Raw genomic sequence first — 57,671 nt, 5'->3', positions numbered from 1 at the left:
TAAATGTCTGGTAGACCTCCTCCCCAACTTCATAACACTTTTGACAAATTGATGGACCTATCCACGCGAATACATCAGATGTTGGGCTCATCATTTTATCAAATGTATTTTCAATAATACCCTGCGCCAGTCCTTTCCAGCCCGCATGAATTGCTGCAATCTCAGTGCCTTGCACATTGCAAAGCATGATAGGTAGGCAATCGGCAGTGAGAATCACTAAAGGGTGTTTCGCGCAGCGAGTTATGGAGGCATCTGCGTTTCTGTTTGAGTCTTCTTCTACAATAACACAATGAGTACTATGAGTTTGAGATAACCATTGAGGCTCGCCGGGCAGATGCAACATCTCCACAAGTTGTTGTCTGTTTTTCAGCACATGTTGCTCATTATCTCCCACCCCCAAGCCCATATTATTGCTGTCATAAGGAGCTTGGCTATATCCTGATAAACGTGTTGTACTCAGAGCCGTGACATTTTTTGGCGCCGGCCAATTAGCTAAGTTATTCTTCATAATGCGCGTCCAATGTGTTAAGAAGAAGGGTAAAATCATCAGGCATAGGAGCCTTAAACGTCAACTCATTTTCTGTTTTTGGATGAGAAAATGAGAGCGTCGTAGCATGCAGTGCTTGTCTTTTAAAATTTTGGAGTAAGGATCGTAACTCTTCAGTCGCATGAGCGGGGAATCGCATACGTCCACCATACAATGGATCACCGACTACTGGATGATGGATGTAGGCTAGATGAACTCTTATCTGATGGGTTCGACCAGTCATTAAGTTGATATCTAACAAAGTAAAATCCTGATATTGTTTCTTCACTGAATAGTGAGTGATTGCTTGTCGACCTTGCTCCTGAACGGTCATTTTCAATCGATTTCTTGGATGTCGTCCAAAACCAGTATCAATGGTCCCGCCAGAAATAAGATGACCTTGAACTAAGGTAACATAATGACGTTGAATTTCGCGAGCCTGCATTTGTCGGATTAAAGAAGTATGAGCGGTTAAGGTTTTTGCAACCACCAATAAACCCGTTGTATCTTTATCTAATCGATGAATAATGCCTGCTCTAGGTAAATGGTGTAAGGAGGGGGCATGATGCAGCAATGCATTTACTAAGGTATGTTCTCTATTTCCTGCCCCAGGATGAACTACCATATTTTCAGGTTTATTGAGTACTAAAATTTCATCGTCCTCATAAACAATGTTTAAAGGAATTTCTTCAGGGGCGCAATGATTAAAATCCTGCTCCGTTAAAGTAAAATCAACATTAATATCAATCAAATCTCCATCTAAAACCTTGTCTTTGGGTTTGCATGGTTTTTGATTGAGTATTATTGTGCCGCTTTTGATCCAATTACTAATTTGCGAACGAGAATAGTCAGGAAGTAAATGCGCGAGCACACTGTCAATTCGTTGATTGTGATACTCGCGTGGAACAGTTAATTGTTTTTGAATATGTTCTATCATCAAATCGTTTCAGTCTCAGCTGCGATGAGACGACCTCGTAATGAATTAGGCAATGCATCTCCGATTTGAACATCAACAAATTGCCCTATTAAATGAGCTGGCCCATCAAAATTCACTACTCGATTGCATTCGGTGCGACCAGAAAGCTGTTGAGCGTCTTTTTTAGAGTGGCCAGTAACTAATATTTTCTGGATACTTCCAGTCATCGACTGACTGTAACGAGAAGCTTGTAATAACAGCCTGTTTTGTAATATCTGCAATCGTTGCTTTTTCACATCAATCGGGGTGTCATCGGGTAAATTTGCAGCCGGTGTCCCTGGTCTTGGGCTGTAAATAAAACTAAATGAGGTATCGAAACCTATTTCATGAACCAAATCCATCGTGTCCTGAAAATCTTTATCTGTTTCTCCTGGAAAACCAACAATAATGTCCGTAGATAAACGAATATCTGGGCGTACTTTACGCAATTTTCTGATTTTTGATTTGAATTCTAAAGCAGTATAACCTCGTTTCATTAGGCCTAAAATGCGGTCAGAACCACTTTGTACCGGGAGATGTAGATGATTTGCTAATTCAGGTACTTCTGCATAGGCATTAATTAAATTATCGGAGAATGCCAAAGGATGTGATGTTGTAAAACGAATTCTACCTATTCCTTCTATAGCAGCAAGATAATGAATTAAAAGGGCCAAGTCAGCGATATCACCATTTTCCATCACACCACGATAATCGTTAACGTTTTGTCCTAATAAATTGATTTCTCTAACGCCTTGGGCTGCTAATTGATAACACTCAGCAAGTACATCATCAAATGGACGGCTAATCTCTGTACCACGAGTATAGGGTACAACACAGAAACTACAGTATTTGCTACAGCCTTCCATTATTGAAACAAATGCAGTTGGCCCCTCAGCTCTGGGGGCCGGTAAATGATCAAACTTTTCAATTTCTGGAAAACTGATATCAACAACGGGTTTTTTCTTTTCCATGCGCTGATTCAGCAAGGCAGGAAGTCGGTGTAATGTTTGTGGACCAAACACGATGTCAACAAAAGGTGCGCGCTTAATAATATCTTCACCTTCTTGGCTAGCAACACAACCACCTACACCAATAACCACATGGGGGTTTTTCGCTTTATATTCTCGCCATTGACCTAATTGAGAAAAAACCTTCTCTTGTGCTTTTTCACGAATAGAACACGTGTTGAGCAATATCACATCGGCTTCTTCAACACGTTCCGTTTTGACTAAGCCATGTGATTGCAACAAAACTTCTGCCATTTTAGTTGAGTCGTACTCATTCATCTGGCAGCCGTTGGTTTTGATGTATAATTTTTTAGCCATATCAAATCTACTTTAAAAACGTGTAGCCTGAGTGAAGGGCGCAATCCGTGACAGGGGAACGCGGGCTCCCCTTTGCTGCACCCAGGCTACTATATCCAAGGAAGTCCCGTATTATTTCATTAATGTACACTTTGGCAATAAGTTTCTTTAATTTTCGGTAAAATAATTAAGGCAATAAGCATTCCCAACGGGAGAATTGCAAGTCCTGTATGGTAAGCCTCTAATGGATAAACCCTGACATTCCCATTCATTTCACCTTGCCACATCTTGTCAAGAATATAGCCAATAAGAGGTTGTGCTATTGCAATACCTATCATGTTCATCATGTTCATAAAGCTTAAACCAGAAGCAACATACTTTTTATTGCATAATTCTTTGGCTACAGTAAAAGCAGGTAAAAAACCTGCTGAAAAAATACCAAATGCAAACAATAAAAGCTCCATATAGATCGCAGTACTAATTGGAACAAAAATAAAAAGTACAGAGCATATAAGTGCGCCAATGCATCCTATGTACATGGGGGGTTTGCGCAAACCAATACGGTTCGAAAATATTCCCCATAAGGGGCTGGCAATTGCCCAACCAATGAACACTAAAGAAATATAATTCGCTGCGGTTGTCTTAGTGATCATCATTTTATTCATCAGAAAGGGGACGCCCCAGAGACCACAAAAAACTGGAGTTGCCATGTACATTAGACCGCCATAGCTTGCGACTAACCAAAGTTGCTTGTTCTTTACCAATGCTAATAGACTTGGTATTAGATGTTCTTCTTCAATAGGATGATGTGTATGCACTATTTCGTGATTTTCAGGAGTATCTTTAGCAATAACAACAAGTAAGACGGCAAGAACCAGTCCTATAGTACCCATGATGAGCATACTGTGCCGCCAACCAAAACTCTCAATCAATAAGGCCAGAGGCGCTTCACCTCCAATAGCTCCGAGCATTCCTAATGTGACCATGAGGCCAGTAAGCAAGGCAAAACGTTGAGCGGGAAACCAATTCGCTGCAAGTTTCATAGTACCTACGGCAGCAAATGCAGAGCCGAAACCTATCATCAAACGAGCGACACAGGCCATAAAAAAGTTATCTGTCATACCGAATGCAATAGTACTTACCGCACAAACAACAGTCGCCAGAGTAAGCAATCGATGTGGCCCAAAATAGTCCATTAATACCCCGCCAGGTAATTGCATGGCTGCATAAGAGTAGAAGTAGACGCCGGATAAAATACCTAATGTTTGGCTAGTAACTGAGAAATCTCTCATTAATTCGTTACTCATAACGCTGGGTGAAACTTGTAAAAGACATTCGTAAAAATAAAATAAGCAACCTAAGCCCCATACCATCCAAGGCATTATTGATTGTATCCCAAAATTTTCTACTGATTCGGACCGTGTATTGTAGTGTGCCATTCTTTTATCATTCTCCAGATTCATCTATACGAAGTTGACTTGATATAGTCTTGGGATCAGTAGATTCAGCATCATTCTGATCTGCCATCCTGGCCTGCTTCAATTAATTCTCGTATGTGTAGTCCTTATTACAACGGGAACTTTTTATTAGACTAATAACACGCCAAACGTCACCTTATCAACAAGTGAAGTATGTGTGTATTTTGAATAAAAACTGGAAAATACTTCGTAGATCAGATTGTTAAATCTCACTTCGCGTGTAAGGCAGTTTTTTAAATCAAAAGTCAACCGGCAACGTTATCACAGAAATATGCAAATTACACCATGTAAAATATTAACAGTTTGTACAGTATTTGTCTATTGTTCGTTTGCGTAATCAGCTGGATCAACGACTACACGAGTTCCTTTCATGCCATCACCTGGAAGGTCAACAAACTCTTCATTAAGCCAACGCGCGTCCTCAATAAACATTCTGACACAACCGTGACTTGCTTTGTATCCGGGGACTTCATAACTCCCATGGAGTGCATACCCTCTGAAAAAATGCATGCAATAGGGCATTAGGGCTCCGCCATCATTCCCATCAGCTCTTCTAGGAAATACCGTGGAGACGCAATCTATGTCTTGTTTGCGAATAATACGAAAAGAACCTGTAGGGGTGCTACATCCCCCTATAACTCCGGTGCACTTTCCTATACCTGATGAAATAGGACCCCACCAAAGTAGCTCGCCATCTTGATCATATGCAGCCCATGCTAATTTTTTCTGACTTACATAAATTGTTTTTTCTCCTTCGGAGTCAATATATCTTGGGAAGGGAGAAACATCGTAGATAGTTAATCGATCGATATTTTTGGGTACAGCAATAGTCATCCCTGGCCGTAATGAGACGTTCATACGATTAATTCGTCGTACCATGTCTCGTTCTTCGGCATTAGGAAATAACTTTTCCCAGCTTTCACTATTTTTAACTTTCATACAAAAATAATCGGGAGAATTACATAAAGTTTCACCGTATCGCGTATAGGCGAAAGTAAGTTGACTCATTGTCCATAAACAAATAGAGACTGTCATTGATATCATAATTTTCATAAATGATCTCAATTGGGACTATTGTATTCACTATAGCGGCACTTTAAAAAATAACTTTAAGATTATATGAGTTACTGACAGTTATAGATAAATAAGCCTTTTTTTTCAAGTATTTATAATTCCATATATGTAACCCATAAAGATGGTATCCCTGGGTTACTTATTATGGATGTAATAAGATATAAAAACATAAAATCAGTAGGAAGTTCACGCATTAGATTCTGGATGGTCAGGAGAAACTTTTTGCCAGGCTTCGTGAACATGTCCTAGCAATGTATTGGACTGTGCTAATAGTTCCTTGTCATTATTAAGATTGGCCTTTAACAGCAAATATTCAATATGCATGTAGATTTGAAGTAAGTTCTCTGCAATTTCTCCGCCGTGTTCATGATTTAAACTGGTTTTTAAACCTTCAATAATACTTAAGGCTTTACTGATATGTTCTCCCTTTTGTTGAATTTCACTACGATCAATATTACCTTGAGCAGTCGCAATATGTGTACGCGCTCCTTGTAATAATAAATTAATTAATTCATGAGGGGAGGCTGCATCAATACGAGTTTGTAATTCAATAGTTTTATATTGATTTATAACTTGTTGATTAGAATTTTTCATCAATATTACTCCAATTATTTGGTTTTGAATTTAGGTAGATTCGACAAAATTTGGGTCAGTGTATTGCTGGTGTTTTGCATCTGTGAGATTAAGAGATCTACCGCATTCCATTGTTGATAATATCTTTTTTCAAGAGTGATGCTGCGATCATTGATGCGTTCTTGCATTTCGTCTAATTGTTTTGCTTGTGTATTTAAACGATCTATTCGTTCTGAAATCTCACCATCGTCATCTACCAAGGACTCTAAATACCCATCAATCAATGAGGCTAATCCATCACTGACAATAATTTGTCCTCTATTCCCTACGAGTCCAGAAAGTACGTCGACCGATAAGGTATTGAAGTCTTCAGTGCCATTTAGAGTAATTCCATCTGTTGAAGTGGCTAAAATGCCTCCTATACTGCCAGCCATACTAACGCCAGGAGTATATTCGTTTAAAATAACATCATATGCTCCTGCAGCAACTTTGGTATCAACTGAATTAATTTTAATATTTGGATCAGTGGCGGTTATTTTTTTTGCAAATAAATTGCTAATATCTTGATAATTATTATTAATCGCCTCATCCAATGTTTTGGAATTAGTTTCTAATAAACCATGTTTGTCAATGGTGATTCCCAAGTCTGCAAGACTTTTAATAGAGCCAACTGTAGTTAATGGGGTACTGGCTAAGTTATATAAATTTGTTTTTAAATCCCTTAACTTATCATCGCCTTGTAGAATACCTCTTTTTCTGGTTTCCATATCGAAACCGGTTAAGGTAGTGATGAAATTAATAAAATCATTATATTTTTGGACGAAGTCATTAATTAAACCTTTGAGATGTTCGACATCTTTTTTTACCGTTAAGGTAATTGTCTTTGCGGGATCGGCCTGTTGTAGGTCAAGCGTGATGCCAGTAATCGCGTTTTTAAATTGATTATTACTTTCACTAAGAAGTAAGCCGTTAATTTGTACTTGGCTGTTTTGAGCGGCCATAGTTTGGCTTAATGAGGTATTGCTGGTTGTAGGATCATAATTCAAAGCAGTTAAACTACCTGTAATTTGCATTGCATATTTTTCACCAGTTTGAGATGAGGTGAGTGTCAATCTTGAACCAACTCCATCTTGTACAATCGATGCTGTAACTCCAGCATTTGCAGTATTAATCGCATCACAAACTGCAGTAAGGCTGTCATTTCCTGAATTGATGTTAATTGTTACTGGGGACACGTCAGTATTTAGTGTAAACGTTGAATTATTATTGCTGTATGTACCAAAATTTATCGTGATGCTCCCACTACCCATCGAAGAACTGTTATTGGTGAAGTAGCCACTTACAAGACTTTGTGACTGGGCCAATTGGTTGACTTTGATTTGATATAAACCTTCAATTGCTTGTCCTGTAAGAGAGGCAGAAACATATCCAGTTTCGCTAAGTAAGCAATTCATTTTATTAAATTCGCTAGCGTGCGATAGGGTATCAAGTGTTGTTTGAAAGCTGGCCATGGCACTTTTTAGCTGCCCAAAAGCAGACAATTCGGTTGTAACAGAATTAAGTTTTTTGTCATGTCGCAACTGTAGAGGCATGAGATCGGCTTTCACCATGCTTTCGACCATTGCTTTAATATCCAAACCTGACCCAATGCCTGGAGTTGATAGGCCCATAATATTCCCTTATCTGTTTTCGTAATTTCAATGGAAATTACGTTTTATCCATAAATTGCATTAAACATGTTTGTCTATAGAACCACTTATTATCCCATCAAGCAAGTTTAGTAAATGCAAATACTCGTCGGAGGGTATTTTGCGAATTACTTTGTCTGAGATTTTATCGGTGACTATAGTTTGCAATAGCCCTGTGGCGTGATCTATGGCCTGTTTTGAATCTGTATCCAAGTTTAGATCTGATGTAGCGCATTTAGTCACAGGCTTAATGTTTTTATCTTTTAGTTTGACTGAATCTGTCTGTAGCAATTTATTATTTGCTGGAGGTATCGATTCCATAGTCATTTTCTAACTCCTTTCCCTTGATTAGAACGCTTAATCATTGGGATATAAATAAGCCGAAAAGCGGCAAGCGCCGCATTTCGGTTTTTACCGTTACATCTTTAACTATCCTAACAAGGAAAGAACAGATTGTGGCATAGCATTTGCTTGCGCCAGCATGGCTGTTCCTGCTTGTTGCAGGATTTGGTTCTTAGTTAAAGATGCCATTTCTGCTGCATAATCAGTATCTTGAATACGGCTGCGTGCGGCAGACATGTTATCAGATACGTTTTGCAGGTTAGCAACCGTAGCATCAAGTCGGTTTTGCAATGCACCTAATGCAGCTCGGTTATTGGTAACGCTATCTAAAGCAGAACTAATTCTCAGTATAGCTTGTTCTGCACCAGATTGAGTTGTAATGTCAATGCTATTAACCCCATTGGTATCCAGACTGATTGTGCTTGATAAACCAACATCAGCCACAGTACCACCCAATGTAATAGTTTGAGCAGCACTCATAGTGAGGTTTCCACGTAAGGTAGCAGCAAATGAACCCGCTGCAACTGTGAGTCCGTCAGTACCTGCAGTAAATCCAGTACCACTTTCAGTTACTGCAATATTTCGTCCATCAGCGGCAGTTAAAGTCATGCTACCACCATTTAGGGAAGCTACAACTCCAGTTTGACTGCTTACTGAGTTGATTGAATCCATAAGGTTGGTATTGGTCATTGCAGTGGCTACGTCTTGGTTGGTAAATATGTCAACACCATTAATGTTCAGGTTATAAGTATCCCCTGCAGTTCCACCTATAGCTCCAACAGTTGCACTACCACTAGTGGATGCAGTTACAGTTAAACCAGGAACACCAGCTGCATTAATCGCTGCTGCTTTGGCATATGCAGAGGAGCTGTCTTGACCGCTTGCTGTACCCACATAGTTTGCAGAAGAGCTAATGCTGATTGCTGAGTTAGTACCCAGAGCCACAGTAATGTCAGTAGCTGCGTTGGCAGTTACTGTACTTCCTTGCTCATAAGCAATACTACCTATTGTTGAAGATCCTATGCTATTGATTGAAAACGAAAGAGTTTCACCAGCATTTGAACCAATTTGAAGCGAAGCATTGGTATAAGAACCATTCAAAATGCTTTGACCATTAAATTGAGTACTTAAAGCAATATGGTCCATTTCACTTAGAAGATTATTTACTTCATTTTGTAATGATTGACGGTTTGCTTGGCTGTAAGTTCCGTTTGCAGATTGAAGTGCCAACTCTCTCATACGTTGTAAAAGGTTCGTTGATTCTTGCATTGCACCTTCAGCAACCTGTGCCAGTGAAATACCGTCATTCGCATTTTTTACAGCTTGGTCCATACCACGAATTTGTGATGTCATATTCGTAGCAATTGCTAGCCCTGCAGCATCATCTTTAGCACTATTAATTTTTAGACCAGATGATAATCTTTGGATCGCAGTCGCCATAGCGTTACTTGATTTCGACAAGTTACGTTGGGCAACTAGCGACGGTACGTTGGTATTAATAATTTGAGCCATATTATAGTCTCCTCAGACCTAAATCCCTGGTTTGGGACATTTGAAAATTGGCAAATTCCTTTTTAATGGCGAATTTACCGTACGCACAAAAGTTATCGGACGCACTGCGAAAAACTTTAGGTTTATGACTATTTTTTTTCAAAAAAAGAGGAAATTTATGTATTAAAATGAAAGTGTTGTATTTTTTGTACAGTTTGATTTTGTTGCTGATAATCCTGATTTTCAATTCTTATTTTCTCAAAATAGAAATGCATAACCTAGTCTACAGAGACTATATAAGTTTCATTTTTGCGAGAAAAATCCCTATCCCTCTTAATGTGCATTTCAGAATATTTTTTTCCGTGTATAATATTATGATTTATAATCTTAGGTTCCAATTATGAGTTGGTTTAAAAAACTATTGCCTTCACGAGTTAGTACAGACTCCTCCCAAAAAAAAGGAGTTCCTGAAGGTTTATGGCTGAAGTGTTTAGGCTGTAGTGAAGTTCTTTATAGTACAGAATTAGAAAGAAATTTAATGGTTTGTCCCTCCTGTAACTTTCATCACAGGATATCAGCACGTGTTCGAATTAAACAATTTCTTGATGAGGGTGGCCAGGAAGAAATTGCTGCATCGCTTGAGCCCCAAGATCGATTAAAGTTCAGAGATTCAAAAAAATATAAAGATAGAATTGCACAAGCTCAAAAAGCAACTGGCGAGAAAGAGGCTTTAATCATTGTGAAAGGGACACTATTACAGCAACCTGTAGTTGTTGGCTCCTTTGAGTTCAATTTTATGGGCGGTTCCATGGGGGCTACGGTTGGAGAGAAGTTCGTTCGTGCAATTGAAGTGGCTACAAAAGAACAAAGACCTTATATTTGTTTTACTGCCAGTGGCGGTGCACGTATGCAAGAAGGACTTTTTTCCTTAATGCAAATGGCTAAAACTTCTGCGGCTCTTGCCAAATTTGCCGAAATGGGCTTGCCTTTTATTGTAGTTCTGACTGATCCAACCATGGGTGGGGTTTCTGCCAGTTTTGCAAGTCTTGGGGATGTAATTATTGCTGAACCTAATGCGTTAATTGGTTTTGCAGGTCCAAGAGTTATTGAGCAAACTGTAAGACAAACCTTACCCGAAGGATTTCAACGCAGTGAGTTCTTGTTAGAACATGGACATATTGACATGATCCTGGAACGAAAAGATATTCGTCCAGTTGTTGCTGAATTGATAGCTAAACTAACCCGCAAAAGTGCAGGGGATTTAGCTGCCAAAGCAGTATCGTATTAAACCACTTGCGAAACGTGCGGTAGAGAGAGGTGTGTGAGTAACCCAACGCACAGAATCGAAGCGCGCACGAGCATATGAGGATTTGAGTACCGATGGAGCATCCATCTACTGTAGCGTTGCCAAAGAGGTCTATTGATGAGTGGCTCCACGATTTAGAAACTAGAACTACTCATGAAATACAACTTGGTTTAACCCGTATTATGGAAGTGGCAAAAAAATTATCTCTGCAACTTCCTGGTTGCCCCGTTATTACTGTGGGGGGGACTAACGGAAAAGGCTCAACAGTAACTGCTCTTGAAACAATTTATCATGTTGCCGGTTATAAAGTAGGTGCTTATACCTCACCACATCTTATTCAATTTAACGAACGTATCCGTGTCAACTTAACTCCTATCTCAGATAAAGATTTGTGTGAGGCTTTTAATATTATCGAAGTGGCTCGAGGAGAAACTGTATTAACTTATTTTGAAATGACTACCTTGGCAGCATTGTGGTATTTCAAAAAAATGAAGCTGGATGTCATTATTCTTGAAGTGGGGTTAGGTGGTCGTTTAGATGCTACGAACATTGTTGATGCAGCGCTATCCATCATTACTACAATAGATTTCGACCATCAGGATTATCTGGGTAATACCCTGGAGGAAATAGGCAATGAGAAGGCGGGTATCCTTCGTCCAGGTAAACCCTTCATTTATGCCGACGCGCATCCGCCTAGATCAGTCACCGATATAGCAAAACAACTGGGTGTTCCTGCTTACTTTTGGGGACAAGAGTTTTTTATTCAAGAGCAAAATTCTACATGGAATCTCCATTACAACAAACCTACGCTTTCTTCAGTTTTTGGATTACCAAAACCATTAATTCAGCTAAAATCGGCTGCTGCAGCGATTACAGCCTGTCTTTTATTGGCACATGATTTACCTGTGATGCATAACCATTTTCAAATTGCCATGCAACGTGTTTTTATTCCTGGTCGATTGCAAGTTCATGAAGATACCGTGAGCACTTTATTTGATGTTTCTCATAATCCTCAATCGGCAAGATTGCTCGCAAATACGTTGCGAATGATGAACAAAACAAAAGTCCATGCTGTATTCTCAGCATTGAAAGATAAAGATATTTTAGGTCTTATTATGCCATTAAAGGATTGTATTGATCATTGGTATCCGGCACAATTGCAGAACAAACGCGCGGCTAGTGAGGATTTATTGCTCACTTTTTTTAAGAATGCAGAAATTCCTGTAGAAATTTGTTATAATAGCCCGCTTGTAGCTTTTGAAGCTGCGTTGAAACAAGCTAAACCTGGTGACTTAATTGTTGTTTATGGGTCTTTTTTTACTGTGAGTCATGTAATGGCTAATAGGAGATTCAATGAAATTAGTAATTGATGAAAAGCTAAAACATCGTTTGGTTGGTGTGGCTGTTGTTTTATCATTAGGAGCAATTTTTCTGCCCGCAATGATGAAAAAATCAAGTCAGCGCCTTGAAAATAATTTTAGTGTAAATGTACAGTTACCTCCTAAACCTACTAGCCCTAATGTAGTGATGACTGACGAAAAGGAAATGTTTGAAACGATTAAAGTGGCTAAGGTTGAAATTCCTCCTGCTGCAGCACATAAAGGGTCTGATCTGGGTAAAGAAGACTTCATTCAATCCATTCAAGGAGCAGATGATGCGGCTGTTTCTGTTGCTAAAGCAGAGTCTGTACCCAATGTCGATACTGTAGCGAAGCCAATTGAGCTCGCTTTAAGTAATGCTGCAAAAAATGTTGTTAAAAAACAAATAAATGTAGCAACTCAAGCTAAACCAGTTAAACCGATTGCAAAAGTAAATGTCGCACCAATTAAAAAGCCAGTGGTAGCTAAAGTAAATAACAGAAGTGCTTCGACTAAACGGAGTATTTATGCTGTTCAATTGGCTTCATTTTCACAATTAGCCAATGCTCAAGCCTTGGTTAATAAATTACGTGCTAAGGGTTATAAGGCAAACTACATCAAAACTGCTGGAAGACAGGGGCCTGTTTATAAAGTCTATGCCGGACACTCACCTGTTAGAAATGATGTAATGAAATTAAAAGTTCAACTAGCAAGTGCCATGCAGTTGAATGGTTTCATAGTCAATACCGGAGTTAGCTAATGATGCAATTTCAATGGGTTGATTTAATTTTAATAATAGTTATTGGTTTATCCACTATTACTGGTTTATTAAGAGGATTCATTAAAGAATTTATTGCTTTAGGAATATGGATATTAGCGGTTTGGGCCGGCTACAACTATTCAGGTAGCCTCAATCCTTATTTGCAATCCTATATACAAGATCAATCAGTTCGTTCAATAATTGGATTCATTGTTGTTGTTCTTGGAGTTTTAATTACAGGTGGTATCGCTAATGCAATACTTGGTCTGTTCTTGAGAGGCAGCGGTTTAGGGGCTATGGACAAAGTTTTAGGCGGTGGTTTTGGCTTTGCCCGTGGAGTCTTTATTCTTTCACTTATTTTTGCAGTGCTCAGTATGACTTCTATGCCTTATCAGCAATATGTCCAAAGTTCTAGAGTCTATAATCAACTTTTACCAGTAATAAGTTGGGTTTCTGGATATTTACCTGGGCTTATTAATAAAGCAAAACAAACCGTATCAATCAATGAGTCTTTTAATCTTATCGATATAATTCCTGAGACTTAATATATTCATATATTCTATAAGGGAGCTTGTCTTGAACATCTGCTCCCTTTTTTATTGCTTCACGAAGCGCGGTAGAAGAAATTTCATAATGTCCCGCGTCAAATAGAAATACGTTCCCAGCTTGAGCATTCAGAACTTGATCCTTGCTTGTTCTTTGATATTTTTTCAAAAATCTTTGCATGATTTCAGGGAGGGCTTTATCCGCAAACTCTATTCTATTGATGACCAACAAATTTGCCAGAGTAATGATTTTCTCCCATTGATACCAATGAGGCAATGAAAGAAAGGCATCGTACCCGATAATCAATGTGATGGATGCATTAGGATATTCCAATCTGAAACTATGTAGGGTTTCAACCATATAGGACGGGGTATCACGTTCTATCTCTCGTAAATCAAGTTTAAAGTCGGGTATTTCTTGTATAGCAAGTTTTATCATCTCTATTCGTTGCGCTTTATTAGCTAGAGAGGGCGGTTTTATAGTGGGTACTTTACAAGGAAGAAAAATATAGGAATCAAATTTAAAATAGCTTTGTATGGATATGCTGGCCTGCAAGTGCCCATTATGAATGGGATCAAATGTACCGCCAAAAATAGCTATGCTATGCATGCGTCACCTATTAGTTTACCCAAACAAAGTGAAAGAGTAGCGTTTTCTAGAGAATTCCATATCTGTGTATATTGGTTGCTCGACTTAATTCGTTCATCGATTGAATAGCAGTATCTATGAAGCTGTTGCAACATGGGCTTATTGAGTCGATTACAGCAAGCCTTATAAAGATTAATGCGTTGAGGCCAAATTTTTAATTGGCTGCAAGCACTTTGAATATCAATTTTTTGTTCTATTAAATAAGATAGCTGCATGATCAATCGTATTTCTTGACTCAGTAACCATAAGACTAAAGTTGCTTCCGTCTTATTATTGGCGGCATGCCGTAAAATCTGAATTGCTTTATCACCTTGACCAAGCAAGCATGCATCGACTAATTCGAAAAGATCGTGCTCACATTGATCGGATAAATGTTCTAGTACGTGTTGTGTCTCAATTTTGCTATTCGGAATACTTGATAAGGCTATTTTTTCAATGACTTGGGAACAAGCTAACATATTTCCCTGGGTATATTGTTGAATTAGATCGGGAACCTGGGGATCATAACTCATGGCGTTCTTTTTTAACTGCATCGCTATCCAACTTTTTATTGCGTCTGAATTAAGTGGATAAGCAAGGACAAGCACGACATGTTCATGAGAAGATAACCATTGCAGCTGTTTTGCGGGTACATTCGGTGCTCTAATAACAATAAAGCAACGTGAATTAATCGAGTTGAGGTATTCAGTTAAAATTTTCTTTCCAGTAGCATCTACTGATTTCTTATCATAAAAAATATTTAAGAACACAGTATCCGAAAATAAAGAGTAACTATTAGCCTCTTCTTTGACGTCATTCCATTCTTCCGCGGACTGAATGGATATAATTTTTTCATCAAAATGATACTTTGTTTTAAGAGCGGATTTTATGGTGGCTAAAGACTCTTCCAATAAGTAATTATCTTGCCCGATAATCATATAGAGCGGTGCTATTTTTTTTTGTACTTGCTGAGCAAGCATTTGTGGTTTGATTTGCATGATAACTTTAGCTTGAGTTATGTATGTGTGGTTTTTTTTCTTTACTCAAGCTACTCCTTTTCTTAGCTAAGTGGGGGATTTTGAACATGGCTAAGTCGATAAATTATTTGGGTTACTGCATCTTGCTTCATTTCTCCAACGATAATACTTTCTTCATCCTTAGAGCCTAAAATTCTATCGTTATTTAATGTAAGTTCTCTAGAAACACTTATTTTTCCTGGAACCTCTACAATTTGACCTGAGCGAGCTTTCAATACAAATATCACCGTTAAAGTGAGCGTATATTGTCTGGGATTTGTACTTGCACCAACACTGATAATTTGTTGATGTAAGTTGACTTCGTCAATTATAAGCCAATACTTAGCTTGAGAGGGCTCCGGATTGACATCAATTTTGGAACTCTCAAGTCGAGATTGTAATATCGAAACAAACTGTTTGTCATCATTTTCAGAAATAATGGCCACATTACTAAGCCATCTCGGTACATTACTCATGCCCCGCAGATGGAAACCACAAGCTGATAGTAATAATAACAGCAGCAAAGGCAGCATATATCGTAACGTTGCAAATTGATGTTGTGATTGTCCCACTGATTGTCCATGTAACTGACGCGGGACATTAGACATCTCAGAGCAATTTGATTTCATTAGCCAACAACCAAATTAATTAATTGTCGGTGTGCCACAACGATGGCTTTTTTAACTGTTTTATCAGCCAGAAAATCTTTTGCATGTTCTTTGGCTGTAGCAATTAATGTCTCTTCTGCTGCATCTACACTGGCGGTAAATTGCGCTCGGAGCTTTCCATTAACCTGAACGACGTAATCCACCTCATCGGTTTTTAGGGCACCTTTATCTACTCTGGGCCAATTGGCATCAATAATTGCTTTTTCAAACCCTAATTGTTGCCATATATGATGTGTAATGTGAGGGGTGATAGGAGCCAATAATCGCAACAGTATACTCATACTGGAATGGATAAAAAACTTATCTTCTTCTGTTTCTATGGAGTAACTGGATAGTTCATTAAATAGCTTCATACAGCCTGAAACGACGGTATTAAATTGATTGCGATCATAATCATGAGTTGCTTGTGCGAGAATTTGATGCACAACATGACGTGATTTCTTTAAACGGCTTTCAGCTTGTTGCCAGTTAACATGTCCATTGCCACTTAGAATGATATCATTGACCTCAATAAACATATTTTGATGTTGATGGGCAAAAGTCCAAATTCGTTTTAGAAAGCGATGTGCACCTTCTACAGCGGCATCTGACCATTCCAGTGATTGCTCTGGAGGTGCGGCAAACATAACAAACAAACGTGCTGTATCAGCCCCGTAGGTATCAATCAGATGGTTAGGATCAACGACATTACCCACAGATTTAGACATTTTATGTCCATCTTTTAAAACCATGCCTTGAGTTAATAGGGCTTTAAATGGTTCGTCCGAATTGACTAAACCCTCATCTCGCATTAATTTGTGGAAAAAGCGAGCATAAAGTAAATGCATCACTGCATGCTCAATACCACCAACATATTGATCTACGGGAGTCCAATATTTTGCTCGATCATCAAGCATGGCATTTTCCTGGCCTTTACATGCAAAACGAGCATAATACCAAGAAGATTCAACAAAGGTATCAAAAGTATCTGTTTCACGAGAAGCATCTTGACCACATTTAGGGCAACTTACATTCACAAATTCTGGACATTGCGCAAGAGGTGAGCCTGTGCCAGTAAATGTTACATTTTCCGGTAGGACTACGGGAAGATCTTCATCTGGAACTGGAACAGTACCGCACTGTTCACATAAAATCATGGGAATAGGGGTACCCCAATATCTTTGTCTTGATACACCCCAATCACGTAATCTATAGTTGATTGTTGCCTTTCCTGTATCATTTTCCTCAAGGAACGCAGTGATGGTCTCTACTGCCTGAGAGGAGCTTAATTCATCAAATTGACCTGAATGAATCAATGTACCTTCACCAGTGTAGGCAGATTGGCTCAGATCATGTTTTGTTCCGTTGTTAGGCTTTATGACTTCTTTTATTGGTAATTGATATTTTTGTGCAAACTCCCAATCTCTTTGATCATGTGCTGGAACAGACATTACCGCGCCGGATCCATATTGCATCAGTACAAAATTAGCTACCCATATTGGTAGTTCTTCACCCGTTATAGGATGGATTGCGGTCATTCCTGTGGCTACACCTCGTTTTTCCATAGTAGCAAGTTCTGCTTCAGCCATTTTAGTGCCTTGGCAGCTGTCGATGAATTCTTTGACTTCCTTACGAGTACTTGCTGCTTCTTTAGCGATAGGGTGATCTGTGGCCACTGCAAGATATGTAGCACCCATTAAAGTATCAGGACGAGTAGTATAGATTTTTAGGCGCTTAGGATAATTATTGACGTTAAAATAGATTTCAGTACCGGTGGAGCGACCTATCCAATTACGCTGCATTTGTTTTACTTGTGCAGGCCATTCATCCAATGTATCGAGTGAGCTGAGGAGTTCATCAGCATAAGCTGTAATTTTGATAAACCATTGAGAGATTTCTTTGCGTTCGACAAGTGCACCAGAACGCCAACCGCGTCCATCAATAACTTGTTCGTTTGCTAAAACTGTTTGGTCTACTGGATCCCAATTTACAACGGCATTCTTCTTATAAACCAGGCCTTTTTCAAATAGTCGAATAAAAAACCATTGTTCCCAACGATAATACTCAGGTGCGCAAGTACAAATTTCGCGTCGCCAGTCATAGGCATTACCAAGACGTAAAAACTGCTTTTTCATGGACTCTATATTTTTTCTTGTCCATTCAGCAGGGGGGATCCCATTTTTGATGGCTGCATTTTCAGCAGGTAAACCAAATGCATCCCATCCTATAGGTTGCAGTACATTTTTACCCAAAGCACGCTGATACCGAGCAATAACATCACCAATAGTGTAGTTACGAACATGTCCCATGTGCAATGTTCCACTCGGGTAAGGGAACATGGATAAACAATAAAATTTCTCTCTGTTTAAATCTTCTGAAACATTAAATGATTGTTTTTTATGCCAATACTGTTGAGCTTGGTCCTCAACTTCTTGTGGTATATAGGTATTATCCATAGTCCGATTTTTTAAGTGACTCTAAATCGCTAAGGATAACTCCTCTTGTGTCTGCCAGCAATAGATTATTGTTGGAATAAGCGACGAAGTTGAATAAATAGTATAAAAATAAGGAAAATTGAACAAAAAATTAAAGCTGGATACTCATGCCAAATAATCCAGGGAGTAAAACCTTCAGCTGGGAATATATTACTTTGCAAGATGCCCGAGCTAAATGGAGGGAGACTTTCTACTATATCGCCATTTGAATCAATTACGGACGATAAACCATCATTATTGACGACTACTTGATATCGACCGGTTAGTAAAGAAAGCATTTGAGCCATTTGCAATTGTTGATAACTAGCTAATGAGTGTCCAAACCATCCATTATCGCTAATTGAAACGATCCATTGGGCTTTAGGCATTTGTTCTCGTAAAATATGGGGATAGGCAATCTCATAACAAATAAGACTTGCTATTGGATGATTTTCAATGCGAATTAGAGATTGCTTTCTTCTTCCTGGTAATAAATTGGGCTCGGGTAAATTCAGCCAATGATTAATTGCAACAAGCGGTTTAGGAATGTACTCTCCGAACGGAACGAGCTGGCGTTTCAGTTTTTTTCCTTTAGCTTGTCCAAGGGTAATTATTGAATTGTAATAATTCGTTTCGCTATCATTTGTCGGTTGTAAAATGCCTACCATAAGTGCGCTGTTCGCTTTCAGCGCTTTGTTATTTAGCTTTTGTAAATATTTATCTAAATAACTTGCCGGAAGTGGTATGGCTGATTCTGGTAAAATAATTAATTGCTTTCCTAAGAGCTTATTAATTGCATTCTCATAATACTTTAATAAATTCCAAAATAAGGCTTCATCCCATTTATCACGCATAGATAAATTGGCCTGTACAGCACCGATACTAACAGGCTGTTGTTTGACATGTGACCATGAAATATTTTTGCATAGCATTGGACTGATAATAATTAATACAATTACGATAAGGTAGTGATAGCGTTTTTGAGAATCCTGGGAAACAGCTAAAGTGAGTAGAGCAGAAATAAAGATGCATACTAAACTTAGCCCATATATGCCTAAAACAGGTGCAATGTATTTAATCGGGGTATCGATGAGGATGGTACCTATTAATAACCAGGGGAATCCAGTAAATAAATTGGAACGGCAGTATTCACTCAAACACCATAAGACACAGAATAGAGTTAAGGATAGTAATTTTTGATTTTTTAGTTCAAGCGATTTATAAAAATAAGCAACAAGGGCAGGGAAGAGCGAAAGATAGGCAATGAAAATTAAAGTAACTAATCCTGCGAAAAAATAGTTGAGCTGACCATAGTCATGAATACTGACTATGACCCAAGAAACTCCGAAACCGAAATAGCCTATTCCATAAAAGAAACCGAGATAAAAACCATGTTTGAAGGAGCAATTTTGCAGGCTCGAATAAAGAAAAGCCAAACTTAATAACGTTAATCCTGGGATATGAAAAGGAGCAAAACCAAAGGGCGCAAGCAGGCCTGCTATAAATACAAAGAAATATTTAACATAGCCAAGACGAATTGAAGAATTTAAAGGAATTGAATTGGCTAAAGCGGTTTGCTTCATGGCTGTTAAAAAATTGTAAAATGATAAGATAATTGACTCCTCTATTCAGGTCAAGAATTAGTGAAATATTTTATAATTTTACAATGTCCAGAATTTACGTCACCCTGGCTACAAAAATCGGAGGCTACGTCAATCCCGAAGGTAGGATATCCCTTCGTCGTAAACTCCTCAGGACGACAGGGACATCAATGTACCTACAATTTACTTTATTATTTTTTCAGAACATAAGTTCCAGGTGCATCACAAATCGGTCTTAAATTCTTTTCAGGGTTACCTAGAGTAGGTGGTTTCTTTTTAGCACCGGAATAATCAGTAAGCCATTTTTCCCAGGAGGGCCACCAAGAATCTGTAAAATGAGGGGCTCTTTCTAACCAAACTTCCGGTGCTAAATGTTTATCATCTAATTTATGAGTGAGCATTTGATAACTGCGTCCCAAGCTTCCTGGCTCGTTAACAATCCCTGTGTTATGTCCTGCATTAGTCAATACAAAGGTAATATCACTATCAGTAAAGTAATGAATTTTATAAACGGATTTCCAAGGGGCCACATGATCTTTTATAGTACTTACTGAAAAAATTGGTAATGTGATATCGGCAAGATTAATACTCTCATCCAGAATTTTAAAACGTCCTTCTACTAAGTCATTGTTTAAAAACAATTTGCGCAAATATTCACTATGCATTTTATATGGCATTCTAGTAGTATCGTAATTCCATGCCATTAAGTCATTTATATTCTGTCGTTTACCTAATAAATAGTCATAAACTACCCGAGACCAAATAAGATCTATAGACCGTAACATGCTAAACGCTCCAGACATCTGTGAACCCTCTAAATAGCCTTTCTCCCACATAATATCTTCAATATAAGTGAGTTGGTTTTCGTCAATAAATAACTGGAGTTCGCCTGCATCCTGAAAATCGGTTTGTGCTGCAAATAAGCTCATTGTTTTTAAACGGTTATCATTATTTGCTGCCATCTTTGCGGCAACCATAGTTAATAAAGTTCCCCCAATACAATAACCAACTGCATGAATTTTTTCTTTAGGAATAATTTGATTGATGGTATCTAATGCATCCATCACTCCGCGTATTGCATAATCAGAAAAATCTAAGTCTCTATCCTCAGAGGTTGGATTACTCCAGGAAATCATAAATACAGTATGTCCTTTATCTACTAAAAATTTCACCATGGAGTTATTAGGTGAAAGATCAAGAATGTAATACTTCATAATCCAAGCTGGAATGATTAAGATCGGTTCAGGATGTACTGTTGATGTTGTTGGTTCATATTGGATCAGTTCTATTAAACGATTCCTATAAATAACTTTCCCTGGTGTTACTGCTACATTTGTTCCTACCTTATATTGTTCGCTCCCTGCTGGCGGTTTATTATTCAGATACCGGGTGATGTCATCAATAAAATTACTCCATCCTTTGATAAAATTCATGCCCCCTTCGTTAATTGTGGCAGCAATCACTTCAGGATTCATTCCCGGTACATTCGACGGAGCAAAAATGTCCAAAATTTGACGTGTTACAAAATTAACAATGTTCTCATGGTGTTTGGAAACTCCACGAAGATGAGTTGTTGCATTATCCCACCATTCTTCAGTTAATAAGAATGATTGAGTGTATACATTGAAGGGAAATTGAGACCATGATTCATTTTGGAAGCGATGATCGGTTTGGCGGATTTCGACACAAGGTTCACATTTATCTTGGTTTTGTTGTTGAATGTATAATAACAAATGTCCCAATTTTTTGAGTGCCTTTTTGTTTAAATCAGCACGTTGCGCGGGTGAAAAAAGCAAATAAATCAACCAGTCACCAAAAGACATCATCAGTGTTCCTGGTGATAACCAATTACACAATTGACTGATGGTAGCGTGGAATAATTTATCGAAACTTATTCCTTCATAATCGTTTTTATCTGATTCAGTCAATAAGGAGTTTCTAGACTTTTCGGTTGATTTTGGATGCTTCCTTTTTGATTTGTTCATACCAATTCCCTTTGCGAATTCAAGATTTTTTTTAATATAGTCCTTTTCAAACATTATGCATCAAAAAATAGAATAACTCGATTCTTAAAAATTGTTATTATGTATGCACATAGTTCAGAGAATACTATTCAATTCCCAAGATTTTGTGTAGGATGATCGCGTTTTATAATGGAGAGGGATTAAATGTATAATGTAATGATTACTGGTGCAGGGAAAATTGGTAGCTTAATCGCTTGTTTATTATCAGAGAGCGGTTCGTACCAGGTCCATTTGGTTGATATTGATTTTAATGGATCCGATGTAAAAAGGCTGTTGGAAGCAGTACCGAAAATTAAAACAGTAGCCTTAGATGTTCAAGATCAACAGTCCACTCAAGCTTATATGGAAAAAAACGGTATCGTGGCTGTTATTTCAAGTCTTCCATATTTTTTAAATACTTTTGTTGCGGAAGCTGCAAAAGCTGCCAAAGCGCATTATTTTGATCTTACGGAAGATACGGCAGTGACTGAAGCAGTAAAAGCGATAGCGCTTGACGCAGAAACTGCATTTGTTCCTCAATGCGGATTGGCTCCCGGGTTTATCAGCATCGCCGCAAATAGTCTCATGCATGAGTTTGAAGAGTGTCATCATGTGAAATTGCGTGTAGGGGCTCTTCCTCAAAATGCAAACAATGCACTTCAATATTCATTAACCTGGTCCACTGATGGAGTCATCAATGAATATGGCAATCCATGTTATGCAATTAAATATGGAAAAGCGGTAACCTTGGCACCTTTAGAAGGATTAGAAACCATTCAAATCGATGGGTGCGAGTATGAAGCGTTTAATACCTCTGGTGGATTAGGTAGCTTGGCAGAGATGCACGCTGGTAAAGTACAAACCATGAATTATAAAACAATGCGTTATCCTGGACATTGCTCAAAGATGCGTTTATTGATGAATGATTTGCGATTAAACCAAGATAGACCTACGCTAAAACGCATTTTGGAAAATGCAATTCCTAAAACGTATCAAGATCTAGTCATTGTTTATGTTTCTGTTGAAGGAATGAAACAAGGTGAACTGACAGAAAAAAATTATGTGAAGAAAATTTATCCTGAACAAATCTGTGGCTTGGAGTGGTCAGCAATTCAAATAAGTACTGCCTCTGGTGTTTGTTCAGTAGTTGATTTAGTGCTCGGACAAGAAAATGAATATAAGGGTTTAGTCTTACAAGAAAAATTCCATTTGTCTGCGGTGCTGGAAAATCGTTTTGGTCGCTATTACGCATAACCAAAAATATTTTGGTTATTGTTCCCGGGTTGTTTATTGTACCCGGGTTACTATGGAGATAATTAATGGATATATTAAAACGCTTGAAAATTCATGCCGTTAATCCAGGGGCCTTTAGTGGTCAAGGTTGGCAAAGTGGAATTCATGAACATAAGTTAATCTCTTATAATCCAGCCAATAGTGAAAAGCTTGCAGAAATAGCAACCTGCACTATGAGTGATTATGAAGAGATAATGACTCGTGCTCAATATGCTGCTCATGAATGGAGGAAAGTTCCTGCTCCTAAAAGAGGGGAGATCATCAGGCAGATTGGTCAGGCATTACGTGAGCATAAAGATGCATTAGGTAGTTTAGTTTCCTTAGAAATGGGTAAATCCAAACAAGAAGGGGACGGCGAAGTTCAGGAAATGATTGATATAGCTGATTTCGCAGTAGGACAATCACGGATGCTGTACGGTAATTCCATGCATTCAGAGCGTCCACAACATAGAATGTATGAACAGTGGCACCCATACGGTATTGTTGGCGTTATTTCAGCGTTTAACTTTCCTGTTGCAGTTTGGTCATGGAATGCTTTTCTGGCAGCCATATGTGGGAATGTGACATTGTGGAAGCCATCTGCAAAGACTCCTTTATGTGCTGTAGCTGTTCAGAACATTTGCAATGATGTATTAAGGGCTAATGGTTGTCCGGAAATATTCAGTTTAGTTATTCCAGAGAGTCACGATGTGGTTGAAGAAATGGTGAATGATAAACGAATACCACTTATTTCATTTACTGGTTCAACAGCAGTGGGTAAAGAGGTCGCTGCTAAAGTTGCAGCTCGATTGGGTAAGACTATTCTAGAATTGGGTGGTAATAACGCTATTATTCTCGATGAGTCAGCTGATCTTCATTTAGCAATTCCAGCTATTGTTTTTGGTGCGGTAGGTACTGCGGGTCAACGATGTACTTCTACGAGACGTTTATTTGTCCATCATTCTAAGTATGATTATGTTGTTGAGCGTTTACGTTTTGCCTACGAGCAAATAACAATTGGTGATCCTTTAGATAAGAAAAACTTAATGGGGCCCCTGATTGATAAACAAGCTGTTGATCAATTTAATGGTGCAATAGCTCGTATTAAAGAGGCAGGTGGTCGGATTATCTTTGGTGGTGAGCCAGTACATGGATCAGGCTTCTTTGTGGAACCTACGTTAGTATGTGATGTAAAAAATCATTGGGAGATTGTTCAAGAGGAAACATTTGCGCCGATTTTATACGTTATGTCTTTCCAGACAATTGATGAAGCGATTGCTTTACAAAATCATGTACCTCAAGGATTGTCTTCTGCCATGTTTACCCAAAATTTAAAAAATGCAGAACACTTTTTAAGTGCCTGGGGAAGTGATTGCGGCATAGCTAATATTAATATCGGTACTTCAGGTGCTGAAATTGGCGGGGCATTTGGTGGAGAAAAAGAAACAGGTGGCGGGCGTGAGTCTGGTTCTGACTCTTGGAAAGCGTATATGCGTCGGCAAACAAATACAATAAATTGGGGAAATGAATTACCGTTAGCTCAAGGTATTCGATTTGATTTGTCTTGATTTAAGTAGCAACTGTAGCCTGGGTGAAGCGAAGCATAACCCAGGTAATTATCATGTTCCATGAACCCGGGTTATGCTTCGCTTCACCCAGGCTACTTTAACGAGGAAAAAAGAATGCAGGGATCTTTTTTTATAAAAAAAGTCGCAGTTCTGGGAGCTGGTGTTATGGGTGCACAAATTGCAGCGCACTGTGTTAATGCTGGTATAGAAACATTACTCTATGATTTGGCATCTAAAGAAGGAAATGCGAATGCATTGATTGATAAGGCAATCGCTAATTTAGGAAAACTAAAACCTGCTCCACTTGCTACAACCCAAACCGCGACATTGTTGCAATCCCGAAATTATGAACAACATCTTGCTGATTTGTCCTCTTGCGATTTAGTTATTGAAGCAATTGCTGAACGCTTGGACTGGAAAGAAGATTTATACAAACGTATTTCCCCTTTTTTAACAGAACATTCCATTTTAGTAAGTAATACCTCCGGTTTGAGTATTAATGCTTTATGTTCAGTTTTACCTGAAGCACATAGAAAGAATTTTTGCGGTGTCCATTTTTTTAATCCTCCGCGTTACATGCATCTTGCTGAACTTATTCCTGCTAAAACGACTAATAAAGAATTAGTGGATAATCTGGAAACTTGGCTAACTCGTTATTTAGGTAAAGGAGTTGTACGCGCCAAAGACACACCTAATTTTATTGGAAATCGCATTGGTGTATTTTCTCTCTTAACAACATTGCACCATGCTTTTGCCATGGATATGGGATTGGATGAAGTTGATGCATTAACAGGCCCTTTGTTAGGGAGACCAAAATCTGCCACGTTCCGCACCATGGACGTTGTTGGTCTAGACACCATGCAACATGTAATCCATACCATGCAACAACAGTTACAAGATGATCCATGGCATCACAGTTTTAAATTACCTGAGTGGCTCATTAATCTAATTAAAGATGGGCATTTGGGACAAAAAACAGGTCAAGGTATTTATAGAAAAAATGGCAAGATTATTGAAGTATATGATGTTAAATCAGCACAATATCGTCCAGCGCAACCGGCCGTAAGTGATGAGTTAAAAGTGATTATGGGTAATCCCGATCCTGCTGTGCGGATGCAAAGTCTAATGACTTCTAATAACAAGCAAGCACAGTTCTTAGCCGCCTGTTTCAGGGATTTATTTCACTACTGCGCATATCATCTCGAGGAAATTGCAGATAATGTCAGAGACGTTGATTTGGCAATTCGCTGGGGCTTTGGTTGGATACAAGGGCCATTTGAAACCTGGCAGCTAGCTGATTTGACGACAATGGCTCAGTACATTAACCAAGCAATAAAGGAAAAATCAACACTTAGTACGGCTCAACTGCCCGGATGGCTTTTTGAAATCAAGGCCTTCTATACTGAAAAGGGCGCTTATTCTCCTCAGATGAATGAGTACCAACCTCGAAGTCAATTGCCAGTTTATAAACGTCAATTCTTCACTGACCGAGTCCTTAAGGAATCAGTGCATCCCACACCTGTGATTTATGAAAATGAGGGTGTTCGTTTATGGCATCTACAAGATGATGTAGCGGTAGTGAATTTCAAAAGCAAAGCAAATACAGTGGGTCAAACAGTTCTCGATGGATTGGAAGCTGCTGTTGAAATTGCAGAGAAACAATGTCGAGGCTTAATTATTTATCAACAAGACGCCACTAATTTTTGTTCTGGAGCTGATTTGCGCGGTGTCCTTAATTTAATTAAGGAAAATAAAATGCAGGCTTTGGACTCTATGATCGCACAATTCCAACGTGTCGCTTTACGTTTGAAATACAGTTCTATTCCTACAGTTGCAGCAGTACGAGGCCGTGCTCTTGGCGGTGGTTGTGAGTTAATGATGCATTGTGATGCCGTGGCTGCTGCTTTTGAAGCCTACCCAGGTCTAGTTGAATTTGGTGTTGGGGTGATACCTGCGGGAGGTGGATGTAAAGAAATGGCAATGCGGGCGGCTCATCTTGCTCCTAAAGGGGATTTAATGACAGTAATTCAGAATTACTATCAACAAATTGCTACAGCGCAAGTTGCAGGTTCAGCGGCTGATGCAATGCAAATGGGGTATTTGCGAAGTACAGACAGTTATGTCATGAATGCTAATGAAGTACTCTATGTAGCATTGGCTAAGGTTAATTTCATGCACGCAGAAAACTACAAACCTCCTTTAAAGAAACAGTTTCAAGTTGCCGGTATTGAGGGTAAGGCACGTTTGCAAGCAGGTTTAGTAAATTGGTTAGAAGGTGGATTTATTTCTCAGCATGATTATTTCATTGCTACGGAGTTAGCAACCGTGCTTTGTGGGGGCAACCTAAATCAAAATACATTTGTTGACGAGAATTGGATGCTTAAGTTAGAGCGTGAAGCCTTTATAACTCTTGCTGCAACCCCATTAACCCAGGCACGGATTAGTCATTTACTAGAGACTGGCAAGCCGTTACGTAACTAAGGGAGATTTGAAATGACTAATGTATATATAGTTGACGCATTACGTACTCCAGTAGGTAAGGCACCACGCGGTGTATTTAAAAATACATTACCAGATGATTTGTTGGCTCATGTGATCACAAATTTAATGAAACGCAATCCGTCAGTGGATCATCAAAAAATAGGGGATGTAGTCATAGGATGTGCTATGCCTGAGGCTGAGCAAGGCATGAATGTGGCTCGAATCGCATCATTACTGGCTGATCTACCTCAATCTGTCCCTGCAATGACAATCAATCGCTTTTGTTCTTCTGGTGTACAAAGCATTGCTACAGTTGCAGAGTCTATACGCAGTGGAGATATGCATTTGGCTCTTGGTGGAGGCGTTGAAAGCATGTCTATGGTGCCTTTGGGCGGCAATAAATACACAGCAAATCCTGTTATCTTCAATAATGAAGATGTTGCAATCGCATATGGGATGGGCATTACAGCTGAAAATGTTGCAAAGCGTTGGCAAATTACTCGAGAGCAGCAAGATGAATTTGCTGCTGAAAGTCATAAAAAAGCCGTTGCAGCACAGCAACGTGGTGACTTTAAAGCTGAAATCAGTCCTGTAGAAATTACCATAAGACAGGCTGATTTAGAAAATGATACCGCAATAATAAAAAAGAAATGGATAAATGATGATGAAGGACCAAGAGCTGATACTTCTTATGATGTCATTTCTAAATTAAAACCTGTCTTTGCTGCAAGAGGAACTGTTACAGCAGGAAACAGTTCACAGACTAGTGATGGTGCTGGTATTGCACTTTTAGCCAGTGAACAGGCTTTGCATCAATATGATTTAAAACCCATTGGGCGCTTACTGAGTTATGCTGTAGCTGGTGTTCCTCCTGAGATTATGGGAATTGGTCCTATTGAGGCAATTCCTATTGCTTTAAAACGAGCAGGTATTACTTTAGATCAACTGGATTGGATAGAGCTTAATGAGGCATTTGCCGCTCAAGCTTTAGCAGTGATTAAAGAACTTGATCTTCCTAGAACTAAGGTGAATCCTTTAGGAGGAGCTATTGCTTTAGGACATCCTTTAGGTGCCACAGGTGCAATAAGAACAGCTACGTTATTGCATGGACTAAGAAGAACTAAAGGACGATATGGTATGGTAACCATGTGCATTGGAACAGGCATGGGGGCTGCGGCAATATTTGAAGCGTTATAATCTTTGAGTCTTTAGCCTGGGTGAAGGCGCAAGCTGTAACCCAGGTTTCTAGAATTTTTTTCCAGGTTTACCCCTTGCGCCTTCACCCAGGCAATATTCTGATATCATGTTGTAGATTGTCAAAAAAGGGAAACCCGAGTTACGCTTTACCGCGACACGGGCCACTTTGAAAGAATAAGATTTTAAATAAGATGCTATTTTAGTTTTTATCGCGGAATATAATGCGACCTTTAGTTAGGTCATAGGGAGTTAATTCGACCTTAACTTTATCGCCAGTTAAAATTCTAATGTAATTCTTACGCATACGACCAGAAATGTGGGCAGTGATAATATGTCCATTTTCTAATTCAACACGAAACATGGTGTTGGGCAAGGTATCGATAACCGTACCAGCCATTTCTAAATGATCTTCTTTTGCCATAGGTCTCTCAGTGATGTACCAAATTTATAAAGTTTATTATGTGTGATTATATACTTACAGCGTGTATACTGCACTAAAATGAAGAAAATGGCAATCAAAGCCCAGCAAAATTTAACTATTTATCACTCTATTGTTGACTTTAGTACCCATCTTTGATGAGCGCTTAACCATCAACATAATTTGAGCTAACCTATTTTATTGCTAAGTTAGGGGTATTCTCAACTAAAAATACATCACCAACGTAATCAACATAATGTTTTTCTTTGCTTGCTTGTTCCCGAGTGGGTCTAACAAGTCCATGCATATTAAACTCGTTTTTTTGTAATTCAAAACGTAGTGATTTAATCAACTCAGGTGCACAGTTTTGTTCAAATAATGTTTTTGCTGTATTTATAAAGCTCTGCATTTCCGCATCAAATTTTGCCTTATCATGTGCATATCTAGATTTTACCTCGAGTGTCTCTGTGAATGAGGGTTCTTTAGGCGGTTTAGGTACTGTTTTCCAGCCATCATGAGTTAACCCAAAGCGAAGATTTTTTATCATTTCATGTTCTTGAGAGTAATATGAAACAGTTATTAACCCTCCTGAATTATCTCTTATTAAAAAAACAGCCTTCGTTTCTTTTTTTGTAGCACCGTTGTGTTCCAAAATATCATGTAGTTGATTACTACTAAGCGGTCGAAAAATAACAGGGACTTTAGACTCTGATTCATTACTTGGTTTTGACTTCATAGGTCAATACTCCGAATTCTTTAACAAAATAAATTATCAATTATTGAAGCCATAACGAGATGAAATGGTAATAGTCTGTGTATATCGTATAATAATAGTACAATCCTGTTGTTATTTGAAATATTACGTGAGGTCCCATGAACCTTTTTTTGTAGGATGTTCTAAAGACTGATAGAGCATATGAAGAAATTCTCTTCGCTCAACAATTTTAGCGCCTAGACTTTGCAAATGATTCGTCGGAATTTGGCAATCAATAAAATCATAGTTCCAATCGCTCATCATTTTTGATAAATAGTAAAAAGCAATTTTTGAGGTGTCTGTCATTTTATGGAACATAGATTCTCCAAAAAAGGCATGGCCTAAACTGAGTCCATATAAGCCTCCTACCAGTTCGTTTTCGTACCATATCTCAAAAGAATGGGCATAACCCATTATGTGTAATTGAGTATAGGCTTCAATCATCTCTTTAGTTATCCAGGTATTATTGATTCGATCAACACTCGTAGCACATTCTGCAATTACTTGTTTAAAAGCGGTGTCTATGGTGAATCTAAAAGATTTTTTTAATGACTTTTTCAAACTACGAGATAGTTTAAATTCAGTAGGAATCAATATGAGTCTTGGATTTGGAGACCACCAGAGAATTGGTGTTCCAGGTTCGTACCAGGGGAAAATGCCTTGGCTATAAGCTTGAAGAATGCGCTGTGGTGATAAATCACCGCCAATGAATAATAAACCTTGGTCATCACTTGTTTCCGGATGGGGGAAGAAGTGGATTTCATCATAATTCAAATCAAACTCCTCAAATATCAGGAACGTTACTCTTATAAATCCCATTTTATTCTACACTTATTATAAGCGAGAATTGGAGGAAGTAATTGGACTATCTCTATAGTTTGGGCAATATTTTAATGCTTCTCAGCCTATGTTGTAGAAAAGTACTCTTTCTTCGTACGATCTTCATATTATCTGATTTATCATTTTTACTTTATGGTATGTTAGAGGATGTGCGCCCGGTAGCTTATTGGGCTATTGCATCATTAGTTATCAATTTTGTACAGATTGGTTTTTTGTTAAGAGATTTACTGCCTAGAGATTTGCCTTATGATATGCAACAAATAAAAGATCTATTTTTTGTAAATACGAAAGCAAGTGATTTTATTCGTCTGATTAAACTAAGTGATCGAGGCACCTCCAAAAATGAGAAAATATTAACCAAAGGTGAGCCAGTAGAACATTTAATGTTGATTACTAAAGGATCGGTATATATTGAAGTAGAAGAAGCGATCATAGAAGTAGGACCTTATCATTTCATTGGAGAGATGAGTTATTTTAGAGACGGAAAAGCAAGCACTACTATATATGCAAAAGAGCCTGTAGATTACATATATTGGAGTTATTCTGATTTACACCGTTTACAAGCAAATAAACCCTCATTATTTATGAAAATGGTAGAGGCTATGGGAAAAGATATTATACTGAAAATGCTTCATCAAACTGGATCGCTAAAGGAATTATGAGTGATGCTCTAATTGAGTAGCAGCGAAGCAGGGTTATATTCTAAGAGCCACTTTCACTGCACCCGATCTAAATCAGAACTAACTTTTTAAATTCAAATCCAAATATTCTTCTGCATCAAGAGCAGCCATACAACCAAAACCAGCAGAGGTAATGGCTTGTCGGTACACATGGTCAGCTACATCTCCACAAGCAAATACACCTGGAACGGATGTGCTGGTAGCCATACCTTCTAGTCCTGATTTAATAACAATATAACCATTATTCATAATCAGTTGATCTTTAAATAAATCAGTATTAGGTGTATGTCCTATGGCAATGAATACGCCATCCACATTTAATAACTCTTTCGAGTCATTCTGTACATTACGAATTAAAGCGCCTGTTACTTTTTTACCATCACCTACGACTTCATCAAGAGTGGAGTTCCATATTACTTTAATATTGCCATTACGCGTTTTTTCGAAAAGTTTTTCTTGCAGAATTTTTTCAGCACGTAGACTGTCACGTCGATGTATTAAAGTTACAGAAGAGGCTAGGTTAGATAAATACAACGCTTCTTCAACCGCAGTATTTCCTCCCCCAATAACACACACTGCTTTATTTCGATAAAAAAAGCCATCGCAAGTCGCGCAGGCTGAAACTCCTCGACCTTGATAAGCTGATTCCGATTCGAGTCCCAAATAGCGTGCAGACGCTCCGGTAGCAATGATAAGGGCATCGCAAGTATAGGTTTCGCTATCACCCTGAAGTGTAAAAGGTGCTTGTGCTAGATTTGCTTTAACAATATGATCAAAAATAATTTGAGTTTCAAAGCGTTCAGCATGTTTTTGCATGCGCTCCATCAGAGCAGGGCCTTGTAATCCCTCAATATCGCCAGGCCAGTTATCTACATCTGTCGTCGTCGTTAATTGACCTCCTGGCTGCATGCCAGTGATTAAAACGGGATGAAGATTGGCTCTTGCGGCATAGACTGCAGCGGTGTAACCTGCTGGTCCTGAACCTAATATGATTAAGCGGTGATGATTGCTTGAGCTCATTCTCTCTGCCTTCCTTAATATTTTGATATTTTGTGTTAAGATGGCGAATATTATGACAAAAACAAAGATATGAAAATACCTATGGAAAAACAACATTCGGGAAAAAAATCGGGTCTTTCTAAAAAACATATGCCTAGCTATGTTGTGAAGCGGCTTAGCGAAGGTAGTTTTATATTAATTTTAACCAGTGCATTTTTTGTGCTCTTGTCTTTGCTCTCTTATAAAAACAGTGACCCAGGGTTTTCCCATGCTTCGCATGCTGGGGCTGCTGTCGCAAATTCAGGTGGACAAGTAGGTGCGTACATTGCTGATGCCCTGTATTTTACATTTGGGTATTTTGCTTACTTGGTACCCATCGCCTTTGCTTATATTTCATGGGCTTTATTACACGATGTGCATACCTTAAAAACTCTTGATAAACGAGTTTTATTGCTTCGTTCTATTGGCTTGATGCTTATGTTTGCTGGAGGGTGTGGCTTATTAAGCCTCGAAGCAGAAATGAGTCAATTAAGCTTTATCCATGGCCCCGGAGGATTTATAGGACAAGCTGTGGGGGGCGGTTGGTATCAAATGCTTAATTTACATGGAGCAAGCTTGGTTTTATTGGCCATGCTTTTAGTGGGAACTACATGGCTAACTGGTTTATCCTGGATAAAAGCGCTCGAGATCATTGGTTTCTATACTTTGTTCACTGCAAATTATGTTTCTAGGACCGTACAAAAAGCAGCATATTTTTTTAAGACTCAATTTGCACGAGCCAAGTCAAAAGAAACCAACAAAATACCTCTTGAAAAATCTACTCCAAAATTATTTAAACCAAAAATAGAGAAAGAAAAAGAGGTGGTTATTCCTCCTGTTCTAGTGAGTAATGAAATAAAACCTGAAATTTTTAAACCGGAAAATAATAAACCGGAAATTTTTAAACCCGAAATCGTTAAGCCCATAAAAGAAGTAAAAGAAATTCGTATTCCCAAAGTGAGCACTTCAGGTGAATTACCTTCTTTAACCTTATTGGATAAAGGTGAGCCAGGTAAGCCTATGGGTGGGTACACACATCACGAGTTAGAAAATTTATCGCGAGAAGTTGAGCAACATTTATTAGATTTTGGTATTCAAGCTGGGGTAGTTGCAGTACACCCCGGACCTGTAGTAACTCGTTTCGAGTTACAATTGGCTGCAGGTGTTAAAGTAAGTAAGTTGACGGCCTTGGCTAAAGACTTAGCGCGTTCTTTATCTGTAATCTCAGTTCGAGTGGTCGAAGTAATTCCAGGTAAAGCGGTAGTCGGATTGGAATTACCCAATCATTCACGAGAAATGGTCCGATTATCAGATGTTCTATTAGCGGATGTTTATCAACAGGCTCATTCACCGATTTCTTTATCTTTAGGTGTAGATATAGCAGGTCATCCTGTCGTAGTTGATTTAGCAAAAATGCCCCATTTATTAGTAGCTGGGACAACGGGTTCTGGGAAATCAGTTGGTATCAACGCCATGATTCTAAGTATCTTATTTAAGGCAACCCCTGAGCAGGTACGTTTGATTATGGTGGATCCTAAGATGCTGGAGTTGTCGGTTTACGATGGTATTCCTCATCTGTTAACTCCTGTTGTTACCGATATGAAAGAAGCTGCTAGTGCATTGCGATGGTGTGTTGAAGAGATGGAACGTCGTTATAAATTGATGGCTGCTATGGGTGTAAGGAATTTGGCTGGATTCAATAGTAAAATTGCTGAAGGAATCGCCAATGGTCAACCTTTCGTTAATCCTTTGTGGAAGCCCGTTGACTCAATGGATGAAACTGCTCCAGAGTTAGAACCTTTACCTTATATCGTCGTTATGATTGATGAGCTTGCTGACATGATGATGGTTGTGGGTAAAAAAGTAGAGCAGTTAATTGCACGTATTGCTCAAAAAGCCCGCGCTGCTGGAATTCATATGATTCTAGCTACTCAAAGACCTTCGGTGGATGTTTTGACTGGATTAATCAAATCAAATATTCCAACACGAATTTCGTTTCAAGTTTCCTCAAAAATTGATTCTCGTACTATATTAGATCAACAAGGCGCGGAACAATTATTAGGGCATGGGGATATGCTGTATTTGGCCCCAGGAAGCGGTGCACCGTTACGAGTTCATGGCGCTTTTGTTGATGACAAAGAGGTTCATCGTATTGCGGACGACTGGCGTGCTCGTGGAGAACCTAATTATATTGATGATATTTTAAAATTGACGGGCGATGGCAATGAAGGCGGATCTGATGAAGATGGTCAATCCGCAGAGGATGATGACCCTCTATATGATCAAGCAGTAGAGTTTGTTATTCAAACGCGTAAGGCGAGTATTTCTGCAGTTCAACGACGTTTAAAAATAGGGTACAACCGCGCAGCACGAATGGTTGAGGAAATGGAGCGAACTGGGATTGTGGGGCCATTAGATGGTGGTTATCGAGATGTCTTAGTATCATCCGTAACGGAGGATTAGTTATGAAAAAAATATTAATAGCATTGCTTTTAAGCATTTCTACTGCAGTTTTTAGTGAGACCCCCGATGTATTGCTACAGAATAAATTAAATAGTATTCGTTCAATGACCGCAGATTTTAAGCAAGCTGTAAAAGCAAAACATCGAGTAGTGTCTCGTTCATCAGGTACTATGGCCTTACAAAGACCGGGTCGATTCCGTTGGCAAACTTTGCAGCCAATGGCGCAATTAATGGTAGCTGATGGCCAGAAGATTTGGGTTTATGATAAAGACCTAGAACAAGTCACTGTTAAAACACAAAAGAAAGGCTTAGGCGGAACTGCTGCTTTATTTTTAAGTGGTTATGACAATACTGTGACCCGCGATTTTACTGTGACTCAGAGTAATGTGGGAGATGAAATCGTTTTTGATTTAAAATCAAAATCACCTAAAGCCAATTTCCAACGCATAAAACTAGTGTTTCGGCAAAATAACTTAACAGGATTGGAGTTATACGATCAATTAGGCCAAGTAACTACAGTCCAATTATCGCAAATTAAATTAAATCCTAAATTGGCTACTAAATTGTTTCAATTCAAAACGCCAAAAGGGGTTGATGTGGTACAACAATGAGTTTGTTTGAGACAATGCCTACGCCGCCACTCGCAGAGCTTTTAAGACCTCGAAGTCTTGATGAAGTGATTGGTCAGAGTCATTTATTAGGGGAGGGAAAGTCTTTACGGCTCAGTTTTGCTGCCAAAAAACTCCATTCGATGATTCTTTGGGGCCCACCAGGTGTTGGTAAGACAACAATTGCCCGAATTACTGCTGAGGCTTTTGATTGCGAATGGATAGCTCTTTCCGCAGTGTTCTCTGGGGTTAAAGATATTCGTGCAGCAGTTGAAAAAGCACAAGAAAATCTAACCTTTGGTAAGCATACCATATTGTTTATTGATGAAATTCATCGTTTTAACAAAGCCCAACAAGATGCATTATTGCCGTATACTGAATCGGGTTTGGTCACTTTCATAGGTGCTACTACAGAAAATCCTTCTTTTGAAGTCAATTCAGCCTTATTGTCACGCGCTCAGGTTTATGTTTTAAAATCTTTGACTGATGAGGAGTTAAGACAATTATTTCAAAAGGCGCATCAGTCAGTTTTATCCTCTATTCAATTTGATGACGATGCTATAGAAATGCTTATTGCATTTGCTGATGGAGACGCGAGACGGTTATTAAATAGTCTTGAGCAATTACATACGGCATGTACTGCATTGAATAATACACATGTAACAAAAGAATTTGTGATGAATTCATTGGCAGAGCAGGTTAGGCGTTTTGATAAAAGTGGTGATAACTTTTACGATCAAATTTCTGCTTTACACAAATCCGTTCGTGGCTCTAATCCTGATGCTGCATTATATTGGCTATGCCGAATGCTGGATGGAGGGGTGGATCCACGTTATTTGGCACGACGCATCGTGAGAATGGCATGGGAAGATATCGGCTTAGCTGATCCCCGCGCTATTCAAATTGCAAATGATGCCGCAATAACATACGAAAGGCTAGGTTCTCCTGAGGGCGAACTTGCTCTGGGAGAGGCGGTCATTTATCTATCCATTGCAGCAAAAAGTAATGCAGCCTATGTTGCTTTTAATCAAGCTAGAGACTTTGTAAAACGAGATAAATCTCGAGAAGTGCCTATTCATTTGCGTAATGCACCTACTCGTTTAATGAAACAACTAGGGCATGGAAAAGAGTATCGATATGCTCATGATGAGCCCCATGCTTACGCGGCTGGAGAACATTATTTACCTGACGGCATGCAGGAGCCTGGTTGGTATAAACCCGTGCCTCGTGGTTTGGAAATAAAAATTTCAGAGAAACTTGCTTTTCTAAGATCGCTTGATGAAAAAAAGCAAGAGTCCTAGCCTGTATAGTAGTCTAGGTGCAACGCATAGGAACCCAGATTAAGGGTGATATTCGAATCAAGAAACCCCTTGATTTCACTGTGCTTCATCTTGGTTAAAAAAATTGGATGATACGTCAATCTTGACTCACTATTCGCCAATTTTATTCGTCATCCCGAACGCAGGGATCTTCAAAATTATGGGTATGAGTATAAATCAGGAGCTCCTCAGCTTGAGTATTAAAAGTTCCTTTACCACTACACGTTTCTTCTTTCATAATTTACAATCCGGAAGATTCCAACTGGACTCAATGATATTGGCTCCTGCTTCATCATGTCGGCTGTAGTTAAATATCAATGGCTTATCGTAACTAAAAAAAGGAGCATAAAAATTTTTATAAGATATTTGTCCATCTGTAAGGAATACAGAACATGTATTGGGTAACAGCTCCGCAACACTTTTGATGTTTTTATACCGAGAATTTTCACTAACATAACCGTGATCAAAACCTAAAAATGCCAGGTAGGGTTCCTCATTACTTTCTTTTTCGATAATTTTTGCTGCGTTACCGTTGAAACTATGAATTCTAAAATGTTCGTCACCATCTAAGTGTTTGATTTGAAAACTTTTAATACAGGATAAAATCGCCGGATAAGAATCGAGAGCTACGATACGAATCCCCTCCTTTTTGGCTGCTTTAACTATATCAGTATAACCAGAAAATCCACATCCACTTGCTACATCTTTGAAATATAGATAGGCGTCTAGTTCGGGTGGAAGCTCTTCATTCGCGCTATTAAAATAGGCATCTAGCAATTTTTGATGACGATCATAAAAAAGAAACTCAAAAAATAAAGTTTTTATTCCTAACTGCTTAAAGTATCCCAGGTTTTCAACAAGAAATTTTTTAGGAAATTTGTGATGATGAATTTCCCCTAAGAAGATTCCATTAGGGAGTTTATTTTTATCTTTTAATTCTTCAAATGATTTTTTTAATGCCTCTTTTCTTTGTAGTGCTGAGAAGTAAGAATGTGATGATTGTGAAAAACTCCAACCAGGATGGGAATAATTTGTTTTTTTTGCCAAATCAATAGACAACTGGCGTAATGATTTAATCTCAGACACATATTCTTCTGCCGATTTATTATGCCAAAGATAGTATCGATTACTCTCCCAAGAGGATGAAAAAGGTTTTTGGGTTAGATGAAGTTGTAGTTTTTCATCAAAATCAGTATATGTGATTAGAACCTCTAATTCATCTGGATAGTAGTCAAAATGAATTTGCCGCTTTTCATCATCAAAATAAATTTTGATGCGTTCGAGTGGAAACCCTTTCGTGACTAAAGCATCAATTAACTCCTGATAACATTGTTTAATGATCGGATAATTGATTTCATCAATGGATTCGCTGTTTATCCCTTTTAGAATGCATATGCTCATGGACAAGCCCTCTAATTTTAGTAAGGGCGCTTTTTAAGGATGGTATCCTGAACATTGGTATTGAGTTGTGGAGAAGTTATAGCGCCAAATTCAACTGCACATGCTCAACCTGAAAAACAATGTTCAGGCAGCTCATGCACATATTCATATTGGGGCGCATAATTGTCATAAAATTACTTTATTTGAATAATTTAATAACAATATTTTTATCATGCTTATTCGTTCATGTCAATAAAAAGTCACTACAATATTTAAGTAATTAATTGTATGATTTTAATGGTATTTTCATTTTATTCTAAATTTGCTACAGTCATCTAATTAATTATAATAATTTCATCAAGTATGCATTATTCTAATTACCAAACATGTGCTGTAAGGCCACAAATACCTCTTTCTGAGTGGGATATCTTATCCAGCTTGCCAACTGCTTTGGTGATTATCAATTCTCAAGGACGAATTGTATGGTTAAATCCACCAGCAGAAGCAATGCTGGGCTATGGATTATTAGACTCCCTATGGTTGGATGTGATTTTACGGGCTTTTGTGCCTCGTGCTGATGATGGCCATGAAGTTTCTCTCGCTGATGGACGTCGAGTTCACGTCGCAATCGCTACTTTGGATAGTTTGCCGGGTATATTAGTTAGTTTAACCGATATAACTGCTACACGGGATTATGAAAAAGCTAAAGAAAATGAAAAGCGCTTGGTCTCAATCGGTACAATGACTGCGCAACTCGCACATCAAATCCGAACCCCATTAGCTTCGGCAATGTTGTATACAGAACATTTGAACAATCTCCCGGATCTAGAACTGCGTACTCAAAATTGGATTCATCGATTGCAAGAATGTCATAGCAGTATTGAGCAACAAATCCAGGACTTATTACTATTTGCGCGAGGTACTACAATAGAGCCAACGCGTATGGATATGAATTATTGGTGTTCTTTACTCGTGCAACGTGCACAGCCATATGTTTTAGCTAATAATGTCACCTTCAATGTAAATAATCAGCTGTATACTCGTGAATCATTAATTCATGCAGAGTCATTAATTGGTGCTGTTTTAAACTTGGTGATCAATTCATTGCAATCAGATGCAACAGAAATTAATTTAACACTTGCATCTATAGATAATTCAGGTATACAAATATCAGTAGAGGATAATGGTAAAGGAATGACAGAAGAGGTGAAGAACCAAGCTTTTTCTCCTTTTTATACTACAAAAGCCCAAGGTAATGGTTTGGGATTAGCAGTCGTTTACGCGGTAGTAAAAGCGCATGGTGGTCGACTGAGTCTAGAATCTACGGAAGGAGTCGGTACACAGGTTAATTTGTTTTTGCCGTAAATATGTTGAGTTGTCATCCTGAACATGGCAGAGTGCTTCTGATTTAACTTAAGTTAAAATTCTTGAAGTGCTTTACCAGGCTTAGGATGATATCCTTTTTATAACACTCAGAAAAAGGACTTTTCTATGAGTCATGTTTTAATCGTTGAAGATGATCCAGTATTAAGGGAAGCGCTGGCTGAAACAATGACTATTGCTGGCCATACATATATTACCGCTAAAGATGGCAAGGAAGCTTTGGCTCTTTTGGAAATCCATAATCCATCAGTAGTATTAACGGACATTCGTATGGATGAACTGGATGGAAATCAATTATTAGCAGAGATCCAAAAGAGGAGACTTGGATTACCGGTGATTTTGATGACTGCTTATGGATCAGTACAAGATGCCGTGAATGCGCTCCATCATGGTGCTGTGGACTATTTGCAAAAGCCATTCAGCGCTCAAGTATTGACTGAAAAAATAAATCAATACATTAAAGTGGAGTTTGATGAAGATACCGGAGAGCCCATTGCTAAGGATCCTAAAAGCCAAGCTTTATTAACTATGGCTTTAAAGGTAGCACAATCAGATGTTGGTGTAATGATTAGTGGTGAAAGTGGAACGGGTAAAGAAGTTTTAGCTCATTTTATTCATGATCATTCACCCCGAAAAAAACAACCCTTTATTGCAATTAATTGTGCTGCAATTCCTGAACAAATGCTCGAGGCTACATTATTTGGTTATGAAAAGGGGTCATTTACAGGTGCTTACAAATCTACACCTGGAAAATTTGAACAAGCGCAAGGAGGAACTTTACTTCTTGATGAAGTTAGCGAAATGCCTTTAAGCCTGCAAGCTAAATTACTCCGTGTTTTGCAAGAGAAAGAAGTAGAGCGAATTGGTGCTAATAAAACAATAAGTTTAGACGTTCGTATCTTAGCTACTACGAACAGACAACTTAAAGACGAGGTCAAGGCTGGCCGTTTTAGGGAGGATTTGTTTTATCGATTGAACGTGTTTCCTTTGCAGTGGCATCCTTTACGTGAAAGAAAGAATGACATCATTCCTTTAGCAAATTATCTGATTCGTAAACATTGTCAGCATAAGCAACCTGTTGTTCCTGTGATATGTCCAGCGGCTCAGAAATTGATGTTGGCATATCCTTGGCCAGGAAATGCACGTGAATTAGATAATGTGATTCAACGTGCTTTGGTGTTACAAACTCAAGGCATTATAGAAGCAGAGCATTTACAATTGTCATTAACTGCTACCCTAGTCCCTGAAACCACTCCAGGTGCTAACAGTAAAAACTTACAAATTCATGAATTTGAATTGATTGAAAAAACCTTAGTGGAGAATGAAGGAAATAGGCAAAAAGTAGCTGCTTTATTGGGGGTAAGTGAGCGTACATTACGCTATAAATTAGCAAAAATGCGCGAAGAAGGTTATACAGTATAAAAAACTTTGTGGCTTTGTGCATAGGTGCTAAGCCATAACCGTGGATTAAGGGATTCTATATTGAGAATCCTCGGGTAACAAATAAAGGATAAAACACCAAATAATGAGGTAAATAGGGATATGAGTGAAATTAATACAGTCAACTTATTAAATCAGATCAAGGCAATGTCTGCTAAAGCTGAAGGTGGGGTCATTGAGACAGAAGCAAATCAATCTCCTTTTGGCTCGGTATTTCAACAAGCTATGAATCAAGTGAATGAGTTAAATCAATCAGCGGATTCTTTAAAAACACGTTTTGAAATGGGAGATCCTAATGTTAGTCTTGGGGAAGTGATGATTGCAGCCCAAAAATCCAATTTGGGGCTTGAAGCTACTGTTCGAGTTCGTAACAAAGTGGTACAAGCATACCAAGACATTATGAATATGCCAGTATAATTAGGAGTTCAATATGGCATTGGCTGATAGTGCATCAACAGTGGCAGCAAAATTTGCAAATCTCTCTATTGCTCGACAAATTGGTTTATTAATAGGTGTAGCTGCAAGTATTGCGATTGGCTTGGCTGTTGTTTTATGGTCCCGTGATCCGAATTATGTTCCCTTATATACCCAAATGAATGCACGCGACGCGGCTGAGATAGTATCTGCATTGGAACGTAATGGAATTGACTTTAAGATTGATAATAACAACAGTATGATTATGGTTGCAGCTGATAATCTGCAAAATGCACGGCTTAAATTGGCAATGGAGGGATTACCTCGTGATCCAGTCGGATCAGAGGAATTATTTTCCAATGCTAATGCTTTTAATAGCAGCCAATTTATGGAAAATGCGCGTTATAAGCAAGCTTTGGAAGCTGAACTGGCTCGTACTATAAGTAAGTTCAATGATATTAAATCAGCTCGAGTCCATTTAGCAATTCCACGCGAATCAGCTTTTGTCCGTGACGCTCATGAGCCCAGTGCTTCAGTTTTCCTTGATGTCTATTCTGGTTTAGAGCTTAAAAAACATACAATTGCAGCCATTGTGAATTTAGTCGCATCCAGTATTCCAAATTTATCTGCAACACGGGTGACGGTTGTTGATCAGGATGGACAATTGTTAAATGAAGGTGGTGGACAAACATTTTTTACTGATACGGAACGCTTTTTAGATTATAGGCAAAATTTGGAGCATCAATATGCTCAAAAAATTCAGGATATATTAACGCCAATACTTGGGTATGGCCGAGTTAGGGCAAAAGTTTCTGCGGATATTGATTTTACAAGTTACGAACAAACACAGGAAATGTTTAATCCGGAACTTCCTTCTTTGCGTAGCGAGCAAACCATGCAGGAAAAACGCAGTGCTTCAAGTGATGCCGTTGGAGTTCCCGGCACTTTATCCAATACACCACAAACGAATCCTGCTCTTGCAGCCAAGAATGCTCCGCCTAAAAATGGACCACCACCACAACAACAACAGCAAACAGCATCAGATACAAATCAATCCACAGATATGCGTACGCAAAGTACCAAAAATTTTGAGTTGGACAAAACGGTTAGTCATACTAAAAATCAGCCTGGCACAATTAAAAGACTTTCAGTTGCGGTATTAGTAGATAATCGAGCTGTAATGGATGAGAAAACTAAAAAAATGACTAAAGCTCCTTTGACCCAAAAGGAAATTGAGCAAATCAAATTGCTTGTTGCAGATGCAATTGGATTAAATGTACAACGTGGGGATAGTTTGAATGTAATTAATACTGGTTTCGTCAAACCCGACCCCGTCGCTGCTATTCCTGAGGAGCGTTTTTGGCAGAAAGATATTTTCTGGTCCATAGTGAAGCAGGCAGGAGCTGCCGTATTTGTTCTGGCTTTAATCTTTGGCGTACTGAGGCCTATGCTTAAAACACTTGCTACTAATAGAAATGCTGGTAGTGTCGTAAGTGAGGAGCCGCCTATAGGAGATTTAACTTACGACGGAACCATTTCAATTAAAGATGCAAATGATTATGAGTCACAATTAAATTTATTACGACAAGTTGTGGATAAGGAACCCAAACGTGTGGCGCAGGTAGTTAAAAATTGGGTTGATCGGGGGTAACTATGGATGGAATAGAGCGTGCGGCCATCTTGCTATTAAGTATGGGCGAAAAAAATGCTGCTGAAGTATTAAGACATTTGGAGCCGAGGCAAGTACAAAAGGTTGGTGTTGCAATGTCGACACTAAGTAATGTTACTAAAGCAAAAATGGAAAATGTCATGGTGGAGTTTACCCATGCTATTGGTGAGCAAACGAGCCTAACTGTAGACACTGAGCATTATTTACGTACAGTACTCATTGAAGCTCTAGGATTAGAGAAGGCGACTCCATTCATTGACCGAATTTTGGTCTCTGATAAAGACAGTGGGCTTAACCGATTAAAATGGCTGGATGGGCGATTAATTGCTGATGTAATTCGTAACGAGCATCCACAAATTATTGCCACCATATTAATTCATTTGGATAGTGAGCAAGCAGCTGAAGTAGTGCGCTATTTTAGTGTTGAAAAACGATCGGAAGTCCTATTACGTATGTGTAATATTGATACAGTCAAGCCAGAAGCTATCTCCGAGCTAGGACAAGTTATAGAAAAACAACTCAGCGGTCAGAAAGTAAGTAAAACCGCCTCTGTAGGAGGAATTAAGAGTGTTGCTGATGTAATCAACTATTTCGATGGTGCTATGGAAGAAGAGGTATTAAATAAAATAAAAGATTGGGACGAAGAATTAAGTGAAAAAATCAGAGATAAAATGTTTGTCTTTGAGAATTTGGTGGATATGGACGATAGAAGCATGCAGACGTTATTGCGTGATGTAACGCCTGAACAATTAAAACTGGCTTTAAAGGGGACTACTGAGCCGACTAAGGAAAAAATATTCTCCAATATGTCTAAACGCGCTGCTGATTTATTGCGTGAGGATATTGAACTACAAGGTCCTGTGAAAGTTGTTGATGTAGAGCGTGCTCAGCGTGATATTCTGGGTATTGCAAAAAACCTTGCTGAAGACGGCAAGATTGCCCTGGGATCCAAAGGTGGCGATGATATGATTTAGCGGATTGTACCGCAACAAACTAAGATTTTTTTCTTTGGTTTCATGGCAATGCAAAAGAGCCACATTTATGATTAAATATGATTTTCAGGATGATAAGCATATGTCGAATGATTTTGAGCCTTTCCTTAAGAAAAAAGAAGGTAATAGCGGGTTTAGTGCTTGGGAATATGAATCGATTATAGATAATGAAGCGAAAGTAGAAATTAATGAAGAGGCACTTTTTCTTGCGGAGTGTGAGCGCCTGAAGCAAGAAGCTATAAAAAAAGGTTATACAGAGGGGATGAAGCAAGCGCAGGACGAAATTAATGACAAAAGGGCGCAGTTCGTACGTTGGTTTGATCTATTACAAAATCCAGTAAAGCTTTTAGACGAACAAGTGACGCAAGAAATAATTCAAACTGTAATTTGGCTAAGTCAACACTGTATTGGGGTAGAGTTATCCGTTAATCCTGACCAATTAAAAAACTTACTCAATGCCATCAAATTAGAGTTACCTTCTTTACAAACTAATAAAATACTTGCGATGCATCCAGATGATGTAGATTGGGTTAAAAGTGAATTTGGTGAAAAAGAGATACCAGGTTTGCTAGAGATTTTGGTAGCAGATCCTTTATTGAGTCGTGGTGATTTCTATTTAAAAGGTGAACACAGTGAGTTAGATGGCCGAGTATATACCCGTTTAGCAACTTTGTTTACAAAGTATATTACTCAGGATAACCTGATTGCACCCTTAAAAGATCAGGGTTAACCGATGAAAATTTATGAGTCTCATCTGGTTGAGGTATTGTCTGAAATTCGTGAAAAGGAACATTCAGGGCTATTGCATTGCGGCCGTATAAGCCGGGCAGTAGGTCTTACTTTAGAGGCCAAAGGATTTAATCAACCTGTTGGTGCACGTTGTTTTATTACTATTGATGAATCTCGTACGATTGAAGCCGAAGTTGTTGGTTTTAGTCAAGATCGAGTTTATTTAATGTCTATAGGCGCAATTCAAGGACTTGCACCAGGAATGATCATTACCCCAACTGGACGTGTCGCTCAGGTTGCAGTTGGAACTCAATTACTTGGCCGAGTTGTCAATGGATCTGGGGTTCTTATCGATGATGGTCCACCTCTTGAGATGAAGGATTCATATCCTTTAATTAGCCCAGCAGTTAATCCTTTGAAAAGGGCAGTCATAGATACACCTTTGGATGTAGGCATTCGAGCAATTAATGGATTACTTACTGTTGGGCGCGGACAGCGAATTGGATTATTTGCGGGATCAGGTGTAGGGAAATCTGTTTTGTTAGGAATGATGACTCGTTTTACCCAAGCGGACATAGTGGTGGTTGGGTTGATTGGTGAGCGTGGTCGAGAGGTCAAAGAATTTATTGAATTGAATCTAGGTGAAGAAGGTTTGAAACGCGCGATTGTTGTAGCAGCTCCTGCAGATGAAAGCCCGCTAATGCGTTTGCATGGTGCTAAAGTAGCCACGAGTATTGCTGAATATTTTCGCGATCAGGGCAAGCATGTGCTTCTCCTGATGGATTCATTAACTCGGTTTGCTCAGGCACAAAGAGAAATTGCGCTATCTATTGGCGAGGCGCCAGCAACGAAAGGTTATCCTCCCTCTGTGTTTGCCAAATTACCAAAGCTTGTTGAGCGGGCTGGTAATGGAGAACCAGGTAGCGGTTCGATTACTGCATTTTATACCGTTTTAACTGAAGGGGACGATTTGCAGGATCCGATTGCGGATGCAGCGCGGGCTATTTTGGATGGGCATATTGTTCTAAGTCGATCGATTGCTGAAGAAGGACAATATCCTGCTATTGACTTGGAAGCTTCGATAAGCAGAGTAATGCAAACTATAGTACCTGAACAACAAATAAATGATATGCTATTATTCAAAAAATATTTATCATTGTATGAGAAAAACAAAGATTTCATACTTCTGGGTGCTTATGCTAAGGGAAGCGATCCTAATCTTGATAAAGCGATTCAGGCTCGAGATAAAATCAGGGAATATATGGAGCAGGGTATCAACGAACGAGTTGTTTATAAAGAAAGTGTATCGATGTTATCTCAATTAGTATCATCTTTTGGGGCTAATTGATGAGTCAGCGATTGGAACGTTTAAAACAACTGTTGCAGATCAAGAAGGAAGCGACCTATGCTGCATATCAGGATCTTTTAAAAGCACAGGAGCAATTCAAACATAATAAGTTAAAGCATGAACAATTGGTATCTTATCGTCAAGATTATTTAAAGCAAGTTGAAAAAATCGGTGAACAAGGAACCGTAGTAGCTCGACTACGTAATCGCATCGATTTTATTAGCCATTTGGACACAGCTTTAATACAATTGAATACGCATTTAGCTTATTTAGGGAAGCTAAGGTCTAAGGCCGAACTGAATTACAAACAAGCAAAAATTTCTGAAGAAGGAGTCAATCAATTGGTTGACCGGGTTAACAAGAGTGAACAACTCAAACTCCAGCGCATCGAACAAAAAGAAAGTGATGAGTATGCGCAAAAGCAATGGTATAGTAAAAAAACCAATGAGTAATCGAAAACTAGGCGTGAGTAAAGTAATAAAAAGAATTTGGATGCTTTTAGCTATCCTAATTATTTTTATGGCCGTTTTATCCAGCATATTCCGATCTTTGACTCCCTGGGCAAAAGAATATAAGGGAGAGGTTGAGCAGCATCTCTCAATTCTCATCGGGCAACCTGTAACCATACAAACAATGGAAACAGGATGGTATTGGTTTCAGCCAGTACTTAAATTACATCAGGTTACATTAGGCAATGATTCAGACCAAGCTTTTCGTATCAATAAATTGTTAGTTGGTATTAACCTATTTAAATCATTATGGACTTGGCAGATCCAGCCTGGAGTCCTTTATATTGATGACATGCATCTCAATTTGAGAGAAAAGGATCATCACTGGACTATTGATGGTGTTGCAACCGACTCGCTAAATAGCAGCGATATGACTCCTGAGAAAACCAAACAAATTTTGATCTGGCTATCCCAACAAGAACACTTAATTATCAAACAGGTTTCAGCATATTTCCATTTTAGTGATGGAGGCTTGATTCCTGTTAATGGTTTAAATGTATCGGTAGTAAATCGGGGAGGACATTACAAATTTAAGGGCGAAGCTCAGCTTGCACAAACAAGCAGCACTAATTTTCAGCTGTTAGGCGATGGATATTTTGATCCAGATCATTTTGAGGATATTGAAGGGAAGTTTTATTTTTCAGCCAAAAATGTTGTACCTGCTCAATGGCAAAGTTTAATTCCTAAAGCAACTGAACATTTGGAAGGTGGTAAGGGTTCTATTAATTTATGGCTTGATGTGCATCATGGTGCTATATCTTCAATACAAGCGCAGGTAAGATTTAAGCGACTGGCCTGGAGACTACTAAACAATCAACAGAGCCAGCTGATTCAATCTTTCTTTGCCAACCTCTCCTGGAAGCCCGACAATTTGGGTTGGACGTTTCAAGCTGATCCGATTAAATTGCGAATTGGTGGTGTAACATGGCCTGAGAACAAGTTATTGCTTAAATACAATAAGGAACAACAAAGTTACCAGTTGTTTGTAAAATCAATCATTATTGAATCGTTGTTTTCCAATGCGATTAACTGGCCTAAAAGTATCCAAAAAATATTGAGTATGAAGCCTCAAGGAGTCTTGCAAGATACCCAGATTCTTGTCGCCTTAAATACTAATGTTTCAGTTATTCCACCAATTCCAGTTTTTAACACCTTTACTGTAACATCAGAATCACCGGCATCTCTCAATATATCTCAGAATGTCCCTGATCCGTTACTAATAAGAGGAAATGATTTTTCCATTAGTGACTATTCAATAAATTACGTTTTAACTCGTTTTGAGCAATTAGGATGGAATGCCAGTGGCAATATCCCTCAAGTAAAAAATCTTTCAGGCGTAATAAATTGGCAGCCGGAACAGGGAAGGTTAGAACTTGACTCTGAAAATATCTCAGTAAAAGTTAAGGGTTATCCTGAACAAACATTAACATTACTTAATGGAGCTTTTGATTGGAAAGAGTTAAGCGATGGTTTGCGAATAAGTGTGGAACGACTTGTAATAAACCAGCCCGAACTCACATTAAGTATGCAAGGTGCAATCGATCAAGCGACTCGCCAATCGGTAGGTAATATTCGCATTGGTGCTGAATTTTCTGGGAAAAATTGGCAACAATGGGTTGCTTTTTTACCTAAAAAATACATGAAACCTAAATTATATCTTTGGCTGAAGAATGACGTAAAGCGTATCGCAGTTGCTAGTGGCCGAGTAAGGGTTAATGGTTTGGCAAAAGATTTCCCTTTTGATAACAATACAGGCGAGTTCAGTATCGAAAGTTATGCAAGCGGGGGTGAGCTTGCGATTAACTCCAAATGGCCTGTGGTCAAAGAGATTGATGGGTACATCCATCTTAAAAACCGTAATCTTAATATTGATATAGTCCATGCTAACTTTCAGGGTGTACCTGCAAAGCAAATGTTTTTGCGTATTCATGACATAGGAAAAAATAAAGAGAATTTACTGGTGACTGGAAAAATTGATGCATCAGTACAAAAAATGATGAATTATGTGATGGCGTCTCCTTTAAGGAAAAAACTGTCACTTTTAAAGATGTTGTCCGTCAAAGGAGCCGCTTTACTTGATTTGAGTGTACAAGTGCCTTTATATCCAGAAAATGATGAGGTACTTGCTAAAGGAAATGTGACCTTTAAAAATAATACGATAACAGTCAATCATGAATTAGGTCAATTTGCTGTGCGAAATGTTTCAGGTGGGTTGATGTTTAATGAAACAGGGATAACTGACAGTTATTTGTTCGCCAGTATCTTGGGACATCCAATGAATATCAAAGTTCAATCAGTTAAAGCCCCAAAACCTGCTACAACGATTGCTATTACTGGGAAATGCACGGTTGATTCCTTGAAAAATCAATTTAAATTGCCATTTCTTTCTGTAGTTGATGGTTCATTAGATATGAATGCAGTGTTGAAGTTAAGTGATAAACCTTCTGATGCCGACAGCATCAGTTTTACTAGTTCTTTGGAAGGATTGGAGGTTAATTTACCGGAGCCCTTAGGTAAAAAATCGGATACAAAGGCAGCTCTTGAATTAAATCTCGAGCTCAATGCGAAAAATAGTATGCGTTTACGCGGAAATTATGACAAACGCTTAAGCGCGGATCTGCTGTTTAAAAACACGAAGGAAGTTTATGCTTTTGACTCAGGACAAGTTCGTTTAGGTGCTGCTAATGCTGTAAATCAAAAACTGCCCGGGCTATCTATTGTCGGTGTCTTAAAAGGATTTGATCTGCACGAATGGAGGGATGTATATAATCAATTTTCATCCCCAAAAACAGGAGCATCGCTATTAAACAATTTACGAATTATTAATGTCACTATAGATAAATTGAGTTTTATGAAACAGCAATTTAATAAAATGATAGTGAAAGCAAAGATATTGCCGAGTAAGGATTGGTCTTTTAATTTACAGCAGAAAAATATTGCTGCAGATTTAATCTATCGATCACCTGCAAATGAATTAAGTGGCCATGTATACCATTTAAATTTAGAGAAGATTGATACAGTTGGGGAGGATTTCACTGAGAGTACCCAAGTGCATCCAAACCAAATACCAAATCTTAATTTACGAGTTGACAATTTGTCTGTAGGAAAAGTGCAGGTTGGTGATGTAACTTTAAAAAGTCAATCCACAGCTGAAAAATTTAAAATTGACTATTGCCAGATTACTTCCCCCGTATATCAGTTGAATGTTCAGGGAGAATGGATTCAAAAGGAGAATATAAATCAGACGAATCTTGATCTAAAACTGAATATTACCAATTTGGCTAAAACTCTAGAGCGATGGCATGTAACGCCAACCGTCCATGCAAAAAAAGGATATATGGAGTTTCATGGTGGTTGGAAAAAGAGTTTATATCAATTCTCTCTTGCTTCGTTAAAAGGGAGTATGTATTTACAACTTAAAAATGGAAGAATTACGCATTTAAGTAAGGAGACAGAAGAAAAGTTAGGTCTCGGTAAATTATTAAGTATTCTAAGCTTGCAAACAATTCCACGCCGCTTACAATTAGATTTTAGTGATTTGGCACATCAAGGATATAGTTTCGATATTTTTCAGGGAAATTTTATTGTGAATAAGGGAATTATGGGTACTCAAGACAGTTATCTTGATGGACCAGTTGCTTATGCAAGCATGAAAGGAGATCTTGATTTAGTAAAACATACTTATGATCTGAACTTGAAAATATCCCCACATATAACAGCAAGTTTGCCTGTTGTTGCAACTATTGCTGGTGGTCCTGTAGCTGGGGTTGCAGCCTGGGTGGCAAATAAAATTATTAACCAAAGTATGCAAAAGATTTCTGCGTATAGTTACAAAATTTCAGGACCTTGGAACGAACCTGTTGTGCAACAACTTGATATTGTGAAGAAAATAATGAAAAAGGAAGAATCCTAATCTTATGGATTTAGCTTAAATGTTACATCTTATATTTGATCGTTATTGGGATATTTGTTTATTTAAAGATAGTCCGGAAAATACACCTTATTCCATTTCTCTAATGGTATTAAGTAGTATTTTGTTAGTTTTACTTATAACGCTTGAATGGGATTATTCTTTTTTCAATTCTTCTGAAGATCTAATCAATAATGTATTCATTTCAATATGCTTGGTTATTTCTTATATCATTTATACTTATCTGGCGTTGTATTTTAAAGGATTGACATCACGATTGGTGCAAACGGTCACATCGTTATTCTGTATCAATATTATCATTCATATATTAGTGGTACCGTTATTGATTCTTGCACCTCACCTGTCTCTTCCTAACCTAAAAAATCCCTTATTAATATTTGTAGGTATTCTTTATTTGTTTTTCAGTTTAGGATTATCTGTTTGGCAGTTTGTTATCATAGCACATATATATAAGTTCGCTTTAAACACAACAGCGATTCAATCGGTCTTAGCCGCATTTGGTTTAATAGCGGTTAACATTTTAACTGTTTCTTTATTACAATGAGATTAGGATTATCATGCATTTACATATTTTAGGTATAAGCGGAACCTTTATGAGCGCTTTAGCTTTACTAGCACGTGATGCGGGTCATAAAGTTACTGGAAGTGATGCAAATTGTTATCCACCAGTGAGCGATTTGCTTGTAGCAAAAGGAATAATCTGGACGGAAGGATATGATGATCCTACTTTAGCATTAGAAGCAGACGTAGTTATTGTGGGTAATGCGATCAAAAGAGGTATGCCAGTACTTGAGGCGGTCATTGAATCAGGTAAACAGTATACTTCTGGGCCACAATGGCTTGCGGAAAATATTTTATCCAAATATCAAGTAATCGCTGTTGCCGGGACGCATGGCAAAACGACTACTACGTCGATGATTGCATGGATTTTACATCAAGCGGGATTTAATCCTGGCTTTTTAATTGGTGGCGTATCTTCCGATTTTAAGACGAGTGCTTGTCTTGGGACGGGTAAATGGTTTGTGATCGAAGCAGATGAATATGATAGCGCGTTTTTTGATAAACGACCTAAGTTCATGCATTATCGCCCAAGAATTGCTATTTTAAACAATCTGGAATTTGATCATGCTGACATTTATTCTGATTTAGCAGCGATCCAATTGCAATTTCATTATCTGTTGCGAACTATTCCTGCCAGTGGTGTTGCGATTAAACCTCGAGATGATAAAGCATTGAATGAAGTGATTGAGCGTGGCAAATACTCACGGTTCGAAGAGTTGGCTTTGGACGGGGATGCTCATTGGGCAGCCCAATTAATTGAGGAAAATGGTTCTGCGTTTAAAGTATTTCATCATGGAAAGGAAGTAGCCGAAGTAAAATGGCCATTAATAGGGCGTTTTAATGTGGAAAATGGTTTGGCAGCTCTTGCTGCGAGTGTAAATGCTGGAGTTGATCCACAAGTAGCAGCTGAAGCTTTAGAACGCTTTACACCAGTAAAACGTCGATTAGAGGTTCGTTCAAATAAACATGATGTAACGGTTTATGATGATTTTGCACATCATCCTACAGCCATTATGCGAACAGTAGATGCTTTGAAACGAAGTAATAGACATCAACGTATTTTTGCAGTGTTAGAGTTTGCATCATATACCATGCGTACTGGTGTTCATGCCGATGAAATGGCGCATGCTTTGCAACCCGTTCATGGTGCGTATGTTTTGGAGCCCCAGGATTTTAATTTGCATGAAACGATAAGCAACTGGACTTGTCCTTATAAGATTTGTAAAAACCATGAAGAAATAATTGAAGAAATAACCAATACAGTACAAGCAGGAGACGCTGTTTTAGTTATGAGTAACCGAGGCTTTAATGGGATTCATCAAAAATTAATCAATTCTATAGACGAACGATTTTCAAGCTAGATGTTTATCTTGGTTACAATGCAGTGGAAACTCGGGACTGCAGGATCATCGATCTCGAGTTACACTGCGAATTCTTTAGTTTATAAGCACTTCTACAGATCTGACTTACTGAGTTATCCTCGAACTTATTGGGCATAAAAAATTAGAAAAAAGACTTTTAATTCTTTTTATGTTCAATTAGTTAAATTAATAGTTGCAATATTTTTTATAGGTTGCTATAAAAAATGAAGGCTTTTACATTTTGGGACAATGACGCGTTGCAGTTATTGCGGGTCAAATTTGCAGGAGGGACGCAATGACAAAGTTTGCCGAATTTCAGCAAAAAGCGAAACGATTAGCAACGTGTTTAGCGCGATCTTATGGACACCATGTGGGATGTATGAATTTTTTTTCTTTATTCGTTCCTAATCATGTTGCCATTGATGATGCAGCTACAATAACTATGCTGGCTCACAGTTTAGATGAGACATATGAATTAATCCAATATGTTAAAGTTGTTAAGAGAGATCCTACGCTAACTCTAGATGATTTCAATGAATTTAGAAGGAAGGTTATTATTGGAATATATTTGGTTAAGTGGACCCAATATAATTCTTCAGTAAGTAATTATCTTTATCAATCGTTGGTTGATTTATTTCGTAGTCATTTAGAAATCCAATCTTTTGAAGAAATGGACAAGGATTTTTTTAATTCATGTTTGAGCGAGTTCAGTTTTTATTGCACTTTTGTATATGAACGACGCGAAGAAGAAACATATAGTGAACTAAATAAGCGATTAGGAGCAACAATTCAAAAGGACATTCATGAAGCAAAATATTTATCGTCTAGCAACAATTCCTCATCTTTATATGGGCTTTGTAGAGGAATTATGAATTCTTTGGGAATGGGTATGTATTAAGGAGGATGTATGACTTTTATTCCGCCAGCATTTGCAAAACTTAGAGTCAATACGCTGAACCTAGAAACAAAATATTCCACTATATTGGGAAGGTATACAGTAGTGGATGGTCAGGTTAGTGAGGGATCCTCTTCACTTGATGTATTAATCGCTAGAACTAATGAAGTACTGAAATGTAAATCGGATAGAACTCCTCAGATTGATGTGTTTAATCAATTGTCAAATGAGTTACGCCAAATTTCGAAAGAAAATAAAAAAGATACAGAGCAGGGTACTATGTTTTTATTAGGAGCCTTAATTCATCGCTATTTTCGATTGATTAAGGAATATGACAATTATAATTACTATGCATCTTGGACTATATGGGGCAAATGTAATGTAACGGATTGTAAGTTATTCCAAGCAATAAGAAGAGCATTGAAATTTAAAGAGTTAGACTCAGATTTGGCAAAAAAGACGTTTAAAGTAGATGATTTAAAAATTCTTGATGTTGTAACTATTGTGAAAGCATTGGAAGTCTTTCGTAATAATATGCTGCTTGAAGATAAAGAGAAGCTTCCTCGCTACATGAAATACCCCCATTTTGCTGAAGATAAAAATTTCAAACCTTATTTACAGGATATTATCGAAGAACATGCACGACGAGGTGCAGCTATCCTAAATCGGTTTACAGCAATTGAATTTGTTAAAACGCTAGCCGAGCAAATTGAAAATGAACGGCAACAGCTTGAAAAAGATATAGAGAAGTGGTGTAAAGGGGTAGCAAAAGACTATAAAGATTTTAATGCTTTTAAAAGTTTAGATGATGAGACAATAAATGCAAGTCTTATTAAACATGTCGAATCAGAGACATCAAGAAATATAATTTTCAGTTTATTTTATACTCCATTAATTCAAGACAATCTCGAGTCCACAGAGCACGGCTCTTTTTTAACTAAAATGAAAGGTTGTTATGACTCTACGTGCAGTTATATGCTCTTTGGTGGTTATGTATTGTTACTACAACAATCAATGATGCTCGATACCGATCTATTATTTACGCTTCAACAGGCTTTAGGCTTGGAAAAAAGTCTGGATGAATTAAGTAAAGACGACATGCTCAATGGGGTGAAATTTCTTAAACAATTCCTTGAAACAGAGCCTGGCGCTGCTTTGGATTGCACATTTTTTAATGGAAAAGATAAGATGCTTACCGCCATCGCGAGAGCGGAGAAAGAGCTTACATTGCAAGTCGAGCCGAAAAAAGATGAAGTGGTGATATTGACGGTTTAATGAAATCGTCTGGGTGCTTGCATATTCTTGAAGCAACGCATTAATGAAGTCAAACTCTTTCTTCTGGAGATCCGTAGGATTGGTTTCATAGAGATTTTTAAGAATTTTAATTGTTGTTTCCAAAAATTCATTTTGTTTTGCAATATCAAGAAGCGGATTCTTTTCTGAATCCTCTACTGCAGTTATCAATTGCTTCATTAATACTTTTTGGGGCGGAGTGTATTTCTTGACTGCCAATCAGTAGAGGCTGCAAAAGGATCAAAAATTTTCCCACCCCTTGAGGGAGAATGAAAAAAACATAAAGCGGTTTATCTATTTCTGCGTTAATGGAACTTGTTAAGAAATCTCTTATGTCAAAGTAGGATATGGACATCTTAAATAAGTAAAGCAATAAAGAATACATCAAGAAAAATGGTTCATTCTTCACAAGTAAGTTATTGTTGTATCAAAATTAAAGCGCTAATGAAAACGGATTAAAATTGGTTTTCACATCAAAATGATCGACATTATCTTTTCGTTTTAAATAGTTGGAAAAATGATATGTAATGGGCAATGCACATATTTCATACAATACTTTGAATAAATACATTGTCCCCATAATTTGCCAAATGCCCGCGTAAGGGATTAAGAACAAAAAGGCGATGTGAGTAAAAAGTAGGGTATCGATACCAACACCGATCATCGTGCTGGTAATCGCGCGAAGCCAAAGCCGCTCTCCGGCTGTCAGCACTTTGAGTTTGGCTAAAATAATTGAATTGGCAAATTCACCAAAAAAGTAACTAATGACGGAGGCTGTGAAAACCCTTAATGTCCCGTGGTATACCGTTGCATATGCATCCTGATGTGACCAGTAGGGCGACGGAGTAAGATAAATGGTCAGCCAGGTTCCTAAAAATACAATAGTATTCGCCAGTAATGCCATCCAAATGATCCGCCGACTCACTTTAAATCCATATACCTCGGTTAAAATGTCATCAAAAACATATGTTAAAGGAAAGAAAATTAAACCTGCAGCAAAACTGATGGAACCAAAAGCAGCAATTTTAAAGGCGGCTAAATTCGATAAAATTAAAAAAGTTGTAAACAATATACCTACACTAATTACACTAGATTTGTTTGCGGATGTTTGTTTGGGGAATCTTTTAATCAAATCCAAATTATTGGTTTGTTCGGCAGAATATATAGCCGCAATATGCGCTACATCTTCAGGGGAAAAATTATCCAGCCACTTTTTTTGGTACAGTTCACTTACAGGCTTATCAAAAGCTACCGCCTTACCAGTAACTTGGATTTTAACAAAAACTTTTCCAGTATTTTGATAATTCTCATCAATGGAAATAATTCTATATCCATTAGAAATAATTTTATCTGTCGGTGTATGAAACAGTTGTTTTATTCGATGAAATAATTTATTGATCATAGTTTTTATACTGAGAAATGATAATGTCTGACGCCCTTATTATGCCTAAAAATAAAGCAGAAGTCAGTACGATTATGCTTGGAACTCTTATTGGACAATCGATTCAAATGGAACCACTTACTATAAATCATTATGCATGCTTGCGCCAACCGGCTAATGATGCTCGCATTTGGACTTATATGCCAAATAAAGCGAATGGTACGTTCTATGAGTCCTGGTTTCAGGATTGTTTGCTGAAACACTTACAGGGCACACAACTCACTTATGTGATAAGACGACTAAAAGATAATCAGTTGATTGGAAGTCGAGCTTACTATGAGATCGACCTGCAACATAAAAAATTAGAAGTTGGTTACGGTTGGCTTACCCCCTCAGTATGGGGTAAGCAGTATAATCATGAGTCTTTATTTTTGCTATTTCAAAATGCATTTGAGGTCTGGAACATTAATCGACTACAAATTGCCACAGATCCCCGTAATACGAAAAATTACAATACGCTAAAAAAATTAGGAGCAATAAAAGAAGGTATCTTGCGTCAACATATGATTCATCACAATGGACAAGTGACTGATACAGTCTTGTTTAGTATTCTTGCTGCAGAATGGCCAGGGGTGAAAAAGAAGTTAGTAGAACGATTAAAACGTGTGGAATGTTAATGAGAGGAGTTGCTCTCGGTTTCTTATACTGTTGTTAAGGGCTACTCGTGCTTGGGGAGACACGTACACGCTTATTCTTTGTACTTTTGTTCTCCTTATCTTGGGTATTGTTGTCACAATCTAATTGGCTTTGATTTGGGGTATCTGTACTATTTTGAATAAAAAATCCTGGTAATTGTTTACGTTTTCTTTTTTTGCCAATAGAACTTGACTCCTCATACTCTTCCTTTTCAATTGCATCTTCCTCATCATCTTTTTCACGTTTCTTGATAAAACTTATATATAGTTCTCTTCGTGAAAGTAATGTTTCGATCAATTTATCTGCTATAGGAAAATGATGTGTTGTAAAAGATTTCATTTTGATTTCGTGTAAATCTTCTTCCGACAGTTCGGCTATTTTCCTTAATGTTAATATTATTCTTTCTCTATCTGAGAATAAGGTTTTAGCATCAGAACTTCTAAACATATGGTGCTCGTGATCTAAAACTTCGGTTAAGTAGTAATCGTCCTCTGAATTACTTGTGATTTCTTTTGTAAGATAATTGATAACAAAATTGTCAATATATGTTTCTAAATTAATATTATTATTTTCTATGATAAATGAATTAAAACTAAAACCAGGATCGAGGCGGATTGCGAAAAAAGTATCCTTTTTCTTGATAAACCCAAAATTCCCACCTTCCCAATCTGCTTCTCCTAAAAAATGACATACTACAAATAGGTCAATTAATCCGACTATATTCATAGCAAGGATATTTCTGGGCGGTTCTTCGTCATATTGTAAACTTATTGAGCCATTCGAAGATACTTTAACTACTTCCTGCCAGTCACGGTAGTTCTCTAAAAGTTTAGCTGCTCGATAATAATTCGTACTGTCTTTATTTCTTAAAAGATGGTACTCCGGATGTTCAGGGCCTAAAATATGGCGTAATAAATTTCCTGAAAAGACTGCATATTCGGCAGCGAGGAGAGGGTCCAAAGATTCGTGTTGGTTATTTGAACTAATATAGTATTCATCCTCTTCTTCTAGAGGATACTCTTCTTCCTCTTCTTCCTCTTCTTCCTCTTCTTCGCCTTCAACTTCTGAAGACTTTTGGCTCAACGCAAAGAAATATTTTCCCATATTACCTCTTTATCTGACCGGTAATACGAATAAGTATAGTATAAAATCGGATGTACAGAGGCGCCCCTGATTGCTAGTAGGGGGTAGAGGCTCGGTTTATCGAGTGAGGCAATTATCTATGTAAAGCTTGGGAAGCTATTTCACGGTACATATAGAACTCATACAAAGCATTCTGCTT

General features: G+C 38.2%; 48 protein-coding genes (1 of these 48 cut by a window edge). 26 read left to right on the top strand and 22 right to left on the bottom strand.

Annotation, left to right across the window (positions count from 1 at the left end):
- The 9 genes from pgeF to ACWTEW_RS34820 all read right to left on the bottom strand — a co-directional run.
- A protein-coding gene (gene pgeF, locus ACWTEW_RS34860; RefSeq protein ID WP_454782566.1) for a peptidoglycan editing factor PgeF crosses the window boundary here: on the bottom strand, window positions 1-508 show its 5' portion. It extends 230 nt beyond the left edge of the window; the window shows 508 of its 738 coding nt (coding positions 1-508); it begins with the start codon at window positions 506-508; its stop codon lies off the left edge, out of view.
- Complete coding sequence (gene rluD / locus ACWTEW_RS34855) at window positions 498-1,463, bottom strand: 23S rRNA pseudouridine(1911/1915/1917) synthase RluD (protein ID WP_454782565.1); 966 nt, start codon at window positions 1,461-1,463, stop codon at window positions 498-500. Before rluD ends, pgeF begins: the two co-directional genes overlap by 11 nt.
- Window positions 1,463-2,806: a tRNA (N6-isopentenyl adenosine(37)-C2)-methylthiotransferase MiaB gene (gene miaB / locus ACWTEW_RS34850; protein ID WP_454782564.1), complete on the bottom strand. Its 1,344-nt coding sequence runs from the start codon at window positions 2,804-2,806 to the stop codon at window positions 1,463-1,465. Before miaB ends, rluD begins: the two co-directional genes overlap by 1 nt.
- Window positions 2,807-2,925: 119 nt before the next feature.
- Window positions 2,926-4,224, bottom strand: coding sequence for an MFS transporter (locus tag ACWTEW_RS34845; RefSeq protein WP_454782563.1), 1,299 nt, complete (start codon window positions 4,222-4,224; stop codon window positions 2,926-2,928).
- 357 nt (window positions 4,225-4,581) lie between these two features.
- Window positions 4,582-5,316, bottom strand: coding sequence for a L,D-transpeptidase (locus tag ACWTEW_RS34840; RefSeq protein WP_454782562.1), 735 nt, complete (start codon window positions 5,314-5,316; stop codon window positions 4,582-4,584).
- Window positions 5,317-5,523: 207 nt separating this feature from the next.
- Window positions 5,524-5,931, bottom strand: coding sequence for a flagellar export chaperone FliS (fliS, locus tag ACWTEW_RS34835; RefSeq protein ID WP_454782561.1), 408 nt, complete (start codon window positions 5,929-5,931; stop codon window positions 5,524-5,526).
- A gap of 14 nt (window positions 5,932-5,945) precedes the next feature.
- Window positions 5,946-7,580, bottom strand: coding sequence for a flagellar filament capping protein FliD (gene fliD, locus ACWTEW_RS34830; protein ID WP_454782560.1), 1,635 nt, complete (start codon window positions 7,578-7,580; stop codon window positions 5,946-5,948).
- Between the two features lie 60 nt (window positions 7,581-7,640).
- Window positions 7,641-7,925 (bottom strand): flagellar protein FlaG, encoded by a 285-nt coding sequence (locus ACWTEW_RS34825; protein WP_182393348.1) that lies wholly within the window; start codon window positions 7,923-7,925, stop codon window positions 7,641-7,643.
- Between the two features lie 102 nt (window positions 7,926-8,027).
- The gene (locus tag ACWTEW_RS34820; RefSeq protein ID WP_454782559.1) at window positions 8,028-9,452 is read right to left on the bottom strand and encodes a flagellin N-terminal helical domain-containing protein; all 1,425 of its coding nucleotides are present in this window, start codon (window positions 9,450-9,452) and stop codon (window positions 8,028-8,030) included.
- A gap of 379 nt (window positions 9,453-9,831) precedes the next feature.
- Here ACWTEW_RS34820 and accD point away from each other — a divergent pair, with 379 nt between their 5' ends.
- The 4 genes from accD to ACWTEW_RS34800 all read left to right on the top strand — a co-directional run bounded on the left by accD (window position 9,832) and on the right by ACWTEW_RS34800 (window position 13,400).
- Window positions 9,832-10,719: an acetyl-CoA carboxylase, carboxyltransferase subunit beta gene (gene accD / locus ACWTEW_RS34815; RefSeq protein WP_454782558.1), complete on the top strand. Its 888-nt coding sequence runs from the start codon at window positions 9,832-9,834 to the stop codon at window positions 10,717-10,719.
- A 92-nt stretch (window positions 10,720-10,811) separates the two neighbouring features.
- Window positions 10,812-12,107: a bifunctional tetrahydrofolate synthase/dihydrofolate synthase gene (gene folC / locus ACWTEW_RS34810; RefSeq protein WP_454782557.1), complete on the top strand. Its 1,296-nt coding sequence runs from the start codon at window positions 10,812-10,814 to the stop codon at window positions 12,105-12,107.
- Complete coding sequence (locus tag ACWTEW_RS34805; protein ID WP_454782556.1) at window positions 12,091-12,855, top strand: SPOR domain-containing protein; 765 nt, start codon at window positions 12,091-12,093, stop codon at window positions 12,853-12,855. The genes folC and ACWTEW_RS34805 overlap by 17 nt, the downstream gene beginning before the upstream one ends.
- Window positions 12,855-13,400, top strand: a complete 546-nt coding sequence (locus ACWTEW_RS34800) for a CvpA family protein (protein ID WP_454782555.1) — start codon at window positions 12,855-12,857, stop codon at window positions 13,398-13,400. Before ACWTEW_RS34805 ends, ACWTEW_RS34800 begins: the two co-directional genes overlap by 1 nt.
- Here the strand turns inward: ACWTEW_RS34800 and nadD are convergent.
- From nadD to ACWTEW_RS34770, 6 genes are all read right to left on the bottom strand, one after another.
- Window positions 13,375-14,010, bottom strand: coding sequence for a nicotinate-nucleotide adenylyltransferase (nadD, locus tag ACWTEW_RS34795; protein ID WP_454782554.1), 636 nt, complete (start codon window positions 14,008-14,010; stop codon window positions 13,375-13,377). The two genes, ACWTEW_RS34800 and nadD, sit on opposite strands and share 26 nt — an antisense overlap.
- On the bottom strand, window positions 13,998-15,026 hold the full coding sequence (gene holA, locus ACWTEW_RS34790; protein WP_454782553.1) for a DNA polymerase III subunit delta: 1,029 nt from the start codon (window positions 15,024-15,026) through the stop codon (window positions 13,998-14,000). The genes nadD and holA overlap by 13 nt, the downstream gene beginning before the upstream one ends.
- 62 nt (window positions 15,027-15,088) lie before the next feature.
- Complete coding sequence (locus ACWTEW_RS34785; protein ID WP_454782552.1) at window positions 15,089-15,673, bottom strand: LPS-assembly lipoprotein LptE; 585 nt, start codon at window positions 15,671-15,673, stop codon at window positions 15,089-15,091.
- Window positions 15,673-18,147, bottom strand: coding sequence for a leucine--tRNA ligase (gene leuS, locus ACWTEW_RS34780; RefSeq protein WP_454782551.1), 2,475 nt, complete (start codon window positions 18,145-18,147; stop codon window positions 15,673-15,675). Before leuS ends, ACWTEW_RS34785 begins: the two co-directional genes overlap by 1 nt.
- Window positions 18,148-18,212: 65 nt before the next feature.
- A complete protein-coding gene (gene lnt, locus ACWTEW_RS34775; protein ID WP_454782550.1) occupies window positions 18,213-19,748 on the bottom strand; it encodes an apolipoprotein N-acyltransferase in 1,536 nt (511 codons plus the stop codon).
- A 209-nt stretch (window positions 19,749-19,957) separates the two neighbouring features.
- Window positions 19,958-21,751: a PHA/PHB synthase family protein gene (locus ACWTEW_RS34770; protein WP_454782549.1), complete on the bottom strand. Its 1,794-nt coding sequence runs from the start codon at window positions 21,749-21,751 to the stop codon at window positions 19,958-19,960.
- A 183-nt stretch (window positions 21,752-21,934) separates the two neighbouring features.
- Between ACWTEW_RS34770 and ACWTEW_RS34765 the strand changes: the two genes are divergently transcribed.
- From ACWTEW_RS34765 to ACWTEW_RS34750, 4 genes are all read left to right on the top strand, one after another.
- The gene (locus ACWTEW_RS34765; protein WP_454782548.1) at window positions 21,935-23,023 is read left to right on the top strand and encodes a saccharopine dehydrogenase family protein; all 1,089 of its coding nucleotides are present in this window, start codon (window positions 21,935-21,937) and stop codon (window positions 23,021-23,023) included.
- Window positions 23,024-23,088: 65 nt separating this feature from the next.
- Complete coding sequence (gene amaB, locus ACWTEW_RS34760; protein ID WP_454782547.1) at window positions 23,089-24,609, top strand: L-piperidine-6-carboxylate dehydrogenase; 1,521 nt, start codon at window positions 23,089-23,091, stop codon at window positions 24,607-24,609.
- 114 nt (window positions 24,610-24,723) lie between these two features.
- Window positions 24,724-27,090, top strand: a complete 2,367-nt coding sequence (locus ACWTEW_RS34755) for a 3-hydroxyacyl-CoA dehydrogenase/enoyl-CoA hydratase family protein (protein ID WP_454782546.1) — start codon at window positions 24,724-24,726, stop codon at window positions 27,088-27,090.
- 12 nt (window positions 27,091-27,102) lie between these two features.
- Complete coding sequence (locus ACWTEW_RS34750; protein ID WP_454782545.1) at window positions 27,103-28,287, top strand: acetyl-CoA C-acyltransferase; 1,185 nt, start codon at window positions 27,103-27,105, stop codon at window positions 28,285-28,287.
- A 199-nt stretch (window positions 28,288-28,486) separates the two neighbouring features.
- On the opposite strand, the gene infA is transcribed toward ACWTEW_RS34750, so the two are convergent.
- The 3 genes from infA to aat form a co-directional block, all read right to left on the bottom strand.
- Window positions 28,487-28,708: a translation initiation factor IF-1 gene (infA, locus tag ACWTEW_RS34745; RefSeq protein ID WP_454782544.1), complete on the bottom strand. Its 222-nt coding sequence runs from the start codon at window positions 28,706-28,708 to the stop codon at window positions 28,487-28,489.
- A 190-nt stretch (window positions 28,709-28,898) separates the two neighbouring features.
- A complete protein-coding gene (locus ACWTEW_RS34740) occupies window positions 28,899-29,441 on the bottom strand; it encodes a hypothetical protein (RefSeq protein ID WP_454782543.1) in 543 nt (180 codons plus the stop codon).
- Window positions 29,442-29,564: 123 nt separating this feature from the next.
- A complete protein-coding gene (aat, locus tag ACWTEW_RS34735; RefSeq protein WP_454782542.1) occupies window positions 29,565-30,233 on the bottom strand; it encodes a leucyl/phenylalanyl-tRNA--protein transferase in 669 nt (222 codons plus the stop codon).
- Between the two features lie 86 nt (window positions 30,234-30,319).
- Between aat and ACWTEW_RS34730 the strand changes: the two genes are divergently transcribed.
- Entirely contained in the window at window positions 30,320-30,961 is a 642-nt protein-coding gene (locus ACWTEW_RS34730; protein WP_454782541.1) for a Crp/Fnr family transcriptional regulator, read from the top strand.
- 78 nt (window positions 30,962-31,039) lie between these two features.
- On the opposite strand, the gene trxB is transcribed toward ACWTEW_RS34730, so the two are convergent.
- Window positions 31,040-31,999: a thioredoxin-disulfide reductase gene (gene trxB, locus ACWTEW_RS34725; RefSeq protein WP_454782540.1), complete on the bottom strand. Its 960-nt coding sequence runs from the start codon at window positions 31,997-31,999 to the stop codon at window positions 31,040-31,042.
- Window positions 32,000-32,080: 81 nt separating this feature from the next.
- On the opposite strand from trxB, the gene ACWTEW_RS34720 reads away from it, so the two are divergent.
- The 3 genes from ACWTEW_RS34720 to ACWTEW_RS34710 are packed head-to-tail and all read left to right on the top strand — an operon-like array spanning window position 32,081 to window position 36,389.
- Window positions 32,081-34,480, top strand: coding sequence for a DNA translocase FtsK (locus ACWTEW_RS34720; protein WP_454782539.1), 2,400 nt, complete (start codon window positions 32,081-32,083; stop codon window positions 34,478-34,480).
- A 2-nt stretch (window positions 34,481-34,482) separates the two neighbouring features.
- Window positions 34,483-35,091, top strand: coding sequence for an outer membrane lipoprotein periplasmic chaperone LolA (gene lolA / locus ACWTEW_RS34715; protein WP_454782538.1), 609 nt, complete (start codon window positions 34,483-34,485; stop codon window positions 35,089-35,091).
- On the top strand, window positions 35,088-36,389 hold the full coding sequence (locus tag ACWTEW_RS34710) for a replication-associated recombination protein A (protein WP_454782537.1): 1,302 nt from the start codon (window positions 35,088-35,090) through the stop codon (window positions 36,387-36,389). Before lolA ends, ACWTEW_RS34710 begins: the two co-directional genes overlap by 4 nt.
- A 252-nt stretch (window positions 36,390-36,641) precedes the next feature.
- On the opposite strand, the gene ACWTEW_RS34705 is transcribed toward ACWTEW_RS34710, so the two are convergent.
- A complete protein-coding gene (locus ACWTEW_RS34705) occupies window positions 36,642-37,808 on the bottom strand; it encodes a TraB/GumN family protein (protein ID WP_454782536.1) in 1,167 nt (388 codons plus the stop codon).
- A gap of 342 nt (window positions 37,809-38,150) precedes the next feature.
- Here ACWTEW_RS34705 and ACWTEW_RS34700 point away from each other — a divergent pair, with 342 nt between their 5' ends.
- The 13 genes from ACWTEW_RS34700 (at window position 38,151) to ACWTEW_RS34640 (ending at window position 54,294) form a co-directional block, all read left to right on the top strand.
- The gene (locus tag ACWTEW_RS34700; protein ID WP_454782535.1) at window positions 38,151-39,152 is read left to right on the top strand and encodes a sensor histidine kinase; all 1,002 of its coding nucleotides are present in this window, start codon (window positions 38,151-38,153) and stop codon (window positions 39,150-39,152) included.
- Between the two features lie 126 nt (window positions 39,153-39,278).
- Window positions 39,279-40,592 carry a sigma-54-dependent transcriptional regulator gene (locus ACWTEW_RS34695; protein ID WP_454782534.1) on the top strand — a complete coding sequence of 438 codons (1,314 nt, stop codon included), beginning with the start codon at window positions 39,279-39,281 and terminating at the stop codon, window positions 40,590-40,592.
- 120 nt (window positions 40,593-40,712) lie between these two features.
- Window positions 40,713-41,027 (top strand): flagellar hook-basal body complex protein FliE, encoded by a 315-nt coding sequence (gene fliE, locus ACWTEW_RS34690; protein ID WP_454782533.1) that lies wholly within the window; start codon window positions 40,713-40,715, stop codon window positions 41,025-41,027.
- A 13-nt stretch (window positions 41,028-41,040) separates the two neighbouring features.
- Window positions 41,041-42,675: a flagellar basal-body MS-ring/collar protein FliF gene (gene fliF / locus ACWTEW_RS34685; protein WP_454782532.1), complete on the top strand. Its 1,635-nt coding sequence runs from the start codon at window positions 41,041-41,043 to the stop codon at window positions 42,673-42,675.
- Window positions 42,676-42,677: 2 nt separating this feature from the next.
- A complete protein-coding gene (fliG, locus tag ACWTEW_RS34680; RefSeq protein ID WP_454782531.1) occupies window positions 42,678-43,667 on the top strand; it encodes a flagellar motor switch protein FliG in 990 nt (329 codons plus the stop codon).
- A 100-nt stretch (window positions 43,668-43,767) separates the two neighbouring features.
- Complete coding sequence (locus ACWTEW_RS34675; protein WP_454782590.1) at window positions 43,768-44,415, top strand: flagellar assembly protein FliH; 648 nt, start codon at window positions 43,768-43,770, stop codon at window positions 44,413-44,415.
- A 3-nt stretch (window positions 44,416-44,418) separates the two neighbouring features.
- On the top strand, window positions 44,419-45,762 hold the full coding sequence (gene fliI / locus ACWTEW_RS34670; protein WP_454782530.1) for a flagellar protein export ATPase FliI: 1,344 nt from the start codon (window positions 44,419-44,421) through the stop codon (window positions 45,760-45,762).
- Window positions 45,762-46,214, top strand: a complete 453-nt coding sequence (gene fliJ / locus ACWTEW_RS34665) for a flagellar export protein FliJ (RefSeq protein WP_454782529.1) — start codon at window positions 45,762-45,764, stop codon at window positions 46,212-46,214. The genes fliI and fliJ overlap by 1 nt, the downstream gene beginning before the upstream one ends.
- The gene (locus tag ACWTEW_RS34660; protein ID WP_454782589.1) at window positions 46,207-50,184 is read left to right on the top strand and encodes a YhdP family protein; all 3,978 of its coding nucleotides are present in this window, start codon (window positions 46,207-46,209) and stop codon (window positions 50,182-50,184) included. The genes fliJ and ACWTEW_RS34660 overlap by 8 nt, the downstream gene beginning before the upstream one ends.
- Window positions 50,185-50,203: 19 nt before the next feature.
- Window positions 50,204-50,746 carry a hypothetical protein gene (locus tag ACWTEW_RS34655; RefSeq protein ID WP_454782528.1) on the top strand — a complete coding sequence of 181 codons (543 nt, stop codon included), beginning with the start codon at window positions 50,204-50,206 and terminating at the stop codon, window positions 50,744-50,746.
- 13 nt (window positions 50,747-50,759) lie between these two features.
- Window positions 50,760-52,124 carry a UDP-N-acetylmuramate:L-alanyl-gamma-D-glutamyl-meso-diaminopimelate ligase gene (mpl, locus tag ACWTEW_RS34650; RefSeq protein ID WP_454782527.1) on the top strand — a complete coding sequence of 455 codons (1,365 nt, stop codon included), beginning with the start codon at window positions 50,760-50,762 and terminating at the stop codon, window positions 52,122-52,124.
- Between the two features lie 295 nt (window positions 52,125-52,419).
- On the top strand, window positions 52,420-53,022 hold the full coding sequence (locus tag ACWTEW_RS34645; RefSeq protein WP_454782526.1) for a hypothetical protein: 603 nt from the start codon (window positions 52,420-52,422) through the stop codon (window positions 53,020-53,022).
- A 9-nt stretch (window positions 53,023-53,031) separates the two neighbouring features.
- The gene (locus ACWTEW_RS34640) at window positions 53,032-54,294 is read left to right on the top strand and encodes a hypothetical protein (protein WP_454782525.1); all 1,263 of its coding nucleotides are present in this window, start codon (window positions 53,032-53,034) and stop codon (window positions 54,292-54,294) included.
- A gap of 451 nt (window positions 54,295-54,745) precedes the next feature.
- On the opposite strand, the gene ACWTEW_RS34635 is transcribed toward ACWTEW_RS34640, so the two are convergent.
- Window positions 54,746-55,714, bottom strand: a complete 969-nt coding sequence (locus ACWTEW_RS34635) for a queuosine precursor transporter (RefSeq protein WP_454782524.1) — start codon at window positions 55,712-55,714, stop codon at window positions 54,746-54,748.
- A gap of 23 nt (window positions 55,715-55,737) precedes the next feature.
- Between ACWTEW_RS34635 and ACWTEW_RS34630 the strand changes: the two genes are divergently transcribed.
- The gene (locus ACWTEW_RS34630) at window positions 55,738-56,370 is read left to right on the top strand and encodes a GNAT family N-acetyltransferase (RefSeq protein WP_454782523.1); all 633 of its coding nucleotides are present in this window, start codon (window positions 55,738-55,740) and stop codon (window positions 56,368-56,370) included.
- 34 nt (window positions 56,371-56,404) lie between these two features.
- On the opposite strand, the gene ACWTEW_RS34625 is transcribed toward ACWTEW_RS34630, so the two are convergent.
- Window positions 56,405-57,493 (bottom strand): hypothetical protein, encoded by a 1,089-nt coding sequence (locus ACWTEW_RS34625; protein ID WP_454782522.1) that lies wholly within the window; start codon window positions 57,491-57,493, stop codon window positions 56,405-56,407.
- Window positions 57,494-57,671: the final 178 nt, after the last annotated feature.

The sequence above is a fragment of the Legionella stuttgartensis genome, from assembly GCF_977063405.2.
This window is presented reverse-complemented; position numbering and strand designations above follow the sequence as displayed.

Coding starts and splice junctions, on each gene's coding strand:
- rluD (WP_454782565.1), bottom strand. CDS start 1,463: ATGATAGAACATATTCAAAAACAATTAACTGTTCCACGCGAGTATCAC.
- miaB (WP_454782564.1), bottom strand. CDS start 2,806: ATGGCTAAAAAATTATACATCAAAACCAACGGCTGCCAGATGAATGAG.
- ACWTEW_RS34845 (WP_454782563.1), bottom strand. CDS start 4,224: ATGGCACACTACAATACACGGTCCGAATCAGTAGAAAATTTTGGGATA.
- ACWTEW_RS34840 (WP_454782562.1), bottom strand. CDS start 5,316: ATGAAAATTATGATATCAATGACAGTCTCTATTTGTTTATGGACAATG.
- fliS (WP_454782561.1), bottom strand. CDS start 5,931: ATGAAAAATTCTAATCAACAAGTTATAAATCAATATAAAACTATTGAA.
- fliD (WP_454782560.1), bottom strand. CDS start 7,580: ATGGGCCTATCAACTCCAGGCATTGGGTCAGGTTTGGATATTAAAGCA.
- ACWTEW_RS34825 (WP_182393348.1), bottom strand. CDS start 7,925: ATGACTATGGAATCGATACCTCCAGCAAATAATAAATTGCTACAGACA.
- ACWTEW_RS34820 (WP_454782559.1), bottom strand. CDS start 9,452: ATGGCTCAAATTATTAATACCAACGTACCGTCGCTAGTTGCCCAACGT.
- accD (WP_454782558.1), top strand. CDS start 9,832: ATGAGTTGGTTTAAAAAACTATTGCCTTCACGAGTTAGTACAGACTCC.
- folC (WP_454782557.1), top strand. CDS start 10,812: ATGGAGCATCCATCTACTGTAGCGTTGCCAAAGAGGTCTATTGATGAG.
- ACWTEW_RS34805 (WP_454782556.1), top strand. CDS start 12,091: ATGAAATTAGTAATTGATGAAAAGCTAAAACATCGTTTGGTTGGTGTG.
- ACWTEW_RS34800 (WP_454782555.1), top strand. CDS start 12,855: ATGATGCAATTTCAATGGGTTGATTTAATTTTAATAATAGTTATTGGT.
- nadD (WP_454782554.1), bottom strand. CDS start 14,010: ATGCATAGCATAGCTATTTTTGGCGGTACATTTGATCCCATTCATAAT.
- holA (WP_454782553.1), bottom strand. CDS start 15,026: ATGCAAATCAAACCACAAATGCTTGCTCAGCAAGTACAAAAAAAAATA.
- ACWTEW_RS34785 (WP_454782552.1), bottom strand. CDS start 15,673: ATGAAATCAAATTGCTCTGAGATGTCTAATGTCCCGCGTCAGTTACAT.
- leuS (WP_454782551.1), bottom strand. CDS start 18,147: ATGGATAATACCTATATACCACAAGAAGTTGAGGACCAAGCTCAACAG.
- lnt (WP_454782550.1), bottom strand. CDS start 19,748: ATGAAGCAAACCGCTTTAGCCAATTCAATTCCTTTAAATTCTTCAATT.
- ACWTEW_RS34770 (WP_454782549.1), bottom strand. CDS start 21,751: ATGAACAAATCAAAAAGGAAGCATCCAAAATCAACCGAAAAGTCTAGA.
- ACWTEW_RS34765 (WP_454782548.1), top strand. CDS start 21,935: ATGTATAATGTAATGATTACTGGTGCAGGGAAAATTGGTAGCTTAATC.
- amaB (WP_454782547.1), top strand. CDS start 23,089: ATGGATATATTAAAACGCTTGAAAATTCATGCCGTTAATCCAGGGGCC.
- ACWTEW_RS34755 (WP_454782546.1), top strand. CDS start 24,724: ATGCAGGGATCTTTTTTTATAAAAAAAGTCGCAGTTCTGGGAGCTGGT.
- ACWTEW_RS34750 (WP_454782545.1), top strand. CDS start 27,103: ATGACTAATGTATATATAGTTGACGCATTACGTACTCCAGTAGGTAAG.
- infA (WP_454782544.1), bottom strand. CDS start 28,708: ATGGCAAAAGAAGATCATTTAGAAATGGCTGGTACGGTTATCGATACC.
- ACWTEW_RS34740 (WP_454782543.1), bottom strand. CDS start 29,441: ATGAAGTCAAAACCAAGTAATGAATCAGAGTCTAAAGTCCCTGTTATT.
- trxB (WP_454782540.1), bottom strand. CDS start 31,999: ATGAGCTCAAGCAATCATCACCGCTTAATCATATTAGGTTCAGGACCA.
- ACWTEW_RS34720 (WP_454782539.1), top strand. CDS start 32,081: ATGGAAAAACAACATTCGGGAAAAAAATCGGGTCTTTCTAAAAAACAT.
- lolA (WP_454782538.1), top strand. CDS start 34,483: ATGAAAAAAATATTAATAGCATTGCTTTTAAGCATTTCTACTGCAGTT.
- ACWTEW_RS34710 (WP_454782537.1), top strand. CDS start 35,088: ATGAGTTTGTTTGAGACAATGCCTACGCCGCCACTCGCAGAGCTTTTA.
- ACWTEW_RS34705 (WP_454782536.1), bottom strand. CDS start 37,808: ATGAGCATATGCATTCTAAAAGGGATAAACAGCGAATCCATTGATGAA.
- ACWTEW_RS34700 (WP_454782535.1), top strand. CDS start 38,151: ATGCATTATTCTAATTACCAAACATGTGCTGTAAGGCCACAAATACCT.
- ACWTEW_RS34695 (WP_454782534.1), top strand. CDS start 39,279: ATGAGTCATGTTTTAATCGTTGAAGATGATCCAGTATTAAGGGAAGCG.
- fliE (WP_454782533.1), top strand. CDS start 40,713: ATGAGTGAAATTAATACAGTCAACTTATTAAATCAGATCAAGGCAATG.
- fliF (WP_454782532.1), top strand. CDS start 41,041: ATGGCATTGGCTGATAGTGCATCAACAGTGGCAGCAAAATTTGCAAAT.
- fliG (WP_454782531.1), top strand. CDS start 42,678: ATGGATGGAATAGAGCGTGCGGCCATCTTGCTATTAAGTATGGGCGAA.
- ACWTEW_RS34675 (WP_454782590.1), top strand. CDS start 43,768: ATGTCGAATGATTTTGAGCCTTTCCTTAAGAAAAAAGAAGGTAATAGC.
- fliI (WP_454782530.1), top strand. CDS start 44,419: ATGAAAATTTATGAGTCTCATCTGGTTGAGGTATTGTCTGAAATTCGT.
- fliJ (WP_454782529.1), top strand. CDS start 45,762: ATGAGTCAGCGATTGGAACGTTTAAAACAACTGTTGCAGATCAAGAAG.
- ACWTEW_RS34660 (WP_454782589.1), top strand. CDS start 46,207: ATGAGTAATCGAAAACTAGGCGTGAGTAAAGTAATAAAAAGAATTTGG.
- ACWTEW_RS34655 (WP_454782528.1), top strand. CDS start 50,204: ATGTTACATCTTATATTTGATCGTTATTGGGATATTTGTTTATTTAAA.
- mpl (WP_454782527.1), top strand. CDS start 50,760: ATGCATTTACATATTTTAGGTATAAGCGGAACCTTTATGAGCGCTTTA.
- ACWTEW_RS34645 (WP_454782526.1), top strand. CDS start 52,420: ATGACAAAGTTTGCCGAATTTCAGCAAAAAGCGAAACGATTAGCAACG.
- ACWTEW_RS34640 (WP_454782525.1), top strand. CDS start 53,032: ATGACTTTTATTCCGCCAGCATTTGCAAAACTTAGAGTCAATACGCTG.
- ACWTEW_RS34635 (WP_454782524.1), bottom strand. CDS start 55,714: ATGATCAATAAATTATTTCATCGAATAAAACAACTGTTTCATACACCG.
- ACWTEW_RS34630 (WP_454782523.1), top strand. CDS start 55,738: ATGTCTGACGCCCTTATTATGCCTAAAAATAAAGCAGAAGTCAGTACG.
- ACWTEW_RS34625 (WP_454782522.1), bottom strand. CDS start 57,493: ATGGGAAAATATTTCTTTGCGTTGAGCCAAAAGTCTTCAGAAGTTGAA.